The organism is Patiriisocius marinistellae (genome assembly GCF_009014635.1).
GTDB classification, from domain to species: domain Bacteria; phylum Bacteroidota; class Bacteroidia; order Flavobacteriales; family Flavobacteriaceae; genus Patiriisocius; species Patiriisocius marinistellae.
This window is the reverse complement of sequence record NZ_BKCF01000004.1, coordinates 288,357-336,857: the sequence shown is the minus strand read 5'-3', so window position 1 is coordinate 336,857 and position 48,501 is coordinate 288,357. Positions and strand designations below refer to the sequence as shown.

Annotated in this window: 48 protein-coding genes (1 of these 48 cut by a window edge); 27 read left to right on the top strand and 21 right to left on the bottom strand. The window is 33.7% G+C overall.

Annotated elements, in window-relative coordinates:
- The 8 genes from GB234_RS11900 to GB234_RS11865 all read left to right on the top strand — a co-directional run.
- Positions 1-2,372: CLIPPER-2 domain-containing protein (locus tag GB234_RS11900; RefSeq protein WP_172966882.1), on the top strand; the 2,372-nt coding region annotated here is incomplete at its 5' end.
- 64 nt (positions 2,373-2,436) lie between these two features.
- Complete coding sequence (locus tag GB234_RS11895; protein WP_151894786.1) at positions 2,437-3,378, top strand: PorP/SprF family type IX secretion system membrane protein; 942 nt, start codon at positions 2,437-2,439, stop codon at positions 3,376-3,378.
- 147 nt (positions 3,379-3,525) lie between these two features.
- Positions 3,526-5,523 carry an OmpA family protein gene (locus GB234_RS11890; RefSeq protein WP_151894785.1) on the top strand — a complete coding sequence of 666 codons (1,998 nt, stop codon included), beginning with the start codon at positions 3,526-3,528 and terminating at the stop codon, positions 5,521-5,523.
- Between the two features lie 102 nt (positions 5,524-5,625).
- Positions 5,626-6,144 carry an isopentenyl-diphosphate Delta-isomerase gene (idi, locus tag GB234_RS11885; protein ID WP_151894784.1) on the top strand — a complete coding sequence of 173 codons (519 nt, stop codon included), beginning with the start codon at positions 5,626-5,628 and terminating at the stop codon, positions 6,142-6,144.
- Positions 6,141-6,551, top strand: coding sequence for a 6-pyruvoyl trahydropterin synthase family protein (locus tag GB234_RS11880; RefSeq protein ID WP_151894783.1), 411 nt, complete (start codon positions 6,141-6,143; stop codon positions 6,549-6,551). Before idi ends, GB234_RS11880 begins: the two co-directional genes overlap by 4 nt.
- On the top strand, positions 6,551-7,009 hold the full coding sequence (locus GB234_RS11875) for a peroxiredoxin (protein WP_151894782.1): 459 nt from the start codon (positions 6,551-6,553) through the stop codon (positions 7,007-7,009). Before GB234_RS11880 ends, GB234_RS11875 begins: the two co-directional genes overlap by 1 nt.
- Entirely contained in the window at positions 7,006-7,977 is a 972-nt protein-coding gene (locus GB234_RS11870) for a type I phosphomannose isomerase catalytic subunit (RefSeq protein WP_151894781.1), read from the top strand. The genes GB234_RS11875 and GB234_RS11870 overlap by 4 nt, the downstream gene beginning before the upstream one ends.
- Positions 7,978-8,050: 73 nt before the next feature.
- Entirely contained in the window at positions 8,051-8,317 is a 267-nt protein-coding gene (locus tag GB234_RS11865; protein ID WP_151894780.1) for a hypothetical protein, read from the top strand.
- 4 nt (positions 8,318-8,321) lie between these two features.
- Here the strand turns inward: GB234_RS11865 and GB234_RS11860 are convergent, their stop codons facing one another.
- From GB234_RS11860 to GB234_RS11830, 7 genes are all read right to left on the bottom strand, one after another.
- Entirely contained in the window at positions 8,322-9,029 is a 708-nt protein-coding gene (locus tag GB234_RS11860) for a DUF4369 domain-containing protein (protein WP_151894779.1), read from the bottom strand.
- Between the two features lie 86 nt (positions 9,030-9,115).
- A complete protein-coding gene (locus GB234_RS11855) occupies positions 9,116-10,453 on the bottom strand; it encodes a DUF819 family protein (protein WP_151894778.1) in 1,338 nt (445 codons plus the stop codon).
- 219 nt (positions 10,454-10,672) lie between these two features.
- Positions 10,673-10,828 carry a type II toxin-antitoxin system antitoxin gene (locus GB234_RS11850; RefSeq protein ID WP_151894777.1) on the bottom strand — a complete coding sequence of 52 codons (156 nt, stop codon included), beginning with the start codon at positions 10,826-10,828 and terminating at the stop codon, positions 10,673-10,675.
- Between the two features lie 178 nt (positions 10,829-11,006).
- Positions 11,007-11,933: an alpha/beta hydrolase family protein gene (locus GB234_RS11845; protein WP_151894776.1), complete on the bottom strand. Its 927-nt coding sequence runs from the start codon at positions 11,931-11,933 to the stop codon at positions 11,007-11,009.
- Positions 11,934-12,140: 207 nt separating this feature from the next.
- Positions 12,141-12,644 (bottom strand): hypothetical protein, encoded by a 504-nt coding sequence (locus GB234_RS15235; protein ID WP_151894775.1) that lies wholly within the window; start codon positions 12,642-12,644, stop codon positions 12,141-12,143.
- The gene (locus GB234_RS11835) at positions 12,644-12,811 is read right to left on the bottom strand and encodes a DUF4177 domain-containing protein (protein ID WP_151894774.1); all 168 of its coding nucleotides are present in this window, start codon (positions 12,809-12,811) and stop codon (positions 12,644-12,646) included. Before GB234_RS11835 ends, GB234_RS15235 begins: the two co-directional genes overlap by 1 nt.
- 20 nt (positions 12,812-12,831) lie before the next feature.
- Positions 12,832-13,692, bottom strand: a complete 861-nt coding sequence (locus GB234_RS11830) for an SPFH domain-containing protein (protein ID WP_151894773.1) — start codon at positions 13,690-13,692, stop codon at positions 12,832-12,834.
- 127 nt (positions 13,693-13,819) lie between these two features.
- Between GB234_RS11830 and GB234_RS11825 the strand changes: the two genes are divergently transcribed.
- Together GB234_RS11825 and GB234_RS11820 are read left to right on the top strand one after the other, a co-directional pair.
- Positions 13,820-14,599, top strand: a complete 780-nt coding sequence (locus GB234_RS11825; RefSeq protein WP_151894772.1) for a S1/P1 nuclease — start codon at positions 13,820-13,822, stop codon at positions 14,597-14,599.
- Between the two features lie 377 nt (positions 14,600-14,976).
- On the top strand, positions 14,977-15,402 hold the full coding sequence (locus GB234_RS11820; protein WP_151894771.1) for a hypothetical protein: 426 nt from the start codon (positions 14,977-14,979) through the stop codon (positions 15,400-15,402).
- Here GB234_RS11820 and GB234_RS11815 read toward each other — a convergent pair.
- From GB234_RS11815 to GB234_RS11795, 5 genes are all read right to left on the bottom strand, one after another.
- Positions 15,349-15,975 carry an alpha-ketoglutarate-dependent dioxygenase AlkB family protein gene (locus tag GB234_RS11815; RefSeq protein WP_308645068.1) on the bottom strand — a complete coding sequence of 209 codons (627 nt, stop codon included), beginning with the start codon at positions 15,973-15,975 and terminating at the stop codon, positions 15,349-15,351. The genes GB234_RS11820 and GB234_RS11815 overlap by 54 nt on opposite strands.
- The gene (locus GB234_RS11810) at positions 15,975-16,325 is read right to left on the bottom strand and encodes a DoxX family protein (protein ID WP_151894770.1); all 351 of its coding nucleotides are present in this window, start codon (positions 16,323-16,325) and stop codon (positions 15,975-15,977) included. Before GB234_RS11810 ends, GB234_RS11815 begins: the two co-directional genes overlap by 1 nt.
- A complete protein-coding gene (locus GB234_RS11805) occupies positions 16,325-16,537 on the bottom strand; it encodes a hypothetical protein (RefSeq protein ID WP_151894769.1) in 213 nt (70 codons plus the stop codon). Before GB234_RS11805 ends, GB234_RS11810 begins: the two co-directional genes overlap by 1 nt.
- A gap of 91 nt (positions 16,538-16,628) precedes the next feature.
- Positions 16,629-21,668, bottom strand: a complete 5,040-nt coding sequence (locus GB234_RS11800; protein ID WP_151894768.1) for a M36 family metallopeptidase — start codon at positions 21,666-21,668, stop codon at positions 16,629-16,631.
- A gap of 336 nt (positions 21,669-22,004) precedes the next feature.
- A complete protein-coding gene (locus tag GB234_RS11795; protein WP_151894767.1) occupies positions 22,005-22,673 on the bottom strand; it encodes a YceI family protein in 669 nt (222 codons plus the stop codon).
- A 156-nt stretch (positions 22,674-22,829) separates the two neighbouring features.
- On the opposite strand from GB234_RS11795, the gene GB234_RS11790 reads away from it, so the two are divergent.
- The 9 genes from GB234_RS11790 (at position 22,830) to GB234_RS11750 (ending at position 32,729) form a co-directional block, all read left to right on the top strand.
- A complete protein-coding gene (locus GB234_RS11790; protein ID WP_151894798.1) occupies positions 22,830-23,381 on the top strand; it encodes a nucleotide exchange factor GrpE in 552 nt (183 codons plus the stop codon).
- A gap of 87 nt (positions 23,382-23,468) precedes the next feature.
- Positions 23,469-24,587, top strand: a complete 1,119-nt coding sequence (gene dnaJ / locus GB234_RS11785; RefSeq protein ID WP_151894766.1) for a molecular chaperone DnaJ — start codon at positions 23,469-23,471, stop codon at positions 24,585-24,587.
- Between the two features lie 293 nt (positions 24,588-24,880).
- A complete protein-coding gene (locus tag GB234_RS11780; RefSeq protein WP_151894765.1) occupies positions 24,881-25,807 on the top strand; it encodes an ABC transporter ATP-binding protein in 927 nt (308 codons plus the stop codon).
- 6 nt (positions 25,808-25,813) lie between these two features.
- The gene (locus tag GB234_RS11775) at positions 25,814-27,121 is read left to right on the top strand and encodes an ABC transporter permease (RefSeq protein WP_151894764.1); all 1,308 of its coding nucleotides are present in this window, start codon (positions 25,814-25,816) and stop codon (positions 27,119-27,121) included.
- A gap of 6 nt (positions 27,122-27,127) precedes the next feature.
- Entirely contained in the window at positions 27,128-28,063 is a 936-nt protein-coding gene (locus tag GB234_RS11770; protein WP_151894763.1) for a mechanosensitive ion channel family protein, read from the top strand.
- Between the two features lie 24 nt (positions 28,064-28,087).
- Positions 28,088-28,999: a DUF6268 family outer membrane beta-barrel protein gene (locus tag GB234_RS11765; protein ID WP_151894762.1), complete on the top strand. Its 912-nt coding sequence runs from the start codon at positions 28,088-28,090 to the stop codon at positions 28,997-28,999.
- Positions 29,000-29,009: 10 nt separating this feature from the next.
- Positions 29,010-30,173: a sigma-54-dependent transcriptional regulator gene (locus GB234_RS11760; RefSeq protein WP_151894761.1), complete on the top strand. Its 1,164-nt coding sequence runs from the start codon at positions 29,010-29,012 to the stop codon at positions 30,171-30,173.
- A gap of 198 nt (positions 30,174-30,371) precedes the next feature.
- Positions 30,372-31,250: a PPK2 family polyphosphate kinase gene (locus GB234_RS11755; protein ID WP_151894760.1), complete on the top strand. Its 879-nt coding sequence runs from the start codon at positions 30,372-30,374 to the stop codon at positions 31,248-31,250.
- A gap of 63 nt (positions 31,251-31,313) precedes the next feature.
- On the top strand, positions 31,314-32,729 hold the full coding sequence (locus GB234_RS11750) for a M20/M25/M40 family metallo-hydrolase (protein ID WP_151894759.1): 1,416 nt from the start codon (positions 31,314-31,316) through the stop codon (positions 32,727-32,729).
- Between the two features lie 4 nt (positions 32,730-32,733).
- Here the strand turns inward: GB234_RS11750 and GB234_RS11745 are convergent, their stop codons facing one another.
- Together GB234_RS11745 and GB234_RS11740 are read right to left on the bottom strand one after the other, a co-directional pair.
- On the bottom strand, positions 32,734-33,579 hold the full coding sequence (locus GB234_RS11745; RefSeq protein ID WP_151894758.1) for a DUF1853 family protein: 846 nt from the start codon (positions 33,577-33,579) through the stop codon (positions 32,734-32,736).
- Positions 33,576-34,031, bottom strand: a complete 456-nt coding sequence (locus GB234_RS11740; RefSeq protein WP_151894757.1) for a DUF1801 domain-containing protein — start codon at positions 34,029-34,031, stop codon at positions 33,576-33,578. The genes GB234_RS11745 and GB234_RS11740 overlap by 4 nt, the downstream gene beginning before the upstream one ends.
- A 227-nt stretch (positions 34,032-34,258) precedes the next feature.
- Here GB234_RS11740 and GB234_RS11735 point away from each other — a divergent pair, with 227 nt between their 5' ends.
- The 3 genes from GB234_RS11735 to GB234_RS11725 are packed head-to-tail and all read left to right on the top strand — an operon-like array spanning position 34,259 to position 36,458.
- A complete protein-coding gene (locus GB234_RS11735; protein ID WP_151894756.1) occupies positions 34,259-35,638 on the top strand; it encodes an MATE family efflux transporter in 1,380 nt (459 codons plus the stop codon).
- 30 nt (positions 35,639-35,668) lie between these two features.
- Positions 35,669-35,899 carry a DUF8828 family protein gene (locus tag GB234_RS11730; RefSeq protein WP_151894755.1) on the top strand — a complete coding sequence of 77 codons (231 nt, stop codon included), beginning with the start codon at positions 35,669-35,671 and terminating at the stop codon, positions 35,897-35,899.
- Entirely contained in the window at positions 35,892-36,458 is a 567-nt protein-coding gene (locus tag GB234_RS11725; RefSeq protein ID WP_151894754.1) for a phosphatase PAP2 family protein, read from the top strand. Before GB234_RS11730 ends, GB234_RS11725 begins: the two co-directional genes overlap by 8 nt.
- Before the next feature lie 68 nt (positions 36,459-36,526).
- Here the strand turns inward: GB234_RS11725 and GB234_RS11720 are convergent, their stop codons facing one another.
- Genes GB234_RS11720 through GB234_RS11710 form a run of 3 tightly spaced genes read right to left on the bottom strand, consistent with a single transcriptional unit; the run spans position 36,527 to position 39,517 of the window.
- Positions 36,527-38,191, bottom strand: coding sequence for a glycosyltransferase family 39 protein (locus GB234_RS11720; RefSeq protein ID WP_151894753.1), 1,665 nt, complete (start codon positions 38,189-38,191; stop codon positions 36,527-36,529).
- Positions 38,169-38,810, bottom strand: coding sequence for a lipid-A-disaccharide synthase N-terminal domain-containing protein (locus GB234_RS11715; protein ID WP_151894752.1), 642 nt, complete (start codon positions 38,808-38,810; stop codon positions 38,169-38,171). The genes GB234_RS11720 and GB234_RS11715 overlap by 23 nt, the downstream gene beginning before the upstream one ends.
- Complete coding sequence (locus tag GB234_RS11710) at positions 38,807-39,517, bottom strand: glycosyltransferase family 2 protein (RefSeq protein WP_151894751.1); 711 nt, start codon at positions 39,515-39,517, stop codon at positions 38,807-38,809. The genes GB234_RS11715 and GB234_RS11710 overlap by 4 nt, the downstream gene beginning before the upstream one ends.
- A 132-nt stretch (positions 39,518-39,649) precedes the next feature.
- Here GB234_RS11710 and GB234_RS11705 point away from each other — a divergent pair, with 132 nt between their 5' ends.
- A complete protein-coding gene (locus tag GB234_RS11705) occupies positions 39,650-40,585 on the top strand; it encodes an NAD-dependent epimerase/dehydratase family protein (protein ID WP_151894750.1) in 936 nt (311 codons plus the stop codon).
- Between the two features lie 63 nt (positions 40,586-40,648).
- Here GB234_RS11705 and meaB read toward each other — a convergent pair whose 3' ends face one another.
- Positions 40,649-41,728 carry a methylmalonyl Co-A mutase-associated GTPase MeaB gene (gene meaB, locus GB234_RS11700; RefSeq protein ID WP_151894749.1) on the bottom strand — a complete coding sequence of 360 codons (1,080 nt, stop codon included), beginning with the start codon at positions 41,726-41,728 and terminating at the stop codon, positions 40,649-40,651.
- Positions 41,729-41,820: 92 nt separating this feature from the next.
- Here meaB and GB234_RS11695 point away from each other — a divergent pair, with 92 nt between their 5' ends.
- The gene (locus GB234_RS11695) at positions 41,821-42,249 is read left to right on the top strand and encodes an organic hydroperoxide resistance protein (RefSeq protein ID WP_151894748.1); all 429 of its coding nucleotides are present in this window, start codon (positions 41,821-41,823) and stop codon (positions 42,247-42,249) included.
- 158 nt (positions 42,250-42,407) lie between these two features.
- Here the strand turns inward: GB234_RS11695 and GB234_RS11690 are convergent, their stop codons facing one another.
- Complete coding sequence (locus GB234_RS11690) at positions 42,408-42,968, bottom strand: DUF2911 domain-containing protein (protein WP_151894747.1); 561 nt, start codon at positions 42,966-42,968, stop codon at positions 42,408-42,410.
- A 254-nt stretch (positions 42,969-43,222) separates the two neighbouring features.
- On the opposite strand from GB234_RS11690, the gene GB234_RS11685 reads away from it, so the two are divergent.
- From GB234_RS11685 to GB234_RS11675, 3 genes are read left to right on the top strand one after another with little or no spacing between them, the layout of a single operon-like run.
- Complete coding sequence (locus tag GB234_RS11685; protein WP_151894746.1) at positions 43,223-43,771, top strand: RNA polymerase sigma factor; 549 nt, start codon at positions 43,223-43,225, stop codon at positions 43,769-43,771.
- Positions 43,755-44,384, top strand: coding sequence for a hypothetical protein (locus GB234_RS11680; protein WP_151894745.1), 630 nt, complete (start codon positions 43,755-43,757; stop codon positions 44,382-44,384). Before GB234_RS11685 ends, GB234_RS11680 begins: the two co-directional genes overlap by 17 nt.
- Positions 44,356-45,798 (top strand): hypothetical protein, encoded by a 1,443-nt coding sequence (locus GB234_RS11675; protein ID WP_151894744.1) that lies wholly within the window; start codon positions 44,356-44,358, stop codon positions 45,796-45,798. Before GB234_RS11680 ends, GB234_RS11675 begins: the two co-directional genes overlap by 29 nt.
- A 63-nt stretch (positions 45,799-45,861) precedes the next feature.
- Here GB234_RS11675 and GB234_RS11670 read toward each other — a convergent pair whose 3' ends face one another.
- Together GB234_RS11670 and secA are read right to left on the bottom strand one after the other, a co-directional pair.
- A complete protein-coding gene (locus GB234_RS11670) occupies positions 45,862-46,341 on the bottom strand; it encodes a DUF4199 domain-containing protein (RefSeq protein WP_151894743.1) in 480 nt (159 codons plus the stop codon).
- A gap of 123 nt (positions 46,342-46,464) precedes the next feature.
- Positions 46,465-48,501 carry the 3' portion of a preprotein translocase subunit SecA gene (gene secA, locus GB234_RS11665; protein WP_151894742.1) on the bottom strand. 1,326 nt of this gene lie beyond the right edge of the window, so 2,037 of the gene's 3,363 nt are visible here — the last part of the coding sequence; its start codon lies off the right edge, out of view; the stop codon is at positions 46,465-46,467.

Here is a 48,501-nt window from a genome sequence, read left to right as displayed (position 1 = left end):
CTGTAACAGATACGAGTGATACAGGGACAGATGCTGGTGGTAATCCTATTACAGATCCAGAAGGGACAGAGACACCAAATGGAGATGGAACCACAAATGGAGATCCAACAGATGACCCAACAGTAACAACAATTATTCAAAATGCTGCTATAGGTCTTATCAAAACAGGAATCTTTAATGACCTTGATGGTGATGGATGTTCAAATCCTAATGAAACTATTAGTTACACATTTACTGTGACGAATGAGGGAAATATAAGTTTATCAAATGTTGAATTAAACGATATTCTTTTAGGTGGACTTATTGCAGGACCAGTATCTGGAGATACTAATGCTGATATGATATTGGATATTGATGAGATTTGGAATTACGAAGTAGATTATATGATAACTCAATTGGATATTGATGCAGGTAATGTAACAAATACCGCAACTGTAACTGCAGACGGACCTACTGGACAAGTAAGTGACGTTTCAGATGAAAGTATTGTTTCAGAAGACGATCCAACGGTTACTGTACTTTGTCAAGATGCTAGTATTGCTTTATTAAAAGTAGGAACACTTAATGATCAAAATGGTAATGGATGTACAGATGTACTTGAGACAATCGATTACCAATTTATAGTAATTAACACAGGTAATGTAACACTTACAAATATTACAGTTACTGATGCTAATATTGATGTAATATTACTTGGAGGTCCTATTGCTACATTAGCACCTGGAGATCAAGATGACACAACTATAACAGGAGTGTATTCAATACAACAAGTTGATATTGATGCAGGTTCGTTTACAAATACAGCAACGGTCTTTGGTACAACACCAGACGCAACTATTGTAAATGATATATCTGATGAAACTAATCCTGCAGGAAATAATCCTACAGTGACTACTTTATGTCAAAATGATAGTATAGCTTTGATTAAAACAGGTACTGTAAACGATACAAATGGTGATGGTTGTGCGAATGTTGATGAAACTATTACGTATTCTTTTAGTGTAATTAATAATGGTAACACGACTATAACTAATATAGATATCGATGACCCATTAGTTAATGTACAAGGAGGGCCTATTGTATTGAATCCAGGCGATCAAGACACTACTTCTTTTACCGCTGTTTATTTAGTTACTCAAGCAAATATTAATGATGGGCAAGTAACCAATCAAGCTGAAGTTACTGGATTGAATCCAGCAGGTGTTATTGTTAGTGATTTGTCTGATAATAATGATTATACTCAAAATGATCCAACAGTTACAGTGTTATGTAATCAAGCAGTTATCGCTTTAATTAAAACTGGAACACCAGTAGATGAAAATAATAACGGTTGTGTTGATTTAGGTGAAACAATTATATATGACTTTGTAGTTACTAACCTCGGAAATGTAACTTTGACACAAGTTATTGTAACTGATCCAATGGTAACTGTAATAGGTGGACCAGTAACATTATTAGCCGGAGAAAGTGATACTGAAACCTTCTCTGCTATTTACACAGTAATTCAAGATGATGTAAATAATGGATTTGTAAATAATCAAGCTATTGCCGAAGGTTTAGATGCTATGGGTAATATAGTAAGTGATTTATCTGATAACAATAGTAATTTTGAAAATGATATTACGACCACAATATTGTGTCAAGATTCATCAATTGCCGTAGAGAAGACAGGTATATTTATTGATGGTAACTCCAACGGAATTACAGAGGTAGGTGAGTTAATAGAATATACTTTCTTTGTAACAAATACTGGAAATGTAACATTATTCAATATTACTTTAGATGATCCATTACCAGGAATTGTAGTTTCTGGAGGACCTATCGCTCAGTTATTACCAGGAGAAGTTGATAATACTACTTTTACTGCTACTTATCCAATAACTCAACAAGATATTGATAATGGTGAAGTTGTAAATCAAGCAACAGTTAGTGGTAAACCAGCTAGTGGTTCTGAAATTACTGACTTATCTGATGATCCAACTGAAACAGCAAACGTAGACCTTAATGGTGATGGTAATCCAGATGATCCAACTGTAACTATTTTACCTAATGTTGATGCACCATTTATCATATTTAATGCTGTATCACCTGACGGAAATGGTCAAAATGATATATTCTTAATCCAAGGAATAAGTGAATTCCCAGATAACAATGTTAAGATATATAACCGTTGGGGAGTTCTAGTTTTTGAAACAGATGGATATGGTGGATCTGACGATACTGAAAATGTATTTGTTGGAATTTCTGAAGGAAGAGAAACTATAGAAAAAGATAAGTTACTTCCTACAGGAACATACTATTATATTATTAAATTCAACGGCGACAATCCAGGAGAGGATAGTTACGCAGGATATTTATACTTAAACAGATAACAACTAATAAAGATACTTAGAACCAGCAGTGTTAAATAGCTGCTGGTCTTTAAAACATAGAATTATGAAAAAAAAGTATTTATTTTTAATCTTAACAGTCTTTCTGGGAACACTAGTTAGTTCAGCACAGCAAGACCCTCAGTACACTCAGTATATGTACAATACTCAAATTGTAAATCCTGCATATGCTGGAAACAGAGATGCGTTGAGTTTTGGATTGCTTTTGCGTACGCAATGGGTAGGACTTGAAGGAGCACCACAAACTGGAACTTTTACAGTTGATACCCCATTAGGAATTCAAGAGAATATGGGATTAGGGTTATCAGTAGTTCATGACCAAATAGGACCAGCGAATGAAACTAACTTTACCGTAGATTATTCGTATTCAATTAATACATCAGAGACTGCACAGCTTTCTTTTGGACTAAAAGCAGGTATGCACCTGTTAGACGTTGATTTTAGCAAGTTGAATGTTGCAGACGCGGGTGATCCTAGGTTTCAAAATAATATAGATAATAAATTTCAACCTCAAATAGGAGCAGGACTGTATTATAATACTGATAAATTCTACGCAGGTTTATCTGTACCTAACTTTTTAACAACACGCCATTTTGATGAAGGGAGTCTTATAAACACAACTATAGAGTCTACTCCACAAGAAAATTTACACTACTTTTTAATTGCTGGTTATGTTTTTGATATTAATGAAAATTTAAAATTAAAACCAGCATTTTTAGGAAAAGCTGTAAGTGGAGCACCCCTTGAGGCAGACCTTTCTTTAAATGCATTATTCAATGAAAAGTTTACATTAGGTGTTGCATATAGATGGAGTGCAGCTGTAAGCGCAATGGCAGGATTTCAAGCTTCTGATGGTATTTTTATTGGATTTGGTTATGATTATCAATCAACAGAGATTGAAGATTTTAGTGATGGTTCTTATGAGCTAATGCTAAGGTTTGATGTGTTTAAGAAACCAGAACGTGTATTAACACCACGTTTCTTTTAATAGTTAAACTCAAAATATAACTCGTGGGGACGAGTAAATAATCAATTAATATTTCCGAAGCGAAAAATCATAAGTAAATTTTTTCATAGGATTTAAAACATATAATTAAAGTATCTGAAAATTAGTTCAGAATAAATTTGGGGCAATATGAAAGCAATAAAAAATAGTAGCAAATTACTACTCATAACACTAGCATTTTTATGTGCTGGTGTTTCGTTTTCGCAAGAAAATAAGATTAAAAAGGCAGACAAAGAATTTGACCGTTATGCTTATATCGATGCGAGAGCAATATATCTTAAAGTTGTAGAAGATGGATTTGCTTCTGCCGAAATATTTAAAAAACTTGGAGATACGTATTATTGGAATAGTGACTATGACAATGCTGCTAAGTGGTATGGCAGATTAATTGATACTTTTCCAAATGATGCAGATGCTTCATATTATTTGAGAGCTGCACAGAGTTACAAGTCTGTTAATAATTATGATGAGTCAGATAAATTAATGGAAATTTATGCTGAGATGACAGGAGATAATCTTGTCATTAAAAATTTTGAAGAGAATAAAAGTTATTTAAGTATAATCGCTTTTCTTTCAAAAAATTATGAATTAGAAAAAGTATCAATTAATTCTCCTACCTCAGATTTTGGTGCAGCATATTATGGAAATCAAATCGTTTTTGCATCTGCTGAAGGTACTACTGGTAGTCGCACATATGAATGGACAGATCAACCATACTTAGATTTATTTGTTGCAGATAAAGACTCTCTAGGTAGATTAACAAATAAAACACCACTTTCTAATGCAATTAATACGGGTTATCATGAGTCTTCTGCTGCATTTACAAAAGATGGAAATACAATGTATTTTACTAGAAATAATTTTATTAAAGGTAAAGCTGGAAAAGATAAAGATAAAACCGTTCGATTAAAATTATATTATGCAACAAAAGGCGAAGATGGAAACTGGGATAACGTTAAAGAAATGCCATTTAATAGTAAAGAATATTCTACAGCACATCCAGCATTAAGTGCTGATGAAAAGAAGTTATATTTTGCCTCAGATATGCCTGGAACATTAGGTATGTCAGACTTATATTTTGTAGAGATTGAAGGAGATGGAGTTTTTGGAACTCCCGTAAATTTAGGTCCAAGCATTAATACAGAGGCACGAGAAACCTATCCGTTTATAAGCAAAGTAGGTAATTTGTATTTTGCAACAGACGGAAGACCAGGTTTAGGAGGTTTTGATATATTTTCAACTCCCATTACAGCAGAGGGCGCTGTAGGGGCTATTAAAAATATTGGAATTCCAGCAAACAGTAATCAAGATGATTTTGGGATTATTATAGATGAAAAGAAAAACCTTGGATACCTTACATCAAATAGAGATGGAGAACAAGGAAGTGTAAATGATGAAATTTATAGAGTTCAATTTTCTAAATGTAAAATAGATATTGCAGGTATTGTAGTAGATAAAAATACTGGACTAATAATACCTCGAGCAACTGTAGTACTTTTAGATAGTGAAAATAAAGAAATTAGCAGACAAGAAGCTAATGATAAGGCAGAGTTCTCATTCCCTAATGAAGAATGTATGACACAATACACAGTTCGTGCTTCAAAGACTGGATATGAGCCTAATGAAGAAATTATTACAACACCCAATCAATCTGTAAAATTAAGTTTAAAAATTCCGCTAACACCACTTAAGGTTGCAACTAACCCATGTGCTGATAATGATTTAGGCTGTAGATTAAACTTACAACCTATTTATTTTGATTTTGATAAAAGTTACATAACTGCGAAAGCCGAAGTTGAACTTGCAAAAATTTTAGCAGCAATGCGCTTATATCCAGAACTTATAATCCATATTGAATCACATACTGATAGTCGTGCAACTTTTAGTTACAATGAAAGATTAAGTGAGCGTAGAGCACAATCTACATTACAATGGTTAATTAATAGAGGTATTGAACCCCGTAAATTAACTGCAAGAGGTTACGGAGAAAATAGATTGACTAATCGATGTAAAGATGGAGTTGAATGTACTGAAGATGAACACGACTTAAATAGAAGATCAGTTTTCTTAATTCAAAACGGAAATGAAAATATTGATAATAGTGCTAATGAAAGAGAGCAACATTAAAAATTAACAAATACAATATTAAATAAAAAGAGCACTTCAATGTATGAGGTGCTCTTTTTATTTTAGACACGTCGGTAATTTTGTATTTTTACAAAAAAAGAAATGCCCGAAGAGAAAGTTATTTTAGTAAATGAAAATGACGAGCAAATAGGTTTAATGCCTAAAATGGAAGCACATGAAAAGGCATTATTGCACAGAGCCTTTTCGGTTTTTATTTTAAATGACAATAATGAGCTAATGTTGCAACAACGTGCGGCTAACAAGTATCATTCTCCTAGCTTATGGACAAATACCTGTTGCAGCCATCAACGTGACGGAGAAAGTAATCTAGACGCAGGGAAAAGACGCCTACAAGAAGAAATGGGTTTTACGACTGAGCTTAAGGAGTCAATCTCGTTTATTTACAAAGCACCCTTTGATAATGGTCTTACAGAACATGAATTTGATCATATTCTCCTCGGAAATTTTAACGACATTCCACATATCAACAAAGATGAAGTTGCAGACTGGAAATGGATGTCATTAAATGATATTAAAGTTGATATAGAAAAACATCCCGAACTATATACCGAATGGTTTAAGATTATATTTGCAGAATCTTTTGAACACCTTAAGCTATGAGTTTAACAGTATATAGAAAAGCACATTTTAACGCAGCACATCGCCTTTATAGAAAAGACTGGAACGATGAAAAAAATTTCGAAGTTTTTGGGAAGTGTAGCAACCCTAACTATCATGGACACAATTATGAATTAGAAGTTGGTATTACTGGTAAAATTGACCCTACAACAGGATTTTTAATTGACATGAAATTATTAAAAGACATCATCAAAGAAGAAATTGAAGATACCTTTGATCATAAAAACCTTAATGTTGAAGTGCTAGAATTTAAGGATTTGATACCCACGATGGAGAATATTGCTGTAGTAATATGGAATAAACTCAGATCTAGAATTGAAAAAAAATTTAATATCACAGTGAAGTTATACGAAACACCGCGCAACTTTGTAATTTACAATGGAAACTAATGAGTATAAAAACCGGCACAGTATTACCAGACTTTGAATTAAATGACCAGTACGGTAACACATTTTCCTCTACATCTGTAAAAGGAAAGCAAGCAGTAGTGATTTACTTTTACCCTAAAAATTTTACTTCAGAGTGCACTAAAGAAGCATGTAGCTTTAGAGATAGTTTTGAAGATTTCATTGCTCAAAATATAGTTGTAATTGGCATTAGTAGTGATACTGAGGAATCTCATAAAAAGTTTGCCTCAAAATTTAACCTTCCTTTTATTTTACTTGCAGATTCAAAAAAGAAAGTACGTAAATTGTTTGGAGTCAAAAATGATTTATTGGGTTTAGTTGCTGGTAGAGAAACGTTTGTTTTTGATGCCAATGGCATATTAATTACAAAATTTAAATCAATGAATGCAGCACCACATATTGAGGGAGCACTTCATCAATTAAATGAGTTACCAAAATGAAAAATAAACTTCACCTCCTAAAATTTAATCCTATCTTAAAGGAAAAGGTATGGGGTGGAACAAAATTAAAGAACCGCTTTAATAAAGATGGTGATGGGAAAATAGGAGAGAGCTGGGAACTTTCGGGGGTTGAAGAAAGTATTTCAATTGTTGCTAATGGCGAGTTAAAAGGGTATTCCATTAACTATTTGATTGAAAAATTTGGCGAGTCATTGATGGGTAAAAGCGTATATAATGACTTCGGAAATAAATTTCCATTACTATTTAAATTTATTGATGCCGCAGAAGACCTCTCTGTGCAATTGCACCCAGATGATGCATTAGCACATTCTAGACATAACTCTTTTGGTAAAACCGAAATGTGGTACATCATGGATGCTGAGGAAAAAGCAAGACTCATCATTGGCTTTAAAGATGGAACTGATAAAGAAATTTATCAAAAACATATTTCAGAAGGTACTATTACAAAAATTCTTGTATCTGAAGCCGTGACCAAAGGTGATTGCTATTTTATTGCACCGGGTACTGTTCATGCCATTGGTGCAGGAGTGGTCCTTGCCGAAATACAACAAACAAGTGATATAACATATCGTATCTATGATTGGGACAGACCTGATCTTGACGGAAAAATGCGTCAATTACATACAGATAAAGCTATTGACGCTATAAAGTATGATATAGTTGATGCTAAAATTTCTATTGTTGAAGAAAAAAATAGCGCTGTACTTTTAAAGAAATCAGACTTTTTTATAACAAATAAATTAGTGCTATCTAAAAATGTAACAAGAGACTTAAAATTAAAAGATAGTTTTATTGTTTACATGTGTGTTGCAGGTTATGCAACAATTATAGCAGATGATTTTCAAGAAAAAATACAAACTGGCGAAACAATATTAGTTCCTCAATGTTTAGCTAATGTAATTATCAAAACACAATCTGCAACTCTTTTAGAAGTGTATATTCCTTAATAGTTGTACTTTTGCAGCAATAAAAAATTAAATATTAATTAAAAGCTATCCCGTTAATAATGGGACACTAAAGATGGCAAACGTAAGAAATTTAAAAAAAGATATCAATTATGTATTAGGTGATATTATTGAAGCCGTATACATTTGGGAACTTACAAACCCAGAAAAAGATAATAAAGAAGCTGAGAAAATCATAGATGATGCTATTAAAACTTTTGACGAACTTATCGTTAAAGTAAATGCAAAAGATGTTGACAATAAAAAACAACACTTTAAAACAATAACAGCAGAGCTTGAAACAAAAGGAAGAGCTTTAATTGACAGAATCAATAAGCTGTAATCATTTATTGTTTCTCAGATTTTCTTTCTGAAATATAAGACTCCAATGCTTTACCGTATTTGGAGTCTTTTATTTTTTGACTACTTGACTTATAGATGGTATCTAAATATTTAATATTAGCATCTGGTATTCTTGCCAATGCTAAATAAGGAGCAACCTCAAATTCCTTTTGGTTCATCGCAAAATTGATAGTCGCTAAATATTTTGAACGTAACAAACGCTCTTGTTGTACTTTAGTTTGAGCTAATAATGTATCATTTTCATCTCGTAGTGCTTCAAAATTTTTCGCAGTTAAATCAAGATTTTTGTCAATATAACGTTGTACTAATTTATCGTGTATTTTTAAAAGTGAATCATTTTTTGAACCCTTTATTATAGCATTTTTTGCAAATCCATCTAGAGTTGTGTTTATTGAAATTTTAGAAGCCTCAGCAAAGAAAGGGATACGCTCGTCAATAAGGTCTCCGTTTTCTAAACGTAGGTATAAATAATGCATTTCTGGACTTGAAACTATTTCAGAAAAACTAAAATTGCTATCACCGTCTATAAGTACGCTGTCTAATGATACTAAGATTGTATCATCAATTTTTTGTAAAACAACAGTTCCAGTTTTTAAACCCTTAATATTTCCGCTAAGGAACATTTCATTCTCTCCCTTACCACAGTTAACGAGTAGCAAACAAATACCAAGTGCATATAGAATATTCTTCATAATCAAATCGAAATTTTGAAGCGCAAAGATGCCAAAAAACCCGATAAAACCGAAGCTTAAAGTTTAAAAAAATAATTAAAAGTGGTTTACGAAACTGATGCTAATTGCATCAAAAAAGTACACGCTACGGCACCAATTGTTCCTATGGCATAACCAAAAACAGCGAGCAAAACACCAACTGTCGCCAATGATGGATGAAAGGCTGACGCAACAATGGGAGCAGAGGCTGCTCCACCCACATTTGCTTGACTTCCTACGGCGAGGAAGAAATATGGCGCTTTGATTAATTTTGCTACGAGGATTAAAAGTACCGCATGGATAGTCATCCACACGGCGCCAATTGCTATAAGTCCTAAATTGTCAAAAATGAGCATTAAATCCATTTTCATCCCAATCGATGCAACAAGGATATAGATAAATACACTACCAAATTTGCTTGCACCTGCACCTTCATAACTACGTAACTTAGTATACGATAAAATTATACCTATGATAGTTGTGATGGATATCATCCAGAAAAATGATGAGCTCAAAAATGTAAAGAGATTTCTAGTTAGGCCTTTATCAAGCCCATTGACAAAATCTGTAAAGAAGCTACTCATATAACCTGCACCAAAATGTGCAAACCCAACGGTGCCAAAGGCGATCGCAGCTAGCACCATTAAATCTGTCAATGATGGGTTGCGTTCTTTTTCAAGCGAATAGCTAGAAACTTTCTCTTTTAAAGCTTCAATAGCAGATGTGTCTGCCCCAAGCCATTTATCAATTTTAGCAGATTTACCAATACCTATTAATATTATAGCCATCCAGATATTTGCAATAACAATATCTACAAAAACCATCCCTCCATATAATGCTTGATTATATCCGTAAACTTCAAGCATAGCCGTTTGATTTGCACCACCGCCAATCCAGCTACCAGCAAGTGTAGATAAACCTCTCCATACAGCATCTGCACCTTCACCACCTAAAGTTTCTGGAGAGATAGTTCCTATCAATAGTACGGCTACAGGACCACCTATAATAATCCCTACGGTACCAGTTAAAAACATAATAAGCGCTTTAGGCCCTAAATTAAAAACTGCTTTTAAATCAATACTTAAAGTCATTAAAACTAGTGCAGCAGGTAATAAGTAACGGCTAGCAACATAGTATAAATTAGAAGAACCTCCAGATGTGTCGCCAGATTCTGTGACTGAGGTCCACTCTGGTGATATAATTCCTGCAGTTGTTAAAATTGCAGGTATGAGGTACGCCATAAATAAGGCAGGTACAATTTTATAAAATGAATTCCAGAAACCATCTTTTTTTGATGACGTATAAAAAATAAGTCCTAAAGCGACCATCAATAACCCAAAAACGATGGTGTCGTTAGTAAATAGGGGTGTGGTATCTTCTATGATTTTAGGAATTTGATCTTGCATGGTTGTGATTTTGATGCAAAATACCTTTTTTAATTCAGATTTGGGAATTGAAGATTAAAATTTCAGAAGGGATTATTTTAAGTTTTACTTCTGAAATGAAGTATTGGGAAGTAATTGTACTGTTTAATTTTTTTAAATAACAAAGCTTATAAATTGCAATTTGAAGATATTAAATAATTTAATGAATAATAATTAGGTTTCAGTTTTTATCAAATTTCATTATTTTTTAGGTTCTCGACTATTTTTTTTGAGCATTTCGTTGAGCATCCACTCAATCTGGCCATTAGTGGAACGGAACTCATCTTGAGCCCATTTCTCTATGGCTTTCATCATATCTTCGTTCACTCTGAGTGCAAATGCTTTTTTCTTTGCCATCCTTCTTATTTAGTTTTGGCTTTTATATTTAGTTTATTCTAAAACCTTATTTGATTAATAATGTAAACCCTATACATATACTAATAATAGAAAAGATTACTAGTGCTATTAATAATCTATATGAATCCTTTTTTAATAACCACCTAATAAGCATGTTTCTTTATTTTAAATTGAAAAGTTATTTTTTTATAAATTTTGTAATTTCCTCAATTAATATGGGCATTACGGGCATTTTGTAATTATTATATGACTTTTGATTTTCCATATCGTTTCCTTCAATTTCTTTAAGTATATGGTTCATTTTTGGAACGATTAAAAATTGAGCACCGGGTTTAGCTTTCTGTAACTCAGCAGCTTCGCTAACTTGTACTTGCAAATCTTTGTCACCGTTGATAATGAATACAGGAACGTTTAATTTTGAAATTTCTTCCTTAGGATTATATTTCATCCAGCTATTAATGAAAGGTTGTATAGCTGGTCTAAAAATAGATGCTAGACCTGGGCTATAGTTTGAGGTAGTCCCATTCTTTTTCATTTCGGCAAAAGCTATTCTGGCATTTTCTTCTAATCCTGGAGCCTGATTTTTTAATTGATCAACAATAACTTCATCAATACTTTGACCTGCACCTGCAATGGATATAAAACCATCAGCTCCATTTTGAGCAGCAATCATTCCCACAAGCGAGCCTTGACTATGACCTAAAATGTAAATTTTTGAAAAAGCATCTGCTCTTTTAAAATAGTCGAATACATCGACAGCATCTTTAATAAAATCATCAAACCTAATGCTTTCTTCATTTACTGTTTTGTTTTTCATTTGTTTTACAATACGTTTATCGTATCTAAAACTAGCAATGTTGTTTTGATACAACCCTTCAGCAAGATAACGTAGTGAATTATTTTCCATCATTTGTTGATTTCCATTGCGGTCTGTAGGTCCAGAACCACCAATAAAAATTACTAACGGAAGTTTGTCTTGACTCTTAGGTGTTAGAATGGTGCCATCTATCAAAGGAGAAATTGAGATGTCACGAACATCCTTTTTAATGTCCTGTGCGGTAAGGAATATCGTATTTAATAAAATTAAAAAAGCAATCTTTTTCATAGCTTATGGTTTTGTGCAAAATGCAATGTTCCTATTTTGATTAAATACTAGCGAGATAGTAATCTCATTCGCTAATACAAACCGAAATTTTGCCTTTACAGTTTTTTATATAAACGTTTTCTTAAGAGTATATAGTGTGAATAACGGGTTTTGATTGTTCAATTTTACAAAGAGCGTACCGTCTTTTAATAATTTTCAAACCAAAAGTTATGTATGTAATAATTTATGTTGGTATGTTTTAAGTACACTTTCGACCTCTTCTTTTTTTTGAGTTCCTATTAAGGTTTTTTTACCGTTCTTAAATATAATTTGAATACCTGTTGAGCCACTTACGTTATATGCTTTACCGTGTTTTCCGAAAGAAAAACGATACCCCCAACCACCATATTCACTAATTGGGCTGTACTCACGCACATAAATTTTTTTAATTTCACTCCACGGGACATGTTTTAACTTTAATTGAAAAGGCCAAAACCCATAATAGATTCCTTGTTCGTTAATTTTTGTCTCTAGTTTAAAGATGAAAATTATTGCAATTACAAGTAAAGCAAATAGTGCTGAAACAATAAAAGTGATTAAATCGGTGCTTGATTCTTTTTCAACTTCTTTGTACTCTTCAAATAGTCCATAAAAAACTACGCAAGTTGTAGCTATTATTATAAGTATAAACCACCATTGCCTAAATTTTTGTACTTCTCTAAAAACTCTCATTATTTTTGTTTTTCTAAGAGCGCTATAAATTGACTAGCGGAACCTCCTATGAGGTCAATGTCTTTAACTTCCCACCCTTGTCTAGCATGCGTGTTAAGAAGATCTTCAAAGTTTTGAATATTGTCTTTCCAGCTAATTTCAGATTTTAAAATTTTATATTCTTTCATAATTATGTTATTAATTATTCTTAGTGATTTAAAGTTCCTGCATTTACAATGGGTGATGCATCTTTGTCACCACATAAAATAACCATTAGATTACTTACCATTGCGGCTTTACGTTCTTCGTCAAGGTCAATCACTTGTTTTTTACTTAATTGATTGATGGCCATTTCAACCATGCTTACTGCTCCTTCCACAATTTTATGTCTTGCCGCTACAATGGCTGTTGCTTGCTGTCTTTTAAGCATTGCACTTGCAATCTCATTTGCGTATGCGAGGTATCCTATTCTAGATTCGAGTACTTCAATTCCTGCGATTGCAAGACGTTCTTCTAGTTCTTTTTCAAGTGCTTCGTTTACTTCCCCCATGCTCGAGCGTAGTGTAATATCTTCATCGAGACCTTCATCAGCAAAATTATCATAAGGATATTTGCTCGCAAGCTCTCTCACAGCAGCGTCAGTTTGTATGCGTACAAAATTCTCGTAATTGTCAACGTCAAATGCTGCTTTATGAGTGTCATTAACTCTCCAAACTAATATGGTGCTAATAATAATAGGATTTCCCATTTTATCATTTACCTTGAGTCTTTCACTGTCAAAATTACGTGCTCTTAATGACATTTTTGTTTTAGTGTATAAAGGGTTAACCCAGTATAAGCCATTTTTTCTAATCGTTCCTTTGTATTCACCAAACAAAAGTAAAACTCTAGACCCATTAGGGTTTACCATTATAAAACCGGGTAACATTATAATTGCGATCAATATACCTAATCCAAATAATGGGTTTTTAAACATTATTATCGCAGCAATACTGCCAAAGAAGAATATTACAAATAAAAAGAGCATCATATAGCCGCTCGCAGGAGTTACCGATTTTTCGTTAGACATAATAAAAAATTTAAAGTGATATTAAAATGATATTAAACAAATATAAGTAATTTATTCTGAAATTTCCAAATGTTTTTTGAAATACAACCCAAATAGGAATGGTATATTTGTTTAAAATATATGTCTTATGAAATCTTATTTGTTACTTTTTTCTGCGTTAATCATTTCTTTTAATACGGTAATTGCCAATAATGACTGGGGCAGGACTGGTCATAGAGTAACAGGAAAAGTTGCTGCAGAGCATTTGTCTAAAAAAGCAGAAAAAGCAATTAGTCAGCTTTTAAATGGTGAATCTCTAGCATTTGTTTCAACCTATGCAGATGAGATACGTAGTGATAATGCTTATAAAAGCTATGCGCCTTGGCATTATGTAAGCTTTCCTTTTGGGGCACGTTATGAAACATCACCTAAAAATGAAAAAGGAGATATTATACAAGGAATAGACAGTTGTATTAAAGTATTAAAAGACAAGACATCTTCAAAAGAAGAAAAGGCATTTAATTTAAGGATGTTAGTTCATTTTATTGGTGATTTACATATGCCATTGCATGTAGGGCTTAATGAAGATAAAGGTGGGAATGATTTTCAAGTTAGATGGTTTGGGGACGGTACAAATCTTCATACCGTTTGGGATACAAAGATGATTGAGAGTTATGAAATGACATACACAGAGCTCGCAGATAATAAGCAAAAATTATCAAAACAACAAATACTAGACTGGCAACAAGGTTCAATCAATGACTGGATGTATGAGAGTAGAGCGCTTTGTGAAGATATTTATGCAAATACAGAAATTGGTGAAAAACTAGGGTATCGTTATATGTATAAATATGTAAATGTAGCGAGAAAACAATTGCATAAAGGTGGTCTGCGATTAGCCAAAGTACTCAATGAAATATTTGAATAACATTTTCACATATACACACTATTCTTTATTAATCAACTAAAAAGTTGTTTAAGCAGGTCAATATTTCTTTATTTTGATCTTAATTAGTTCAACATTTCACATTTTTTTATAAAATAATTTTTCTTGTCTTGTATTTCATCGGTAATTTTTATTGATGAGTATGTATAACATCGAAAACCAAAGGGTTTGCTCAAAATTATCATAACGCGCTAGTAATTAACTTATTGTGGGTGTGTATCTTTGTGCTATAAATTATAATGTAAAAGTTTTATTAAATTTTTATTTGAGAAAAATTTAATTTCAAGTGCTGAAAGCTAAACTTTTTTATAACCTAATTTTTCCATTTTAATTTTTTATATGGAAACTTTGAATTGAAAATGAATGCGCTAAATAATAAATATTTTATAATTCGTAAAATTTTAGGACTTGTAATAGTTTTTCATGGTTTGTATCGTATTGTAACTATTTTAAATTATGTAGATTTTGTATCGCAGCATTTATCTGGGATTATTACAAATCAGACAGTGCTTGTTGTACGAACTACGTTGTTACCATTTCTTGAATTTTTAAGTGGAGCTTTGTTGTTTATGAAAGTAGGAGTAAAGCGGTCGGCATTTTTTGCTACAATCATTTCAATAATTATGGTTGTTTTTATAATTATTGGTGATTTAGGTATCATCCGTCTTTTATATCACTTTCTAGTTCTTGTAGGTTTAGCGTATATTATATATGCTTATCGTCCTTTAATTTTAAATGAAAGAAACTTTAATATTTCTAAAAGTAAGATTAATTCGCGGGAGTAATTGTTTTTTAGATTTTGGCAATTGATGTTGCCAGTAGGCTTGGGTAGTGCCTCCCATTAATAGTAAACTACCATGTTTTAAGTTCATTTTAAAGCGCTCATTTTTATTGTGCTTATGTTTAAAATGAAACGTTCTTTTCGCCCCAAAACTTAAAGATGCAATGAAGGGGTGTTTCCCCAGCTCCTTCTCGTCATCACTATGCCATCCATTGCTATCGCTTCCATCACGGTATAAGTTGAGTAGCACTGTAGTGTATTTTTCATTACTTATTTTTTCTACATCATTCTTTATATCCTCAAGAAGAGAAGTAAACTTTTTAGGTTGCATTTTAATATTTGAGTATGAATATGATTTTCCATCATCCCCATATAATGCAGTCAATCTAGGTTGTTTGTATGTCTTCCCAAAAACAGTAATATCATCTTCCTGCCACTCGGTTTCGGCCATTATTTTTTTCTGAAATGTAGTAGCAATTTCTTCTGAATAGAAGTTTGGATAGTACCATACTTCTGCATCTTTCATTGGTAACCGTATGGGATTATTTGTTTCTTCCGAAGTAAATAGTTTCATCATTATACGTACAAATATGCCCAGTAAATAAGCGCAAACTGGAGTGGTAATCTTAAAATTAAAACCCATTTAGGGAGTTTCATCGCTGCTTTTTCGTTTTGGAGCATGTAGATGTGTACTGTGAAAAATACAATTAACATAGCGATAATCCCCCAAGCACCAACGCTCTGGGTATCGCTATTTAATAGTAGTAATCCACCTAACATTTCGGCTATGCCACTTAAGAGTACCATCAATTTGGGCTGCGGAATATAGGGTGGCATAATGCGTTCATAAATTTTTGGAGCTCTAAAATGATTTGCGCCGGCGATAATGAAAATTAAACCGAATAGGTATTGATGCCAAGGTAACATTATATTGAATCTGTTTTTATGGTTAAGGAATCTCGCTTTTTTTCTGAAATTACTGGTGGGGTTTGATGTTTAAGTAATGAGTCTAAACTAGGAGCACCATCACCAATACCACCATCTGCTTCTACCGGAATCATTTTTTCTTCCTTTTTTTGCTCACGACAATTAAGTAGAAAGACACAGCTTAAAATAAATGTAATGTGTATTAATTTCATAGTAATTTTTAAAATCTAAATGTAATGATTCCAAAATGAAAAACCGCCAATAACAAATGCTATTGGCGGTCTTGGTTTTAATTTAATAAAATTACTCCTTTATTAATTGTTTGATAATTTGTCCAAATTCGGTTTCAATAATTACTAAATAAGTTGCGCTCTGTAAAGCTGAAATATTAAACGTAGTAATTGCTCCTGTTTTATTTAAATGCTCAATTTGTACAAGTCTTCCTGTAATATCATAAATACTAAGGTTTTCAATACTTATATTTTGAGGGTTTGAAATACTTAAACGGTTGTTTGCTGGATTAGGAAACAAACTTACTGCGTTGCGTGCTATTGCTGGTGATTGTGTTCCTAAAATATCATCTACTGTTAGTATAAAACTACATGTTGCTTCAAAACCACCATTGTCTTGAACTGTAATTTCAATTTCATGATCTCCTTGTGGTAATAATGTTCCAGGAGCAGGGTCTTGTTCGTAAATAGTTATTGGTGTTGTACAATTATCTGTTGCAACTGCATCACCAATTGCAATGTAATCTGGGAGCTCGTAGGGCCCATTAGATATTACTGTTTGGTCTGCTGGACAAACTACCACTGGTGCTAAGCCATCAACTACATTTACAAATGCAGCACAGCTATCAGTTTCTCCCGCTGCGTTTGTAACTGTAAAGATAATTTGGATTGAGCTACCTATGTCATTACAATCAAAACTATCTCTATCTATGCTCAACCCATCAAAACAGCGTATTCCAGAAGAACCTCCGTCAAAAGCACTTGGTAAAACGGTAGCAGTTCCATCCTGCATTAGTGTAACAGTTACATTTTGACAAACAGCATTAGGAGGAAATGCACTTTCTTCAACCGTCACTATTGCAACACAGGTTGCTTCATTTCCATCTTGGTCTATTACAGTTAATGTAACATCATTTGTTCCTATGTTAGAACAGTCAAATTGTTCGATGTCAATTTCTGTTGAGATTATAGTACAATTATCAGTACTTCCGCCATCAATATCTGAAACATCTATAATGGCAATACCATCTTCATCTAGCGCTACAGTTATGTTATTACAAATAGCTGTTGGCGCTATTGTGTCTTCTACTGTAACTAGAGTTTCACAAGAAGCTTCATTTCCATTTTCGTCAATAACAGTTAATGTAACTTCATTTATGCCAATGTTAGTACAATCAAACGTATCCATATTCAATGTATAACTAGCAATTGTACAGTTATCAGTACTTCCATTATCAACATCAGTAGGTAGGATTGTTGCCATCCCCATAGCATCTAGTTGAACGGTTATTTCTTGACAAATTGCAATTGGAGATATAGTGTCTTCCACTGTAACTTCAGCAATACAACTGTTTATGTTTCCATTTTCATCTGTTACGATTAATGTAATTTGATTAATTCCAACATTAGCACAATCAAAAGTAGTGATGTCTATTTCAGAAGAAACAATTCCGCAGGCATCAAAACTTCCTCCGTCGACATCTGCAGCTGTAATTGTGGCTGTCCCTGTTTCGTCTAATTGGACTGTAATATTTTGACAAATTACATCTGGTATTACAGTGTCTTCAACGGTAACGATAGCAACGCAGGATGCTTCATTTCCATCATTATCAATTACTGTAAGTGTTACATTGTTTGGTCCTATGTTTGAGCAATCAAAAGTATCAATGTCAATAGTTGCATTAACGCTGGAGCAAATTGTACCTGAGCCTCCATTAACATCTGCTGCATCAATTGTGATTGTTCCTGCGGCATCAAGTTGTACAGTTATGTCTTGACAAATAGCTTCTGGCGGAGTGTTGTTTTCAACAGTAACGGTAAATAAACATTCTGTTGTATTTCCGCAGTCATCCATTACAATAAATTCGTTTGTAGTAGTTCCTATAGGGAATTCACTTCCTGATGGTAAACCTTGAATTTGTGATACTGTTACGTTTCCGCAGGTATCAGCCTCGTTCAATGAGTACGTTACAATCGCAGTACATTGCATAGGGTCTGTGTCAACTACAATATCCATAGGGCACTCTAGCGTTGGCGCGGTAGTGTCTTCAACAGTAATTGTTTGTACACAACTTACTATATCGCTCCCGCAGTTATCTGTTGAAAGCCAAGTTCTTTCAATCACTAAGGTGTTTCCACATCCAGGGATTTCATTATCTGAGAATGTTACCACTGGGTTAGGGTCACAGGTAGATAATGAGGTAGCCATTCCTGTGTTTGCGGGAGTTGTATCGTCTCCACATTCAAGCGTTATATTATCTGGACAATTTATACTTTGACCTCCGGGACTCGGAATTACATTTGCTACCGCTGTACATGTGGCAGTTTGTCCAGTTCCTGTAGTTACTAAAACTTCAACATTATTTAATCCTATATCTGCATTTGTAAAAGAAACTGTTGTTGCTAATGGTGTTCCTGCTGTTACGGTAAATGTTCCACAGTCTAAGCTTATGCTTTCTAAAAAGTCTGGTGCGTTTACTGTTGCATTGCCTGTTACATCTAAAAACACATCTAGTGGCGTAGAAACTATTTGATAATCATACAACAATGACCAATAATTTAAAATACCTGGGTCTTCGTTAAACGTATCTTGAATAAAAATAGTCCAAGTTCCTAATGTGTTTTCTCCGTCAAATGCAGTTAGAGCATTACTTGGGATATAGTTAGGTTCTGGAAAAGCATTTAAACCAGTATTGCATGAAAGTCCATTTATAGATTCGTCATCAAATAATGTTGTTATATCATTTCCACTACATCCATCATTGGTTCCATTAAATATTGTTACTTGAGTTCCTGCAGGTGATTCAATTGTAATAATCATGTCTCCCACATACGTATGTGCTATCTGTAATTCTATATTCAAATCTGTAATATTGACGTTATCAGTCACATTCATTGTTGTACTTACTGTATTTAAGTCTTCAATAATTAAATTAGGACTGTCACTTGTTTCGCCTGTCATATTCAATGTTCCGCTCCCTTTACATATGAGTATAGGAGGGTTGTCAGTTACTTCAATAGTATCTGTCAAAACACCAGGTGCGCCAGTACAGAAATCAACTGTAGCATAACTTATAGTTACTGTTCCGGCTCCAGGTATTGCTGGATCAAATGTATAGGTCATTCCATTTGCATCATCTGTAACTCCTGGCCCACTATAAACACCACCTACCGGGAATCCTCCTCCAAGTCCAGACTGCACTCCGTCTGCTAAGCAAACTTCTTCAATAGTATCAAAACTTGAAAAAGTGGGAGGTAAGTCAAATGCCTCACTTCCATCACTACGGCTATTTGTGCCTCCTTGAGTTGCACTAAATCCTAAGCCTCTTCTTGCAAATGCTTCCCATATTTCGCATCTATTTGCACCTCCATAAATTGCTTGATCAGCAGCTAAGATTGCATCACGGCCATCTACAAACCCTGGTGAACAGGGTTGCAGCTTCATACCTTCGGTAACTAATGTAAGTGAAATATTATTTCCACTAGTACCATTATATATATCTGGGTCAAAACCATGTGTATCTATAAGCTCCCATGTCATTTCCCATAACATTGCTGCCCAAACTGAACCCACTCCATGAGGAACTGATTCTGTCATAATATCATCATAAGTATGTGGGTTTATACTGAAATCTGTACTGTAATCAAAAGTTCTAATGCTTCCGCCAGTAGGCCCTACTCCTGTTAGCCACGTACCAATAGGTCTTGAATCTGGTCCTAAATCTCCAGGTTCTAAAGTTAGCATCAAAGCATAATAATCACTCCAACCTTCACCCATTTGTTCTGTATTTTGCAAACAACCAGCTGCTGCGGCACCTCCTGTTAATCTATTTGAAATTCCATGTGCATATTCATGCACTATTACGCCATTATCTAGGTCACCATCTCTATTGTTACAAGTATACATTTGCATTGTAGGATTTCCTCCGTCGCCAGGAGTACCCATATTTGCATTACAATCACCAGATCCATCTTGTGCTTCAGCAAAAACATAATCGTTCCCTGCTCCTCCGTTACCATAATTGTTTTGTTGAAAATTACCAGATGCTTCATCAAATCCATATTGATATGTTACATCATGAATAATATTATTCCAATAAAATAAATTTGTTATCGCTGCCGCTTCACTTTGATCAGCATTTGAATATGTTTCATTTAATGGGAAGTTAAAAACAAGTCCAGCACCTCCATCAGGGCTAAAACCTGGATTGTCTCCATCCTCATACGCGTGTACATTATTTCCTCTTGTAATTGTAAACTCTGCGCCATTGGCACCATTAGTATCGTGCCATCCAAAGGGAGACGCAGTTGCATTATCAGGATTAGCCTCCATGGTTCTTCCACCATAATTGGGTGATTCTACAGGCATAGCATATACATTATAGTTTCCAACCATTGCATTTTCTGCAGTTGTAGGATTTGAAATGGTTTTTGTTTCAATATTTATTTCTTCTGAAATTTCTTGACTTGAATGATCGTGTGTTTCATGATTCCCAAGAATATTACATGAAACTATCCAGTTTTCTTTATTTAATATAGCCCCTGTTACAGCATCTATTTGAAAATTCCACCAGGCAACTCCATTAGTTTCTTTGATAGATAATTCCCATACTATTCTGGTACCAGTCATTTTTGAATAATAGTATAATAATTTTGCAGGAATATCTCTTTCTGAAATATTACCACCACTAAAGAGCATTTTTTGCTCAACACCATTGTCCTTTTTTAGTAATTTAAGGTTATCATTAGAATATCCCATTTTGTTAACTACACTTTGTATAGCATCCAAAGCAGAAATTGAAGCACTACTAGAAGTTATGGATTGTGGTGCATCTAAAAGGAAGTTGTTGTGAGTTATCAATGTTTTTCCTGATGCATTTAAATGAACACTTGACTCAGTTCCGTAAATACCCAAACCATTAATAGCTTGTCTTAAATAAACGTGATGAATGCCACTTACGCTGCTTACGTGCTCACTTGTTATAACATGCGTATTTCCTTTTTGAGAAATAAGTTGTTCAAGAATAGGTTGTGTTTTTTGTGTGGTGTTTTTCTTTTGAGCCAACATTTGTAAAACAAATAGGCACAGTACTAGGGATAAAATTCTTTTCATTATAATTTTTTAATTGAAACTAAAACTTATTCTCGACCATAAGGGTAATTAAGATATGTGCAAAATTATTATTAGCAATTCTTTACGATCTCGACGAAAATATAAAAAAAAGCGATGAAAGACAACTATTTTATTCTCTGCCCATTATAGACGATTTTAAGTATTAAAATTATCTAAAAAATTAAGGATTTGTTGTAAAGTAAAGATGGAGTATTGTAATTGACTCCAAAAATTAAATAGTTTATATAGTAAGATATATTTGAGATTATTAAAAAAAAAATTATAAAAAAAAGGGCTCAGTTTTAAAACTGAGCCCTTTTGTAAAAGAAATACTTATTATTTGTTAGCAACAACATTTATTTCTAATGTCATCATATCGCTAATAAATTTATCTCCTAAGTTGTCGAAGAATTTTTTAGAACCATATTGAATATCCCATAATGTACGGTCAATTTCAAATTTATCACTCTTTAAACGAACAATGTTTCCTTCTTCAGAAATTGTAACAGGGAAAGTTACATTGTTTGTTTTTTCTTTCATCGTTAGATTACCACTTAAATGAGTGATTCCATCAACCATTTTTGTTCCAGTAATTTCAAAATTTGCTGTTGGAAATTTGTTTACATTAAAAAAGTCTCCTTCTTTTCCCTCAACAGTACCCATTAAATGTTGTTCAAGACTTTCTTTTCCATCACCAGCTTCTAAATCTGTAACATTAATACTCTTCATGTCGACAATAATTTTACCGCTTTCCACAACGCCATTATTTACATATAATGAACCATCATTTAAAGCAATTGTACCTGTGTGAGCTCCAGTAGGCTTGTTACCTTCCCACATAATTTTTGACTCTTGTTTGTTGACAGTGTACATTGCAGCACTTGAAGGAGCAGCAACTACTTCTTTAGCGTCAGTTGTTTCACCATTTTTTGTCTCATTTTTACATGATGTAAATCCTAGTGCTAATGCAGCAATAAGTGTAATATTTAATACTTGGTTTTTCATTGTATGTTGTTTTAAGTTATTGATTGCGAAAGTAACTGTTGGTCATTTATTTATTCTTAAAATAGTATTAAAATATGATAGTGACATTTTGACAAATTTATAATAATGGCAGTACATTTGCACCCACTCAAAAAAAATGAAAAAGTACTCAAAAACATGAGCAATAAAGATAAAAACACAAAAACAGTGATTGAAGAAGAAATTATCAACGATACTGAACAAGCTATAAAAGAAGAATCAGAAAAAGTAGTTGAACAACAGGAAGAAGAATCTGTTGAGGAAAAATTACAAGCAGAAAAAGACAGATATCTTCGTTTGTTTGCAGAATTTGAAAACTATAAAAAGCGAACAAGTAAAGAGCGTATAGAGCTTTTTAAAACTGCAGGACAAGATATGATGGTGGCAGTATTGCCTATTCTTGATGATTTTGACAGAGCCATGAATGAGTTTAGTGATGACAAAGAAGACGTACATGTTCAAGGTATGACTTTAATCAATAATAAATTGAAAGAAACCTTAAAGCAAAAAGGTCTTTCTGTCGCGGAAACAAAACCAGGAGATGTTTTCAATGCAGATTTGCATGAAGCAATTACGCAAATCCCTGCTCCGAGCGATGACATGAAAGGAAAAATTATCGATGTTATAGAAAAAGGATACTTATTAGGTGATAAAATTATTAGATATCCTAAAGTAGTAATAGGGCAATAAAATTTTTTACTTCGGAAATTTCCGAAGATTTAAAACTTTCGAAACTTTAAAATTTCAGAAAAAAGAACCCGAAAAGGGATATAATTTATGAAAGACGATTTTTACGACATATTAGGTATTAGCAAAAGCGCATCTGCTGCTGAAATCAAAAAAGCATATAGAAAAAAGGCAATTGAATTTCACCCAGACAAAAACCCTGGAGATTCCACTGCTGAAGAAAAGTTTAAAAAGGCAGCAGAAGCTTACGAGGTTTTGAGCGATGCAGATAAAAAAGCACGTTATGACCAGTATGGTCATCGCGCCTTTGAAGGCGGCGGTGGTTTCGGCGGTGGCGGCATGAATATGGACGACATCTTTAGCCAGTTTGGTGACATCTTTGGAGGTGGCGGTGGTGGCTTTAGTGGTTTTGGAGGTTTTGGTGGCGGTGGTGGCCGTAGAACAGTAAAAGGGAGTAACCTTCGTATTAGAGTTAAGTTGACTCTTGAGGAAATTGCTAATGGTGTTGAAAAGAAAATCAAAGTTAAACGCAAAAAAGTAGCTAAAGGAACCACCTTTAAAACTTGCGAAACTTGTAATGGACAAGGTCAGGTTACTAAAATCCAGAATACCATTTTAGGACGTATGCAAACAAGTGCTACATGTAGTACTTGCGGTGGCGCTGGGCAAACCGTGGACAGCAAGCCATCAAACGCAGATGCTAGTGGAATGCTTTCTACAGAAGAAACTGTCTCTATCAAAATACCTGCGGGAGTTGTTGATGGAATGCAATTAAAAGTTACTGGTAAGGGGAACGATGCACCTGGTAATGGAATAGCGGGAGATTTATTAGTCGCTATTGAAGAGATTCCTCATGAGCATTTGCAAAGAGAAGGTGATAACCTTCACTATGATATGTATATTAGTTTTTCAGAAGCAGCCTTAGGAACTTCAAAAGAAATTGATACAGTTACAGGAAAAGTAAGAATCCCAATAGATAGTGGAGTACAGAGTGGAAAGATTTTGAGATTAAGAAAAAAAGGAATTCCAAGCATAAATGGATATGGAACAGGTGATTTGTTAGTGCATGTTAATGTGTGGACACCTAAAACATTAAATAAAGAACAAAAAGAATTTTTTGAAAAAATGACTGATGACAGTCACTTTCAGCCCAAACCTGAAAAAGAAGATAAGTCTTTTTTTGAAAAAGTTAAAGATATGTTCTCATAATTAACGTTTCATTAAGAAATTTTATTATATTTGGATATCACTACTTCTTAGTGGTGATAATTTTTCTTTTTCATAGCAATTTTTTTCCCTCCCTCAATGCAAATTGAGGGAGGGTTTTGTTTTTGTATAAAACAAGTTTGTAATTTTAACTTATACAACGTTGGTAAAAATTATTTTGTTAGTTTTTCTGTAACAATTAATATTATCAACCTACTAACGAAGCATAAAAATGATACGGTTTGAGAAGGCAAGTTCTTCTCAATTCAATACATTTGCCAACTATAAATCTTACTATGGAATATCTACTGAAAGCTGAAAATGTTTCCAAATCCTACGGAAATTTTACTGCATTAAACAATGTGACTATTGAAGTCCCCAAAGGAAGTATATTTGGACTTTTAGGTCCTAACGGTGCAGGGAAAACAACACTTATTCGTATAATTAATCAAATTACGATGCCAGATAGTGGGAAAGTTTTTTTAGATGGAGAAACATTACAACCACATCATATACAAAACATAGGATACCTTCCCGAAGAAAGAGGGTTGTATAAATCAATGAAAGTGGGAGAGCAATGTGTTTATTTAGCTCAGTTAAAAGGCCTCAGTAAGGTAGAAGCAAAAAAAAGATTAAAATACTGGTTTGAGCGTTTAGAAATTGGAGATTGGTGGAATAAAAAAATCCAAGAATTGAGTAAGGGTATGGCTCAAAAAATCCAATTTGTTGTTACCGTACTACATGAGCCAAAATTGCTCATTTTTGATGAGCCATTTAGTGGTTTTGATCCAATTAATGCAAATCTTATTAAAGATGAAATTTTAAAACTCAGAGATGACGGTGCTACAATAATTTTTTCTACACACCGCATGGAAAGTGTAGAAGAAATGTGCGATCATATTGCTTTAATCAATAAATCTAATAAAATTTTAGATGGTAAATTAATTGATATTAAAAGAGCATATCAATCAAATACTTTTGAGGTAGGTTTGCTTACAGATGATAAAACCGCAGTAACGACTGCATTAAAAGAAAGATTTGATTTGCAACCAGCATCATTTAAAAGTATTAATGATGAGTTACAGTATAAAATAAAAATCCCTCAAAATGTAGCGCCAAATGAGTTAGTAAGCTTTTTAACATCTAAAGGGCAACTAAACCATTTTGTTGAAGTGATTCCGAGCGCAAATGATATTTTTATTGAAACCGTACAAAAAAACTAAACAGTTATGAATCACCTTCCTTTAATTATTAAGAGAGAATATATTAATAAAGTACGCAACAAGTCTTTTATAATAATGACCTTTTTGAGTCCGTTAATATTTGTGGGTATTTTTGCATTAGTAGGTTATTTGTCAAGTGTTAATAATGACAAAGTTCGTACAATTTCGGTCTTAGATGAAAGTGGCATGTTTGCTAGTGATTTTGAAGATACAGATACTCAAAAATTTAATATTCTTTCGGGTATTACGCTAGAAGAAGCCAAAAAACTCAATGAGGATTCAGGAAATTATGGATTATTACATATTCCAAAGACCCTCCACATTACAGATTTAGCGAAACAAACCACATTTTATTCAGAAGAATCACCTTCACTAAGTGTTATTTCTAAAATTGAAAATAATATTGAGGATAAGGTTAATGGCGCTATTTTAAAAGAAAATAATATTGATGCTTCTCGCATTGAAGAATTACGCGTTATTGTGGAGACTAGACAGGAATCATTTAAGGGAGAAGAAACCTCAAAAGAAGGTTCATTTGCAAAGTTAATTTTTGGTGGGGCAGCAGGTTACTTGCTTTTTATGTTTATCATTATTTATGGTAATATGATTATGCGTAGTGTTATTGAAGAAAAGACAAGTAGAATTGTTGAAATAATTATTTCTTCAGTAAAGCCTATTAAGTTACTACTAGGTAAAATTATAGGAACGTCTCTAGCGGGAGTAACTCAATTTGTAGCTTGGGTAGTTTTGATAACAATATTGAGTACTGTTGTTACATTAATTTTTGGAATTGATCCCGCAGCGATGCAGGCACAACAACAAGAAATGATAGCACAAGGCGCAACAGGCTCTCCAGATATGGCTATGAAAATTTATAGCGCTTATGAGAGTTTACCACTTATTAATTTAATTATAATGTTTTTGCTATTCTTTATAGGTGGTTATTTATTATATGCTTCTTTATATGCGGCAATTGGTGCAGCAGTAGATAGTGAGACAGATACACAGCAGTTTATGTTACCTATTTTAATGCCGTTAATTCTTGCTGTATATGTAGGTTTCTTTACTGTTATTGAAAATCCACACGGTATTGTGGCACAAATTTTTAGCTATATTCCATTTACTTCACCAGTGGTAATGTTGATGAGAATTCCTTTTGGAGTTCCTATTTGGCAACAAATAATTTCAGTAGTCATTTTATTTGCTACTTTTATGGGGATTGTTTGGTTTGCTGCAAAAATATATCGTGTAGGAATATTAATGTACGGAAAAAAACCAACATATAAGGAGTTAATTAAATGGCTTAAATACTAGAAACACGTGCAAGAAGAAAAAGTTGCTGATAAAATAAAAGAGGTTGTTGAGGAAGATGTTTGGGGAACCATTCAAGATTTTTTGAGTTATGAAATTATTGAATTTGGTGACAAAGAACATTTAGTAAAAATTACTCCTTGGGCTATTATTGCTGTCGTTTTAGCTTTTTTATTAGCAACTTTTGTGTTGAAATGGATTAGAGTATTCTTTACCCGAAAAATGGACACGCAGGATACTAATAAGTTTATTAGTGTTTTTAAATTTATCAAATATATTACTTATGTAGTAGTAATATTTGTAGTGCTTAGTGTCTCTGGTATAAATATTACTCCTTTCTTAGCAGCTTCAGCAGCATTATTAGTTGGACTTGGTCTTGCGCTGCAAGAATTGTTTCAAGACGTAATAGGAGGTGTTTTTATTATAATTGATAAGTCTCTATTAGTGGGTGATATTATTGAGGTAGATGGCAAAGTAGGTCGTATCATTGATATAAAGCTTAGAACTACAAGAGCAATTACAAGAGATGATAAAATTATTATAATCCCCAATCACAAATTTATTACCGAGACAATTTACAACTATACCCAAAATCACCGTACAACTAGAGAACTTGTGCGTGTTGGAGTTGCATACGGAAGCGATACAAAACTTGTTGAAAAATTATTAATACAAAGCGTACATGAGCAAAGAGGTGTTTTAAAAAGTCCAAAACCTTTTGTTCTTTTTGAAGATTTTGGTGACTCTGCATTGGTTTTTAGCGTTTTATTTTTTTTAAATGATAGTTTTGCAGACCCAAGAATAAAAAGTGAAATTCGTTTCAGAATTGATAACTTGTTCAGGGAGAATAAAATAAGTATTCCTTTCCCACAAAGAGATGTACATATTTTTAACAATACTTTAGATTCAAATAATCAAAATTCAGACAACTTATCTGTAGATTGAGCCTTAAATAATATCATTCAATTTATGAAGAGAAGTTTTTTAATTGCTATTCTCCTCTTGGGGGTAGCACCGTTTTGTTATGCGCAACTTACAGATTTAGGTAGGGTTGAATATACTTATTTTCCTCAGGGAAATTCTGAAAACTCTTTTAAACGTTTTCGGGCTTTTGTCAATGTTCCATTTCAAGTGAGAGAAGATGGTTATATTGTTACTGGATTTGAGTATCGTAACTTCTTCTTAAAGTTAGAAGATCCCGCAACACTTGCTGCGATAAATAAAACAGACTTAGAGCATTATCAATCTTTTACATTTAGCCTTGGGTATACAGACAAATTTAAAAACAGTGATTTAAGATGGGCGCTACAAGGAGAAGTTAAGGCTGCATCAAATTTTAATACTAGTTTGACAGGGGAAGATATTATTTTTGGTGGAAGCGGTTATTTAATTTGGGATAAAACTGGAGATGATGAAAAAGATAATTATCGTAAACCATGGAGGTTAGTATTAGGACTAAATTACTCTACTACAGCAGGTCGTCCATTTCCATTGCCATTTATAAATTATTATAGAGAGTTCGCTCCAAAATGGAGTTTTGGTCTTGGAGTTCCTAAATCTAATGTAAAATGGGAATTTGTAAAAGATATGGAGCTTCAAGGATTTGTAACGCTCGATGGTTTTTTTGCAAATATCCAAGATGATACTGTTGTTACATTAGCTAATAATGAAAAAAAAATAGCTTCAAATGTAGGTTTTACAACATTATTAGGTGGTTTAGGATATGAATGGGAGTTTGTTGATCATGTTTTGTTCTACGTATATGGAGGTCATACTATAATCAATGACGTAAGATTAAGGGATGCAAATGATGATGATGTATTTACTATCAATGACACAGGAAGTTTTTATACCCGTGGAGGTATCAAAATAAAAATTTAAATAATTAAATATGCCTAAAATATTAATCATCGAAGATGAAGCGGCAATACGTCGTGTACTCGTTAAAATTTTAAGCGAGGAAAATGACACATATCAAGTTACTGAAGCCGAAGATGGTCTTGCAGGAGTAGAGCTCATAAAAGATAATGATTATGACTTAGTACTTTGCGATATCAAAATGCCTAAAATGGATGGTGTTGAGGTTTTAGAAGCCGTAAAAAAGATCAAACCAGAAACACCAATGGTAATGATTAGTGGCCACGGCGACTTAGATACTGCGGTTAATACAATGCGTTTAGGAGCCTTTGATTACATTTCAAAACCACCAGACTTAAATCGTCTCTTAAATACTGTTCGTATTGCATTAGATAGAAAAGAGCTTGTCGTAGAAAACACGCGTCTTAAGAAAAAGGTGAGTAAAAATTATGAAATGATTGGTGAGAGTGATGCCATTGTCAATATCAAAGAGATGATTGAAAAAGTTGCTCAAACCGAAGCAAGGGTATTTATTACGGGGCCTAATGGTACTGGAAAAGAATTAGTAGCGCACTGGATTCATCAAAAAAGTGATCGCCACAAAGGCCCAATGATTGAAGTAAATTGTGCTGCGATACCTAGCGAGCTTATTGAAAGTGAGTTATTTGGTCATGTAAAAGGAGCGTTTACTTCAGCAAATAAAGATCGTGCAGGAAAATTTGAAGCTGCAAATAAAGGAACAATTTTTTTAGATGAAATTGGTGACATGAGCCTTTCTGCTCAAGCAAAAGTACTTAGAGCATTACAAGAAAATAAAGTGCAACGTGTAGGGAGTGATAGGGATATTAAAGTAGATGTACGTGTAGTTGCTGCAACTAATAAAGATTTAAAAAAGGAAATTGCCGAAGGGAACTTTAGAGAGGATTTATACCATCGTCTTGCAGTGATTTTGATAAAAGTGCCAGCATTGAATGAGCGTAGAGAAGATATTCCATTATTGATTGAATATTTTACAAAGCGTATAGCTAATGAACATGGAACATCTCAGAAAAAATTCTCTGAAAAAGCTATTAAATTACTTCAAGAGTACGACTGGACTGGAAACATTCGTGAACTTCGTAATGTAATTGAGCGTCTTATAATTTTAGGTGGAGAGGAAGTAAGTGAAAACGATGTAAAACTTTTTGCTACTAAATAAAACTATATTTTAGCTTCCGCGAAAATTTTAAAGATTTAATACCTGTGATAATCCATTAAAGATTGTTACAGGTTTTTTAATTTTAGAAGTAATTTTAAAAAATTTTGTAATATAAAATCATCGACTATCGTCTATTAACTACTTGATAGTTTTAGAATCTTTTTCCGTATTTTACGTAACATAAAACAATAGCAATTTATGAAATCCATTAACATTTCAGAATATAAAGTAACAACTAAAGTAACGATAGAAGACACTAAAACATTTATCGATTTAAAAGCTTCAAAAGACGATATTGAGGATGAACTTGAAGACACACGAGAGCGATTAGGAGAGTTGCAAGACACCTTGTATGCACATGGTAAATATGCAGTATTAGTTTGTTTGCAAGGTATGGATGCAGCAGGTAAGGATAGTTTGATACGCGAGGTTTTTAAAGATTTTAATGCAAGAGGAGTTGTTGTGCATAGTTTTAAAGTACCTACTGAACTTGAGAAGAAACACGACTTTTTGTGGAGGCACTATATTGCTTTGCCCGCTCGAGGAAAGTTTGGTGTTTTTAATAGAACACATTATGAAAACGTATTAGTTACAAGAGTTCACCCTGAGTATATTATGGGTGAAAATTTGCCTCATGTTGATAGCGTAGAAGATATTGACGAAAAATTTTGGGACAAGCGTTTTGAACAAATTAATAACTTTGAGAAAACCATTGCAGAAAATGGAACAATTATTTTTAAATTCTTTTTAAACCTTTCAAAGGAAGAACAAAAAAATAGACAGTTACGTAGATTAAGAAAGACAAATAAAAATTGGAAATTTTCTGCGGGTGATTTGGATGAGCGTGATTTATGGAGTGATTATATGCGTTGTTATGAAGATATTTTAAACCGTACTTCAAAAGAACACGCTCCATGGTATGTTATCCCGTCAGACGATAAACCATCTGCCAGGCTTACCGTTGCGAGTATAATGTTGCAAGAGCTTCAAAAATACAATGATATAAAAGAGCCAGAACTTGATGATAAAACAAAGGCAAGAATAGATGAGTTTATTGCTAGACTTGAAGGGGAATAAATTTAAAGAATCAATGAAACTATAGTCGTTTTAACGAGATACTACACTAATTAATATTTTAGAATGAAAAAACAAATTTCTATTTTCACCATCCTACTATTAACAACTACTGTGTTGTTTGCTCAAAAAGTAAATAAAGAAGACTCTATACAACTACGTAAAATTTATAATGCATCATTACTTGACGGTAAAAGTTATGATTGGTTGGACCATCTTTCAAATAAAATAGGAGGACGTCTTTCTGGATCAGCAAATGCAGAAAAAGCCGTAAAATATACGCAAGCAGAACTTGATAAATTAGGGTTAGATAAAGTGTGGTTGCAACCAGTTATGGTTCCTAAATGGGTGAGAGGATTAAAAGAGTATTCTTTTATGGAAACAGGTCCCGGAATTACAAGTATAATGGATATTTGTGCTTTAGGAGGTTCGGTTGCAACTCCTAATGCTGGTTTAAAAGCGGGAGTTATTGAAGTAAAAAGTTTAGAAGAATTAGCCGTTTTAGGAAAAGAAAAGATTCAAGGAAAGATAGTGTTCTATAATCGACCAATGCAGGCAGATTTGATTCATACTTTTGAAGCCTACGGTGGTTGTGTAGATCAGCGGTATAGCGGCGCTGCCGAAGCTGCAAAATATGGCGCAGTAGGGATTGTAGTACGTAGTATGAATCTTCGTCAAGATGATTTTCCACACACAGGAGCTATGAGTTACGGTGATTTGCCAGAAAGCCAGAGAATTCCTGCCTGTGCAATTAGTACCAACGGCGCAGACAAATTGAGTAATACCTTAAAATTAATCCCAAATTTAAATTTCTATTTTAAACAAAATTGTAAAGTATTTCCAGATGTACAGTCACACAACGTTATTGGAGAAATCACAGGGAGTAAATACCCTAATAAATATATGATTGTTGGTGGACACTTGGATTCTTGGGATTTAGGTGATGGCTCGCATGATGATGGGGCAGGAGTAGTACAATCAATGGATGTGTTGCGTTTATTGAAAAAAACTGGTTATAAGCCAGAGCATAGCATTAGAGTGGTACTTTTTATGAATGAAGAAAACGGATTACGAGGAGGTCGTGAGTATGCTACTCAAGCTAACCTTAAAAAAGAAAATCATGTTTTTGCTTTAGAAAGTGATAGTGGAGGATTTACCCCACGAGGATTTTCTTTTGATTGCGACGATGCAAATTTTGCTCAAATCCAGAGTTGGGAGCAATTATTTAAGCCCTACCTAATTCATTATTTTGAAAAGGGAGGTAGTGGAGCAGATATTGGTCCATTAAAAAAGGACGGGATAGTTTTAGCTGGATTACGTCCAGATTCTCAGCGTTATTTTGATTACCATCATGCAGAAAGTGACACGTTTGATGCAGTCAATAAAAGAGAATTAGAACTTGGAGCTGCCACAATGACAAGTCTTATCTATTTAATGGATAAATATGGTGTTAAAAACTCAGCAGCACAAATTAAAAATTAATGTGTTATTGAGTATTCCACCAAACAACAAAGAATTTTGAAATTTGAGCGCCCTGTTTTTTATAAACCTGCGGCGCTCTTTTATTTTTTATTTCTTCGGAAATTTTAGCCTTAATTTCATATGGGTTAAACCATTCTACAATTTTAGAAGATGGTAATAACCACTCTCTTTTTGAAGGCATAGCATATTTACAGTCATCTTCAAAAATTAAATCTTCAAAATAAACCCAAGTGCCTACAATACATTGTTGGTATGCTGTAGGAAGCTTTTGAACATCAAACCTTTTAGGAACATAAAAAGATGAGGTTAAGTAATATTGCTGAAATATTTTTTCAGTATTAATTTTTGCCGCTTCTAATGAGGGAGTAGCAAATGGGTTAAAAAGTAGCGGAAATTGTTTTTTTTTAAATTTTACTACTTTGTCAAACAGTGTATCTTTTCGGTTGGGTCCAATCCATTTTTCTTCAAAAGTTGTACTACTAGACTCGTCAAAAAGATAGAATTTGCAGGCTAGTTCTATGTGAATGATCTGGTTGCTAAGTTTATTTTTAATTAAATAATCAAGTTCGCCAATAGTCTGTTTTTTAGCATTAATCTGGATGTTAGCAGCAAGTAATTCAATTGTTTTAGAATTTTTTAGTAACAATTCAAAAAGAAATTCAGCTTGCTTTCCTAGAATAATATTAGGTAGTTGAACGCCAGAAATTTCCGAAGTAATTTTATCAATCTTCTCTTCTGGAAATATAAATGGTTGATATGGAAATTTTTTAGAAAATAAATCAACTACTGGAATATTAAGAAAATGAGCTACGATGTTATTCATTTCCGAAGAACTTTTAGAACCTCTCATTTTTTTATAACACTTTCATAGGTGGCAATCCATTCATTAACAGTTGTTTTACTTGCTAATTGACCAATGAGGTCAAATGGAATGCGGCTTTCATTTTTAAATCGAATACAGCTTTTTCCCATATCTAGCTTTGTTTTAATGACTTTGCTGTGTTCTTCGGTAAACCACTTTAAAAGCTCAGGATCACTATAAATACCAGAATGATATAAATTAACACTGTTTTTTTGTGAAGCTAGGTTCATAAATGGTAATGGTTGAGTGGTGTCACAATGGTAGCCATTAGGATAAATTGAATGGGGGACAACGTAACCCAACATGCCATAATTCATGCATTCTTCAAAACCATCTGGAAGATTTTTGAGAATAATATTTCTAAGTTTTGAGACTATATTTTTGCGTTCTTCGGGAAGTTCTGCTAGATACTGTTCTGGGGTTGTGGCTTTAGATTGCATATTTTTTTGATGTAATAATATATAATTTTGATAAGATTTCAATGTAGTAAAATTGTAATATATAAGGGAGGCTATCTTCAGAAACATTTATAGATTAATGCATAAAAATAAATATATTTATGTTTAAATATCTATTTCTTTTTTAAACCAAATTTCCATGAAATAACAAAAGTTTAAATCAAAAAGTAACTCCCACATTTCCTACATTTGCGTAAAATTTATTTACGTTGAACATAAGTCAATACACTAAAGAGTTTTCATATAATACAAAGCTGGCAATGCCAGTAATCTTGGGTATGTTAGGGCATACGGTGGTTGCTCTTGTGGATAATATCATGGTGGGGCAGTTGGGAACGGCGGAGCTTGCTGCGGTCTCCTTAGGGAATAGTTTTATGTTTGTTGCCATGTCTTTAGGGATTGGGTTTTCAACAGCTATAACTCCATTAGTTGCAGAAGCTGATGCAGAAGGAAACTTCGAAAAAGGGAAATCATCTTTTAAGCATGGTTTGTTTTTATGTATAGTTTTAAGCGTTTTGCTTGCAGCAACCGTTTTTATTGCAAAGCCAGTAATGTATACAATGAAACAACCTCCAGAGGTTGTAGAACTGGCAATGCCTTACTTAACGCTGGTTACTGTTTCATTAATTCCTTTAATAATTTTTCAAGCTTTCAAACAGTTTAGTGATGGAATGTCTTTAACAAGATACCCAATGTACGCTACTGTTTTAGCAAACTTGGTTAATGTGTTGCTTAACTATATGTTCATTTTTGGAAAATGGGGTGCACCAGAATTAGGTGTTGTAGGAGCCGCTATTGGTACACTTGTTTCACGAGTGATAATGGTACTTTATTTATGGTACTTGTTATATAAAAAAGAGAAGTCAAGACCATTTGTAATTGGTATAAAACTATTCACATTGTCAAAAGTAATGTTGAAAAAAGTTGTCAATTTAGGGTTTCCCTCAGCACTCCAAATGTTTTTTGAGGTGGCAATTTTTACTGCGGCAATATGGTTGTCTGGTATATTAGGGAAGAATCCACAAGCTGCAAACCAGATTGCACTTAATTTATCCTCTATGACCTTTATGGTTGCAATGGGCTTTAGTGTTGTTGCAATGATACGTGTGGGAAATCAAAAAGGATTAAAACGATTTGAAGATTTACGACGCATTGCATTTTCAATTTTCTTATTATCATTTTTATGTGCTGTAGTATTTGCATTAATGTTTTTAATATTTAACACAGCATTTCCTAAAATGTATTTAGATTATGATAATCCTTTAGAATTTAAAAATAATGCTGAGGTAGTCTCTATTGCAGCCCAACTATTATTAGTCTCTGCGATATTCCAAATAACCGATACTATTCAGGTCGTAGCGCTAGGAACTTTACGTGGGATGCAAGATGTAAAAATCCCAACAATCATAACATTTATTGCTTATTGGGCAATTGGATTTCCAATTATGTATTATCTAGGATTGTTTACAGATTATGGCAGCACTGGAATTTGGTTAGGATTACTGGCTGGATTGACAGTTTCAGGGATCCTCTTATTTATAAGATTTAATTATCTTTCAAAAAGATTAATTCTTAGTCAAAGCAAATAAACTATAAACCATAAATTACAAATCATTCAAATGGAATTCCCAAAATACCTTTTAGGCGATAACAGCGATTATCCCACAGCAATATTTATAATTCATACAGAGTTCCCACGCTTTATCATCAACCTTGAAAACGATGAGGTGGAATGGCTAGAAGAGTTTGACCAGCATGACCAAAAAGAACTAGAAGCAGAAACCGAAAATTACATTAAAGAAGCTACCGCATTTTACGATAGAGAAATTGACCGTTACGAGGATGATTGAAACACTACTGCAATATGACGAGCAACTATTCTTATTTCTCAATAACTTGGGGAATACGAGTTGGGATGGTTTTTGGAAAATCGTAACCGAAAAATGGTCTTCAATCCCATTGTATGCGTTCTTGTTATATTTAGTATTCAAGCAATTTGGCTTACGTTCTACACTTATAATAATGGTTTGTGCCGCATTAATGGTGACTGCAAGTGATCAATTAGCGAGCCTCTTTAAATATATTTTATTTAAACGCCCAAGACCTTGTAGAGTTGAGGCTATACAAGAGCACATGCGTTTTGTAGCAGATGGCTGTGGTCGTTACGGGTATTTCTCAGCACACGCCGCGAGTACCATGGCAGCAGCTGTATTTTTAGGATTACTTTTAAAGCCATATTACAAATACCTTCCCTTTATTTTACTTTTTTGGGCAGCGGTTGTAGCGTATAGTCGTATTTATTTAGGCGTACATTATCCGTTAGATATCATTACAGGCATGTTTTTTGGCGCATGGATTGGGTATGGAATCTTCCGTTTAAACAAATGGGCACAGATTAAATTTCAATAACAATAAAAGACAAGAACAATTTATCATCCCACAAAGAAGAGATGTCTAAGGAGGGTTTTTAAATAAAATTATTCTTGTATCTCCTTTGAAGTAACAGTAACCACAAAGAAATCCCGCCATAATCTAGTCTTATGTTGTCTATTACCAACAGGTTGCGGGTTCATATCGTAGCGAGTAATTTTCTCTATTCTGAAATTTCCACCATCAACAAACGTTTCTTTAAATAACTCCTCGTCATGTTCGGCAACAAGAATTCCAAACTTTTTATTGTTTTTAATGATATTCACTTCGTCATCAAAAAATAACGGAATAGTATCACCAAAATCCCAAATCATTTCAGGAGTAAAAAATGTCAAATCATAAATTGGAAGATTGTCATTTTCAACCTGCCATTCCCTTAATTCACTCATTGCTTTATAGTCAGGATTCACCTGTGTTGATTTTGCTAAAGGAAGCCCAAAACACGTAATACTCGCAATAAAAGCAATGGTTAAAAAGAAAACGGGACGTATTTTTTTTAATTTCAAGTTTTTGAAAATCAAAAGACCTAAAGTGAACAAAGTTATCGATAATAATGCAAACCAAATCCACTTAGCACCAAGGTTAGCATCTTTTAAAAACACAAAACCTATTATTGGAAAAACTACTCCAATAAGCCCAATCAAACCAAAATTAAAATACACTGGTACCGTTTCTCTTTTGTTACGAATTTCAGAAAAACGTCTAAAGAGATATTCAATATAAAACCCGCAATTCAATGCCAAAGGAATTAAAACTGGAAGAAGGTATCTAGATTTTTTTTCAGGAATAATTGATAATAACACAACCGAAGCCATTGTCCATAAAAAGGTAAATAAATACGCTTTTTTATTAAATACTCTGTTTTTTAAATAGGGATACAGCAAACTAATAAATGCGGGGATTGTCCAAATTCCACTTTGCGTAAAGAAGCTCCAGTAATAATAAAATGGGCGTACGTTATAACTTGTCCAGTTCCCAGTTTCTTTGTTTGTTATGGCAAGTACTGTTTCTGGGTCTTTGATATAAGTATAATAATGCCACCAACCGGAGAGCACTAAAGCGATAACTAAAAACAAAACTATTGGAATTATGCGCGATTTAAAGTTTTGGTATTTGTACGTAAAACCATACGCGATTAAAAATGGTAGTAATAATGCATAAAGTGACACAGGACCTTTACTCATAAAGGAACAACCAAAAAATAGTGCAGCAATAATAATGTGCATATATTTCCTCTTTTCCGAAGTGAAAAATAAATACATTTGGTAAATACACACCATCATAAATCCATGTGTAAAAATATCCCACTGCCCATTTCGGCCTGAGAAAACTATGTAAAATGATGTCGCTAAAATGAGTGCACTAATAAAGGAGTATGTTTTATGTGCGGTATATTTTAATGCTAATTTATAGGAGGTTAATACGAGAACAAGGGTGATCAATGCCGCTGGAAGTCGCATAGCAAATAAGCTTTTTAATCCAAATATTCCCGCAGAAATTGCAGTAAGCCAAGTAGGTAAAGGTGGTTTTTGATAGCGTGGTTCTCCGTTTAGTGTTGTTAGCAACCAATTGTTATCTTGTAACATTTCGCGCGCTGTTGCAAAATTGCGAGCTTCCATGATATTTACCCAGATTGCATCTAGATTTATAAAAAAGATAGCAATGCATGCGATTACTAATAACAGTATATTATTTTTCTTTATTTGCTCCATCAAGTTGTCTTTTCCAGATAAAAATATTACGAATGTAAATTATTAACCCTGCACAATGTCCTACAAATAATACAGGATCTTCACGTAATATGGCATAGGTTAAAATTAAAGCAGCACCTACAACACTCATGCGCCAAAATCCAACAGGCAACTCAGATGATTTGTTTTTTTCGCTATATAACCATTGGTAAATAAAACGCAGAGTAAAAATAATTTGGGCAACAATCCCTAAGACGAGTAACCATAATGGTATGGCATCATTTTTAAATAACTTTTCTACATCATATTCTCCATTATTATAACCATAAATCACAATAATAATGGGGAAAATAAGCAAGAAAATCTGTACAATTTTATTTGCTTTTTGCCATTCTCCCTGCAATTGTAAATTGCGTATATATATATAATAAGTAAGTGCTTGACCTAGCATTATAGCAAAGTCATCTCTTAAATAACCATATACAAAGAGTAAAAAAGAGGCGAGTAAGCTAAGTTTCCAAAAAACAGAAGGCGTAACAACTTTTTTGCTTTTTTCAGATAAAAGCCACTGTAACAATAACCTCCCAGAGAAGAGTAATTGCGCAATAAAACCTATGCTGTAAATAAGCCAACTACTCATCCTTTACTTTCAATAGTATAGTTGATATATTTTTTCTTCATCCATAAATAAGCAAAACAATCCATCAAAGGGCCTAAGAGGCGATTCCACACTCCAAATTTTGCCGTACCTGCAACACGTGGAAAATGCTGTACGGGTACCTGTAAAACCTTACCATTTTGTAATAAGATCATTGCAGGTAAAAAACGGTGCAACCCTTCAAACATAGGTATGCGTTTCGCATATTCTGTTTTTATAACTTTTAATGGACACCCAGTGTCGTCCATTCCATCATCAGTAAATGCACGACGAATTCCATTTGCAATTGTGGAAGACATATTTTTTACAAAAGAATCCTTGCGGTTCGATCGAACTCCTGTTACTAAATCGTACGTATTACTTTGCGCAAGTAATAAATTAAAATCCTCTGGCGCAGTTTGTAAATCACTATCAATATATCCCAATAATTCTGTGTCAACTGCGTCAAAGCCAGCTTTAATCGCTGCACTTAAACCTCTGTTTTCTCTAAAATTTAAGAAACTGAAAGCTTCATTGCGTGCGCAAATAGCTTCTATCATCGTTTGGCTTTTATCTTTTGAGCCGTCATTTACAAATAAGATTTTAGTCTTTTTTGTGGCAATTTTAGTGTAAGCTAATAATTCTTTTTCAACACGTTCAAGATTATCTTCTTCATTATAAACGGGAACAATAATTGTAAATTGATACATAAAATAGGTGCGGTTATTTTTGCAAAAGTATTCCTTTTTTAAATAATGCGGCTAATTTAAAAGCTTGCGGATAAAAAAGATGTTATTTTTACAGCTTACGCGAAAATTTTAATCATTCAACCCCTTTAGTAAATGAGAATATTAGTAACAGGTGCTGCTGGATTTATAGGCTCCCACACTTCCGAAAGATTAGCGAAGCTGGGGCATACCGTTTATGGAATTGATAATTTTTCAGTGTATTACGATATCAATCTTAAAAAGAAAAATACTCAAAGCATTCAAAAGGCAGGCGTTACTTTTATTGAAGGAGATTTGAGGATAGAGCATTTAGAGACTTTATTTCCTAAAGATTTAGATTATATTTTTCATTTTGCAGCCCACCCTGGAATTTCAGCAACCAGTTCGTTCGATGATTATTTGAGTAATAATGTAATTGCAACCCAGCGTGTGATGGATGCGATTGAAAATTTAGAAAACCCACCATTTATCGTAAATATTGCTACATCTTCCATTTATGGATTAGAAGCAACACTTACCGAAAATGAAGCTCCACTGCCAGTTTCTTGGTATGGGGTCACAAAGTTAGCAGCTGAGCAATTAATACTTGCTTATGCTCGTCGTGGTTTAGTCTCAGGATGTTCATTACGATTATATTCTGTATACGGTCCACGCGAACGCCCAGATAAATTGTACACAAGATTGATTGATTGTGGCCTTAATAATAAAGTATTTCCATTATTTGAAGGGAGTGAAAAACACCTGCGCAGTTTTACTTACGTGCAAGATATTGTGGATGGAATTGTAAGTGTTATTGGCAAAGAAAAAGTAACAAACGGAGAAATATTCAACCTCGGTACAGAAGAAGAAAATACTACAGCTACAGGAATTGAAATTGTAGAACAACTACTTAATACTAAAATAGCAATTGATAAAAAACCAGCTCGTCCTGGTGACCAATCACGTACAAAAGCAAATATAGATAAAGCAAGAAAGTTGCTGAATTATAATCCTAATACTTCAATGGAAGAGGGGTTGCAAGCGCAGATTGATTGGTTTAAAGATTTGTGATTTAAAAAAAATACATAATTCTCAACTACGCTCAAACGGACAAACTTAAAAGATTTTAGAAGATTAAAGCATCTCTAATAAAACATCAGCAGCTTCAAATGGCGTAGTTTCATTCGCTTCTATTTTTTCTAGCTGAAATTTTAATTCCTTCTTAATTGTAGTATTGTTGTAAAAATCACTTTTTAATCTACTCTCTACAGTTTGAAGTAACCAAAATTTATGTTGCTCAATCCGTTTCTTTTGAAAGTGCCCAGCTTTTTTCATTTCAGAAATAAAATCAGAAATCATTCTTGAAACTTCGGTAATACCATTATTGTTGAGAGCACTGCACGTTAATGTTTTTGCAGTCCATCCATTCGTTTTAGGAGGGTAGAGGTGGAGTGCTCGGTTAAATTCGGTTTTTGCTAGTTTTGCGGCTTTAACGTTTTCGCCATCGGCTTTATTGATTACAATGGCATCTGCCATTTCTATAATTCCGCGTTTTATTCCTTGCAATTCATCTCCAGCTCCAGCTAATTTCAGAAGTAAAAAAAAGTCGGTCATGGAATGTACGACGGTTTCACTTTGGCCTACGCCTACAGTTTCAATAATTATGTGCGTGTAGCCAGCAGCTTCGCATAAAATAATAGCTTCTCTAGTTTTACGGGCAACACCTCCAAGAGAGTCACCGCTTGAGGAAGGTCTAATAAAAGCGTTTGCGTCTTTAACTAAAGATTCCATTCGGGTTTTATCGCCTAGGATGCTTCCTTTACTTACAGAGCTACTTGGGTCAACGGCGAGTACGGCTACTTTTTTTCCACTCTGTGTTAGTGATATGCCAAATTGCTCAATAAAAGTGCTTTTTCCAACGCCTGGAACACCTGTAATCCCTATGCGAACAGCGTTGTTTGCATAGGGAAGACAATGTTTTATAAGCGCTTTTGCTTGCTGTTGATGTTTTTGTGCAGTGCTTTCAATCATTGTGATAGCTCGGCTAAGTGCCGTTTTATCTCCATTAATAATACCATTAACTAGCTCATCAACCGATTGCTTTTTTTTACGTTGGTTTTTTAACTTTTCGGCGGCTGTTTTACTTAAGGTTGCGGGTTGCTCTACACCTTGTTTTTCATTCAACGCACTTGTATTTTTCTCTTTTTTGCTCACAATTCGAATTTATGAATATTTTATGAATCTAGGTTTTAAAAAACGTAGTTTGCTTAGTATCTTGTTGTCACTAAATATTAAAAAACAAAAAGATGAAAAAATTATATGAAGCTACTTCAACAGCAGTAGGTGGGAGAAAAGGCCATGTAAAGAGTGAAGACGGGCCTATAGATTTAAACTTATCTGTTCCTAAAGGAATGGGTGGAGACGGTGGTGATGGGACAAATCCTGAGCAACTTTTTGGTAGTGCGTATGCTGCTTGTTTTGGCGGAGCATTAGGATTAATTGCTTCAAAACATGATGTAAAGTTAGATGGTGATATTGAAGTTTCTGCAACTATTAGTATTCATAAAACAGATAAAGGAAACTTGCAATTAGCAGCAGTTCTTGATTGTGTTTTGCCTGGTGTAGATACAGAAAAGGGAGAGGAGTTGATTAATGAAGCACATGAAGTATGTCCATTTTCAAGAGCAACTCGTGATAATATTGACGTAACACTTAATTTGATGGTATTAGAATAGTATTACCATTTTATTGAATGCAAAAGCCTGCAATTAAATATTGCAGGCTTTTACTTTTTTTGCTAGTCTCGTATTTTTAAAAAATGCCAATAAAATTAAATTACTTGTTAATGATACCTGCTCAAATTGCATTATGACAGGTCTATACTGAAAATTTATTATATAACTGTAATACTAACTGGCACAGCAACTTTGTCCCAAGAAAAAATCATTGTCACTCCAAGTTGCGTCTCCACAAATTTGATGGTAAAGTTCTCTGCAGGAGCAAAGTTTTGTACAGTAGTCACTTCGGTTATTAGTGCGTCATGTTCTGGTTTTCTAGATGGTTTTTGACCTACAATAGTTACTCCCCATTCGTATTGTTTTTTATTAAAAATGACCTTCCAAGTTTTTTCTCCAGGAATTGTCCATAACGTATAAACTCCAGCAGGCAATAACTCACCATCTATTAGTAGGTTTTTATTAGTTGAAAAAGTGGTAGCTTCATTTGCGCCTGTACGCCATACTTGATTATAAGGGACGAGCTTTCCAAAAATAATTCTGCCTTTCTTTGAGGGACTGCTATATGTTGTACTTAATGTTAGGTTGTTAGTTCTATATTCCACAGTTTGTTCTGGACTGTGTTTTTTTGTTACATTTTTCATGATAGGCCCCACTACAAAATACAACAATAGTGTAAGAATGCAGATTATGGCGAGAAGCCAAATTAGTATTTTCATAATAGGGTTGTTTTGTTTAAAGCAAGGTAGGAAAAATTGACTTTAGTCTATTTACTATTAAAGAACTTTCGCCAGTTATAATACGGTAAATTACATTTCGTTATAATCAGTTTATTTTCAAGATTAAATTCACTTTCATTTATAGCTATCTTTATCATGAAATTAAAATTTCAGAAGAAAATAATAACACGTTGCAACACACCTAAAAAAAAATCGTCTTTACCGTGAACACCAACGAAAAAACCCATCAATTAGTGTCAAATTCATTACTTGTTGAACAATGCCGGGATAACAATCCTAAAGCGCAACTTGCCTTGTACAAGCAATATTGTGACGGGATGTTTATTGTAGCGAGTAGATATTTAAAAGATACTGCTGCTGCAGAAGATGCCATGCAAGAGGCATTTATCAAAGCGTTTAAAAAGATTGAACAGTTTAGTGGTGACGTTACCTTCGGAGCTTGGTTAAAACGTATTGTTATTAATACGTGCCTTGATGAGTTGAAGAAGAAAAAGATTTATAAAGAGGAAATTAACGAACAAACATTACATATTGAGGATGATGAAGATGTGGGCTGGGAAACTGATGACGGCACAACAATGACCGCAATCAACCAAGCTATTGAAAAACTATCACCCAATTATAAAAATGTAGTGCAATTATTTTTAATCGAAGGGTACGACCACCAAGAGATAGCTGAGGTGTTAGGAATAACAGAGAGCGCATCTAGAACTAACTTACATCGCGGAAAAATCCAATTACAACAACAATTAAAACATTTACAATATGGCACAGGATATTAGAGAGCTTATGAAAGGGAAACCATCAAATGAGCCATCATTACCACTAGGACACGAAGCACGCTTTGAAGCCCGTTTGCAAGCTGCTTTTGGTGATGAGAAACAAACCTCGGGAACTAAGAAACCTATGATTTTCTGGATGCAAGTTGCAGCTGTAGCTATTGCCTTTGTGGCTGTTAGTTTTTTTGGCTACAATGCGTTGACAGAGAGTAATGGAGATAATACAATTGTAGAAAACAATCCAACTATTGAGGGACTCTTAAATGAAGATGGAACTCAAAAACAAGAAAAGATGATTCGCTTGGGAGATATATCGCCAGAGATTAAAAGAGCAGAAAGTCTTCTAACAGCAGGGATTAATATACAATTGAAATCACTTGAAATTACAGATGACAATAAAGATGTAATTGACGGTTATATGAAACAACTGGACGCACTTAAAGATGAATATGAGCAGCTTAATTTAGAGCTCAATGAAGTAGGTCCTAACGAAGAAACCATCACTGCACTTTTTGACAATTTAAAAATGCAATTAGAACTTGTCTTAAAGTTAAATAATAAACTAAAAGAACTAAAAAATCAAAACAATGAACAAATTAGTAGTATTGAAGCATAAACTTACCACAATGCTAGCGCTAGTGGTAGTTGCTGCGGGTTTTTCTCAGGAAAAATTTGTGGAGTCTTATGGCGCTTCAGATGAGATGGTGGTGACGGTAAATACATCGCATACCAATGTCATTTTTGAAACGTGGAATAAAGACAAAGTAGAGGTGGAGGCCTTTATTGAAGGAGAGAGTTTAACAAAAGCAGAAAAGCAGCAATTGTTTGATGACTGGAAGTTTAATGTCCTCGGAAATTCTAAAAACGTAGTAATTACGTCTAATGGAAAAAATAGTAATTGGGAAGGAATAAGTTCATTATCTTCTTTAGAATCTTTAGGAAACTTAGAGTTTTTAGGCCCTTTGATTGAAAATGCATTAACGCCTGTTATCAATGGTGTGAGCTCACCAGAGTTTACCGAAACTATTATGCGTAGTGTAAGTAATATAGACTTCAATTATGAAGAATATAAGAAAGATGAAGAAGGCTATATGAAAAAGTTTGAAGCTAAAATGGATAAAAACTTTGGAAAAGATTTTGAGCGTGACATGGAGAAATGGGGAAAAAAGATGGAGCAGGAGTATCAAGAACGTTTTGGTCCAGAATGGGAAGCTAAGATGGAAGAATGGGGAAATAAATTTGGGAAAGACATGGAGCAATGGGGAGAACAGTTTGGTAAAGAGATGGAGAAGTGGGGAGAGCAGTTTGGTGAAAGTTTTGGAGAAAACATGGAAGAGAGTATGAAAGAGCTTGAGAAGTCAATTGAACGAGGAATGAATGGAGGAAATTCTAATACAACGATAATTAGGAACGATGAAAATTACATCCCTAAAGTAAAACGCACGATAATTATTAGAATGCCAAAAAATACAAAGACAGTTATTGATGTACGCCACGGCGAAATCAAAATGGCTGATGCATTTAATGTAAAAGCCACATTGAATCACACACCATTTACAGCAGAACGAATTGATGGGGGTAAAACCCTCATCAATGCTGCTTATGCACCTGTTATTGTGAAAGATTGGAAATTTGGAACCTTATACGTGAAATTTGTAGAAAAATGTGATATAGGAAATGTGGAGAGTATTCAATTAAATGCAAATTCTAGTGATGTTAAAATTACCGCTATTAATAAAGAGGCTTTTTTAACAGGTTCGTTTGGTGCATTAGTTATTGGAAAAATTTCAAATGATTTTAAGACGTTAGAAATTGTATTACGTAATACAGATGCAGCAGTCTCATTACCAAACACTTCTTTTTCTTTTCTATTTAATGGTAAAAGATCAACATTAAAATACCCTAAATCATTACAATTAACTTCTGAAAAGCAAAACGAAAGAGTTTTAGTAAAAGGATTTAATAGCGTTGCAGATAAGAGTAAAAATTTTAGAATTAATGCCGAATACAGTAATTTAATTTTACAGTAATTTATAATTGTTTAGCTAACCAACCTAGTTACTAATACGATACATTTTGTAAAATTGATAACCTTACGATCTTCTTAAAAATATTGCCACAACGGCACTTACTACAGCCCCACCAACAAGACCTCCTATGGCAGCCTGCCACATATAATTATTTATATTAAAATATTCATTTGCTTCTTTAATTGCCATTAATTCATTGGTGACACTGTAATTTTTTACGTTCTCAAAATACTGGGGTGTTATATAGTTGTGTGTTATATATTGTGCTAATGGGGAAAGTAGAGCAACTATGATAGCTACAACGAGACCTGTTAAGAATCCTTGTAACCATGTCATTCTTCTATGGTGTACACGTCTTCTTTTCTCACGCATAACCAATACATACATTAAGGCTATAAAAGGTAAAAACAATAAAGTGAGCCAATAATGGTTTGCTATATTTTCGTCATGCCAACCTAGAGTTTTTTCTAATAGCATCCATACTAGGGACATAATTGTGATAATTATAGCCCATTTAATTTCAATCTTAAATCCTTTTAACATTGTAGTGGTTGTTTAATATTTCCGAAGATAAATAAATATGAGTTTTTTTCTTTAAATATTTAATAACAAATAAAATCCCAAAGCCAGTAGACTTTGGGATTTTGATTTTTAAAATTATTTTTTTTAGTTTTGATTTATCAATACCCATTCTCCTTTTGTAATTAAAGGAATGGCTTGTTTGTATTTCACTTCTTTACTTTCGCCACTCATAACATGCTTGATGGTAACCTTGTCATTACGACCTATTTTAGGCATCTCACGTGTTATAGTTTCGGTAACTGCTTGGCGTTGCGGTTGAGTTTGACCAGCGGCTCTTGACTCTGCAGCGCGTTCATCCATGTTTTGGATTTCGTCTTTCTGTTCGTTTAGTTTTTCTTTAGATTTTACTTCACGCGCTTCTTGAATTTGTTGTTGGTTTTCCTGCGGAAGTTCTCCTTTGAATAAGAATGATAGTACATCTTTATTTACTTTTTCAATCATACCTTTGAACAATTCAAAAGCCTCAAACTTATATATAAGCAGTGGATCTTTTTGTTCGTGAACAGCTAATTGAACAGATTGCTTTAACTCATCCATTTTACGTAAATGTGTTTTCCAAGCATCATCTATAATTGCTAACGAAATATTTTTCTCAAAATCTTTTACAAGCTCAGTACCTTGAGTTTCGTAAGCTTTTTCAAGATCTGTGGCAACGTTTAAAGTTTTTACTCCATCTGTAAATGGTACTAAAATACGTTTGTATTGATCTTTGTGATTTTCATAAACATTAGAGATAACCGGAAACGCCATTTCTGCATTACGAGCCATTTTTTCTTGATAATGCTTATATGCTGCCTTGTAAGATTTACCAGCAATTTCTTGAACACCTAATTTTTCAAACTCTTTTTGCTCAATTGGTGAGCTCATAGAGAAATAGCGTATTAATTCAAACTCAAAATTTTTGTAATCTTGCGCTAATTTGTTTCCTTCTCCGATTACTTCGGCAGTGTCATAAATCATGTTTGCAATATCAACACGTAATCGTTCTCCAAACAATGCATTATAACGACGCTTGTAAACAACCTCACGTTGGGCATTCATTACGTCATCATACTCTAAAAGACGTTTACGAACTCCAAAGTTATTCTCCTCAACCTTTTTCTGAGCTCGTTCAATTGATTTTGATATCATAGAATGTTGAATTACCTCACCTTCTTTTAATCCCATTCTATCCATCATTTTGGCAATACGCTCACTACCAAAAAGGCGCATCAAGTTATCTTCTAACGATACATAAAACTGTGAGCTTCCTGGATCTCCTTGACGACCTGCACGACCACGCAATTGTCTGTCAACACGACGAGAATCATGACGTTCTGTACCAATAATAGCAAGACCCCCTGCTTTTTTTACAGCATCACTTAATTTAATATCGGTACCACGACCTGCCATATTTGTTGCAATTGTAACAACACCGGGGTTACCCGCTTCGGCAACAATATCTGCTTCGCGTTTGTGCATTTTTGCATTAAGAGTATTGTGTTCAATACCTCGCATGCCTAACATTCTACTTAACAGCTCTGAAATTTCAACAGATGTTGTACCAATTAATACAGGGCGTCCTGCTTTAGACAATTCTGTAACTTCATCAATTACTGCATTGTATTTTTCTCGTTTCGTTTTGTAAATTTTATCTTCTTTGTCATGACGTGCAATTGGTCTGTTTGTTGGAATCTCAACAACATCAAGTTTGTAGATTTCCCAAAGTTCTCCAGCCTCAGTAACTGCAGTACCAGTCATACCACTTAATTTGCGGTACATTCTAAAATAATTTTGTAAAGTAACTGTCGCAAAAGTTTGAGTTAAAGCTTCAATTTTCACATTTTCTTTAGCCTCAATTGCTTGATGTAAACCATCACTATAACGGCGACCATCCATGATACGTCCCGTTTGTTCATCGACAATCATTACTTTATTGTCCATCACAACATATTGAGTGTCTTTTACGAATAAAGAATATGCTTTTAATAATTGATTTAAGGTGTGAATACGTTCACTCTTGACTCCAAAGTCTCTAAACAAATCTTCTTTTGCAGCAGCTTCATCTTCTTTAGAAAGTTGTTTTGCTTCAATTTTTGAAATTTCTGTTCCTATCTCTGGCATTACAAAGAAATCTGGATT

Bases quoted from the DNA above. Each gene is read 5' to 3' on its own strand.
- GB234_RS11895 (WP_151894786.1), top strand. From the start codon at position 2,437: ATGAAAAAAAAGTATTTATTTTTAATCTTAACAGTCTTTCTGGGAACA.
- GB234_RS11890 (WP_151894785.1), top strand. From the start codon at position 3,526: ATGAAAGCAATAAAAAATAGTAGCAAATTACTACTCATAACACTAGCA.
- idi (WP_151894784.1), top strand. From the start codon at position 5,626: ATGCCCGAAGAGAAAGTTATTTTAGTAAATGAAAATGACGAGCAAATA.
- GB234_RS11880 (WP_151894783.1), top strand. From the start codon at position 6,141: ATGAGTTTAACAGTATATAGAAAAGCACATTTTAACGCAGCACATCGC.
- GB234_RS11875 (WP_151894782.1), top strand. From the start codon at position 6,551: ATGAGTATAAAAACCGGCACAGTATTACCAGACTTTGAATTAAATGAC.
- GB234_RS11870 (WP_151894781.1), top strand. From the start codon at position 7,006: ATGAAAAATAAACTTCACCTCCTAAAATTTAATCCTATCTTAAAGGAA.
- GB234_RS11865 (WP_151894780.1), top strand. From the start codon at position 8,051: ATGGCAAACGTAAGAAATTTAAAAAAAGATATCAATTATGTATTAGGT.
- GB234_RS11860 (WP_151894779.1), bottom strand. From the start codon at position 9,029: ATGAAGAATATTCTATATGCACTTGGTATTTGTTTGCTACTCGTTAAC.
- GB234_RS11855 (WP_151894778.1), bottom strand. From the start codon at position 10,453: ATGCAAGATCAAATTCCTAAAATCATAGAAGATACCACACCCCTATTT.
- GB234_RS11850 (WP_151894777.1), bottom strand. From the start codon at position 10,828: ATGGCAAAGAAAAAAGCATTTGCACTCAGAGTGAACGAAGATATGATG.
- GB234_RS11845 (WP_151894776.1), bottom strand. From the start codon at position 11,933: ATGAAAAAGATTGCTTTTTTAATTTTATTAAATACGATATTCCTTACC.
- GB234_RS15235 (WP_151894775.1), bottom strand. From the start codon at position 12,644: ATGAGAGTTTTTAGAGAAGTACAAAAATTTAGGCAATGGTGGTTTATA.
- GB234_RS11835 (WP_151894774.1), bottom strand. From the start codon at position 12,811: ATGAAAGAATATAAAATTTTAAAATCTGAAATTAGCTGGAAAGACAAT.
- GB234_RS11830 (WP_151894773.1), bottom strand. From the start codon at position 13,692: ATGTCTAACGAAAAATCGGTAACTCCTGCGAGCGGCTATATGATGCTC.
- GB234_RS11825 (WP_151894772.1), top strand. From the start codon at position 13,820: ATGAAATCTTATTTGTTACTTTTTTCTGCGTTAATCATTTCTTTTAAT.
- GB234_RS11820 (WP_151894771.1), top strand. From the start codon at position 14,977: ATGAATGCGCTAAATAATAAATATTTTATAATTCGTAAAATTTTAGGA.
- GB234_RS11815 (WP_308645068.1), bottom strand. From the start codon at position 15,975: ATGATGAAACTATTTACTTCGGAAGAAACAAATAATCCCATACGGTTA.
- GB234_RS11810 (WP_151894770.1), bottom strand. From the start codon at position 16,325: ATGTTACCTTGGCATCAATACCTATTCGGTTTAATTTTCATTATCGCC.
- GB234_RS11805 (WP_151894769.1), bottom strand. From the start codon at position 16,537: ATGAAATTAATACACATTACATTTATTTTAAGCTGTGTCTTTCTACTT.
- GB234_RS11800 (WP_151894768.1), bottom strand. From the start codon at position 21,668: ATGAAAAGAATTTTATCCCTAGTACTGTGCCTATTTGTTTTACAAATG.
- GB234_RS11795 (WP_151894767.1), bottom strand. From the start codon at position 22,673: ATGAAAAACCAAGTATTAAATATTACACTTATTGCTGCATTAGCACTA.
- GB234_RS11790 (WP_151894798.1), top strand. From the start codon at position 22,830: ATGAGCAATAAAGATAAAAACACAAAAACAGTGATTGAAGAAGAAATT.
- dnaJ (WP_151894766.1), top strand. From the start codon at position 23,469: ATGAAAGACGATTTTTACGACATATTAGGTATTAGCAAAAGCGCATCT.
- GB234_RS11780 (WP_151894765.1), top strand. From the start codon at position 24,881: ATGGAATATCTACTGAAAGCTGAAAATGTTTCCAAATCCTACGGAAAT.
- GB234_RS11775 (WP_151894764.1), top strand. From the start codon at position 25,814: ATGAATCACCTTCCTTTAATTATTAAGAGAGAATATATTAATAAAGTA.
- GB234_RS11765 (WP_151894762.1), top strand. From the start codon at position 28,088: ATGAAGAGAAGTTTTTTAATTGCTATTCTCCTCTTGGGGGTAGCACCG.
- GB234_RS11760 (WP_151894761.1), top strand. From the start codon at position 29,010: ATGCCTAAAATATTAATCATCGAAGATGAAGCGGCAATACGTCGTGTA.
- GB234_RS11755 (WP_151894760.1), top strand. From the start codon at position 30,372: ATGAAATCCATTAACATTTCAGAATATAAAGTAACAACTAAAGTAACG.
- GB234_RS11750 (WP_151894759.1), top strand. From the start codon at position 31,314: ATGAAAAAACAAATTTCTATTTTCACCATCCTACTATTAACAACTACT.
- GB234_RS11745 (WP_151894758.1), bottom strand. From the start codon at position 33,579: ATGAGAGGTTCTAAAAGTTCTTCGGAAATGAATAACATCGTAGCTCAT.
- GB234_RS11740 (WP_151894757.1), bottom strand. From the start codon at position 34,031: ATGCAATCTAAAGCCACAACCCCAGAACAGTATCTAGCAGAACTTCCC.
- GB234_RS11730 (WP_151894755.1), top strand. From the start codon at position 35,669: ATGGAATTCCCAAAATACCTTTTAGGCGATAACAGCGATTATCCCACA.
- GB234_RS11725 (WP_151894754.1), top strand. From the start codon at position 35,892: ATGATTGAAACACTACTGCAATATGACGAGCAACTATTCTTATTTCTC.
- GB234_RS11720 (WP_151894753.1), bottom strand. From the start codon at position 38,191: ATGGAGCAAATAAAGAAAAATAATATACTGTTATTAGTAATCGCATGC.
- GB234_RS11715 (WP_151894752.1), bottom strand. From the start codon at position 38,810: ATGAGTAGTTGGCTTATTTACAGCATAGGTTTTATTGCGCAATTACTC.
- GB234_RS11710 (WP_151894751.1), bottom strand. From the start codon at position 39,517: ATGTATCAATTTACAATTATTGTTCCCGTTTATAATGAAGAAGATAAT.
- GB234_RS11705 (WP_151894750.1), top strand. From the start codon at position 39,650: ATGAGAATATTAGTAACAGGTGCTGCTGGATTTATAGGCTCCCACACT.
- GB234_RS11695 (WP_151894748.1), top strand. From the start codon at position 41,821: ATGAAAAAATTATATGAAGCTACTTCAACAGCAGTAGGTGGGAGAAAA.
- GB234_RS11690 (WP_151894747.1), bottom strand. From the start codon at position 42,968: ATGAAAATACTAATTTGGCTTCTCGCCATAATCTGCATTCTTACACTA.
- GB234_RS11680 (WP_151894745.1), top strand. From the start codon at position 43,755: ATGGCACAGGATATTAGAGAGCTTATGAAAGGGAAACCATCAAATGAG.
- GB234_RS11675 (WP_151894744.1), top strand. From the start codon at position 44,356: ATGAACAAATTAGTAGTATTGAAGCATAAACTTACCACAATGCTAGCG.
- GB234_RS11670 (WP_151894743.1), bottom strand. From the start codon at position 46,341: ATGTTAAAAGGATTTAAGATTGAAATTAAATGGGCTATAATTATCACA.